This window comes from Streptomyces sp. AK010 (assembly GCF_014207295.1).
Lineage (GTDB): Bacteria > Actinomycetota > Actinomycetes > Streptomycetales > Streptomycetaceae > Streptomyces > Streptomyces massasporeus.
The window spans coordinates 1-52,509 of sequence record NZ_JACHCX010000019.1; the positions used below are offsets into that span (position 1 = coordinate 1).

At 69.8% G+C, this 52,509-nt stretch carries 51 protein-coding genes, 1 tRNA gene and 3 pseudogenes; 28 read left to right on the forward strand and 27 right to left on the reverse strand.

Features of this window, described 5'->3' with window-relative positions:
- Positions 1-335, reverse strand: a pseudogene (locus HDC93_RS29530) (hypothetical protein); the annotation flags it as partial.
- Positions 336-544: 209 nt separating this feature from the next.
- Positions 545-1,312, reverse strand: coding sequence for a FadR/GntR family transcriptional regulator (locus HDC93_RS29535; RefSeq protein ID WP_185013900.1), 768 nt, complete (start codon positions 1,310-1,312; stop codon positions 545-547).
- A gap of 131 nt (positions 1,313-1,443) precedes the next feature.
- On the opposite strand from HDC93_RS29535, the gene HDC93_RS29540 reads away from it, so the two are divergent.
- From HDC93_RS29540 to HDC93_RS29590, 11 genes and pseudogenes are all read left to right on the forward strand, one after another.
- The gene (locus HDC93_RS29540; protein WP_185013901.1) at positions 1,444-2,559 is read left to right on the forward strand and encodes an enolase C-terminal domain-like protein; all 1,116 of its coding nucleotides are present in this window, start codon (positions 1,444-1,446) and stop codon (positions 2,557-2,559) included.
- Between the two features lie 93 nt (positions 2,560-2,652).
- Entirely contained in the window at positions 2,653-4,017 is a 1,365-nt protein-coding gene (locus tag HDC93_RS29545) for an ABC transporter substrate-binding protein (protein WP_185013902.1), read from the forward strand.
- Between the two features lie 12 nt (positions 4,018-4,029).
- The gene (locus HDC93_RS29550) at positions 4,030-4,950 is read left to right on the forward strand and encodes a carbohydrate ABC transporter permease (RefSeq protein WP_185013903.1); all 921 of its coding nucleotides are present in this window, start codon (positions 4,030-4,032) and stop codon (positions 4,948-4,950) included.
- Between the two features lie 77 nt (positions 4,951-5,027).
- Positions 5,028-5,912, forward strand: a complete 885-nt coding sequence (locus HDC93_RS29555; RefSeq protein ID WP_185013904.1) for a carbohydrate ABC transporter permease — start codon at positions 5,028-5,030, stop codon at positions 5,910-5,912.
- Positions 5,913-6,076: 164 nt separating this feature from the next.
- Positions 6,077-6,418, forward strand: coding sequence for an L-rhamnose mutarotase (locus HDC93_RS29560; RefSeq protein ID WP_185013905.1), 342 nt, complete (start codon positions 6,077-6,079; stop codon positions 6,416-6,418).
- A 185-nt stretch (positions 6,419-6,603) separates the two neighbouring features.
- Positions 6,604-7,362 (forward strand): SDR family NAD(P)-dependent oxidoreductase, encoded by a 759-nt coding sequence (locus HDC93_RS29565; RefSeq protein ID WP_185014030.1) that lies wholly within the window; start codon positions 6,604-6,606, stop codon positions 7,360-7,362.
- On the forward strand, positions 7,359-8,393 hold the full coding sequence (locus tag HDC93_RS29570) for an aldo/keto reductase (RefSeq protein WP_185013906.1): 1,035 nt from the start codon (positions 7,359-7,361) through the stop codon (positions 8,391-8,393). Before HDC93_RS29565 ends, HDC93_RS29570 begins: the two co-directional genes overlap by 4 nt.
- Entirely contained in the window at positions 8,390-9,301 is a 912-nt protein-coding gene (locus tag HDC93_RS29575) for an amidohydrolase family protein (protein ID WP_311774651.1), read from the forward strand. The genes HDC93_RS29570 and HDC93_RS29575 overlap by 4 nt, the downstream gene beginning before the upstream one ends.
- Positions 9,292-10,027: pseudogene (locus tag HDC93_RS29580) on the forward strand ((Fe-S)-binding protein). Before HDC93_RS29575 ends, HDC93_RS29580 begins: the two are co-directional and overlap by 10 nt.
- Positions 10,028-10,282: 255 nt before the next feature.
- Entirely contained in the window at positions 10,283-10,480 is a 198-nt protein-coding gene (locus tag HDC93_RS29585) for a hypothetical protein (RefSeq protein WP_185013907.1), read from the forward strand.
- 214 nt (positions 10,481-10,694) lie between these two features.
- A complete protein-coding gene (locus HDC93_RS29590) occupies positions 10,695-11,210 on the forward strand; it encodes a MarR family winged helix-turn-helix transcriptional regulator (protein WP_185013908.1) in 516 nt (171 codons plus the stop codon).
- Between the two features lie 69 nt (positions 11,211-11,279).
- Here the strand turns inward: HDC93_RS29590 and HDC93_RS29595 are convergent.
- From HDC93_RS29595 to HDC93_RS29610, 4 genes and pseudogenes are all read right to left on the reverse strand, one after another.
- Positions 11,280-11,536, reverse strand: a pseudogene (locus HDC93_RS29595) (hypothetical protein).
- Positions 11,537-11,607: 71 nt separating this feature from the next.
- Positions 11,608-12,000: a nuclear transport factor 2 family protein gene (locus tag HDC93_RS29600; RefSeq protein WP_185013909.1), complete on the reverse strand. Its 393-nt coding sequence runs from the start codon at positions 11,998-12,000 to the stop codon at positions 11,608-11,610.
- Positions 12,001-12,038: 38 nt separating this feature from the next.
- Entirely contained in the window at positions 12,039-12,821 is a 783-nt protein-coding gene (locus HDC93_RS29605) for an MBL fold metallo-hydrolase (protein ID WP_185013910.1), read from the reverse strand.
- 127 nt (positions 12,822-12,948) lie between these two features.
- Positions 12,949-13,329, reverse strand: a complete 381-nt coding sequence (locus tag HDC93_RS29610) for a VOC family protein (RefSeq protein ID WP_185013911.1) — start codon at positions 13,327-13,329, stop codon at positions 12,949-12,951.
- A gap of 292 nt (positions 13,330-13,621) precedes the next feature.
- Between HDC93_RS29610 and HDC93_RS29615 the strand changes: the two genes are divergently transcribed.
- Complete coding sequence (locus tag HDC93_RS29615) at positions 13,622-14,503, forward strand: radical SAM protein (protein WP_185013912.1); 882 nt, start codon at positions 13,622-13,624, stop codon at positions 14,501-14,503.
- 23 nt (positions 14,504-14,526) lie between these two features.
- Here HDC93_RS29615 and HDC93_RS38850 read toward each other — a convergent pair whose 3' ends face one another.
- Positions 14,527-14,640 (reverse strand): winged helix-turn-helix transcriptional regulator, encoded by a 114-nt coding sequence (locus HDC93_RS38850; protein ID WP_185014032.1) that lies wholly within the window; start codon positions 14,638-14,640, stop codon positions 14,527-14,529.
- 1,026 nt (positions 14,641-15,666) lie between these two features.
- Between HDC93_RS38850 and HDC93_RS29625 the strand changes: the two genes are divergently transcribed.
- Complete coding sequence (locus HDC93_RS29625; protein ID WP_185013913.1) at positions 15,667-17,613, forward strand: RICIN domain-containing protein; 1,947 nt, start codon at positions 15,667-15,669, stop codon at positions 17,611-17,613.
- 136 nt (positions 17,614-17,749) lie between these two features.
- On the opposite strand, the gene HDC93_RS29630 is transcribed toward HDC93_RS29625, so the two are convergent.
- Complete coding sequence (locus HDC93_RS29630; RefSeq protein WP_185013914.1) at positions 17,750-18,430, reverse strand: DJ-1/PfpI family protein; 681 nt, start codon at positions 18,428-18,430, stop codon at positions 17,750-17,752.
- Positions 18,431-19,102: 672 nt separating this feature from the next.
- Here HDC93_RS29630 and HDC93_RS29635 point away from each other — a divergent pair.
- A complete protein-coding gene (locus tag HDC93_RS29635; RefSeq protein ID WP_185013915.1) occupies positions 19,103-19,390 on the forward strand; it encodes a helix-turn-helix domain-containing protein in 288 nt (95 codons plus the stop codon).
- A 239-nt stretch (positions 19,391-19,629) separates the two neighbouring features.
- Here the strand turns inward: HDC93_RS29635 and HDC93_RS29640 are convergent, their stop codons facing one another.
- Positions 19,630-20,025: a nuclear transport factor 2 family protein gene (locus tag HDC93_RS29640; protein WP_185013916.1), complete on the reverse strand. Its 396-nt coding sequence runs from the start codon at positions 20,023-20,025 to the stop codon at positions 19,630-19,632.
- Between the two features lie 593 nt (positions 20,026-20,618).
- Between HDC93_RS29640 and HDC93_RS29645 the strand changes: the two genes are divergently transcribed.
- The 10 genes from HDC93_RS29645 to HDC93_RS29690 all read left to right on the forward strand — a co-directional run bounded on the left by HDC93_RS29645 (position 20,619) and on the right by HDC93_RS29690 (position 29,482).
- Complete coding sequence (locus HDC93_RS29645; RefSeq protein WP_185013917.1) at positions 20,619-21,161, forward strand: OsmC family protein; 543 nt, start codon at positions 20,619-20,621, stop codon at positions 21,159-21,161.
- 8 nt (positions 21,162-21,169) lie between these two features.
- Positions 21,170-21,622: a cyanase gene (gene cynS / locus HDC93_RS29650; protein WP_185013918.1), complete on the forward strand. Its 453-nt coding sequence runs from the start codon at positions 21,170-21,172 to the stop codon at positions 21,620-21,622.
- Positions 21,623-21,675: 53 nt separating this feature from the next.
- Entirely contained in the window at positions 21,676-22,770 is a 1,095-nt protein-coding gene (locus HDC93_RS29655) for an acyl-CoA dehydrogenase family protein (protein ID WP_221517316.1), read from the forward strand.
- A complete protein-coding gene (locus HDC93_RS29660) occupies positions 22,767-23,435 on the forward strand; it encodes an RNA polymerase sigma factor (protein WP_185013919.1) in 669 nt (222 codons plus the stop codon). The genes HDC93_RS29655 and HDC93_RS29660 overlap by 4 nt, the downstream gene beginning before the upstream one ends.
- A complete protein-coding gene (locus HDC93_RS29665; protein WP_185013920.1) occupies positions 23,432-24,247 on the forward strand; it encodes a flavin reductase in 816 nt (271 codons plus the stop codon). The genes HDC93_RS29660 and HDC93_RS29665 overlap by 4 nt, the downstream gene beginning before the upstream one ends.
- Complete coding sequence (locus tag HDC93_RS29670; RefSeq protein ID WP_185013921.1) at positions 24,244-25,008, forward strand: ABC transporter ATP-binding protein; 765 nt, start codon at positions 24,244-24,246, stop codon at positions 25,006-25,008. Before HDC93_RS29665 ends, HDC93_RS29670 begins: the two co-directional genes overlap by 4 nt.
- A complete protein-coding gene (locus tag HDC93_RS29675; protein ID WP_185013922.1) occupies positions 25,001-26,188 on the forward strand; it encodes an ABC transporter substrate-binding protein in 1,188 nt (395 codons plus the stop codon). Before HDC93_RS29670 ends, HDC93_RS29675 begins: the two co-directional genes overlap by 8 nt.
- Before the next feature lie 125 nt (positions 26,189-26,313).
- Entirely contained in the window at positions 26,314-27,051 is a 738-nt protein-coding gene (locus HDC93_RS29680; protein WP_221517317.1) for an ABC transporter permease, read from the forward strand.
- On the forward strand, positions 27,048-28,715 hold the full coding sequence (locus HDC93_RS29685) for a rhodanese-like domain-containing protein (protein WP_185013924.1): 1,668 nt from the start codon (positions 27,048-27,050) through the stop codon (positions 28,713-28,715). Before HDC93_RS29680 ends, HDC93_RS29685 begins: the two co-directional genes overlap by 4 nt.
- On the forward strand, positions 28,712-29,482 hold the full coding sequence (locus HDC93_RS29690) for a sulfite exporter TauE/SafE family protein (protein WP_221517318.1): 771 nt from the start codon (positions 28,712-28,714) through the stop codon (positions 29,480-29,482). Before HDC93_RS29685 ends, HDC93_RS29690 begins: the two co-directional genes overlap by 4 nt.
- Positions 29,483-29,718: 236 nt before the next feature.
- Here the strand turns inward: HDC93_RS29690 and HDC93_RS29695 are convergent, their stop codons facing one another.
- The gene (locus tag HDC93_RS29695) at positions 29,719-30,588 is read right to left on the reverse strand and encodes an NmrA family NAD(P)-binding protein (protein WP_185013925.1); all 870 of its coding nucleotides are present in this window, start codon (positions 30,586-30,588) and stop codon (positions 29,719-29,721) included.
- Positions 30,589-30,651: 63 nt separating this feature from the next.
- Between HDC93_RS29695 and HDC93_RS29700 the strand changes: the two genes are divergently transcribed.
- Positions 30,652-30,987 carry a helix-turn-helix domain-containing protein gene (locus HDC93_RS29700; protein ID WP_185013926.1) on the forward strand — a complete coding sequence of 112 codons (336 nt, stop codon included), beginning with the start codon at positions 30,652-30,654 and terminating at the stop codon, positions 30,985-30,987.
- Between the two features lie 22 nt (positions 30,988-31,009).
- On the opposite strand, the gene HDC93_RS29705 is transcribed toward HDC93_RS29700, so the two are convergent.
- Both HDC93_RS29705 and HDC93_RS29710 read right to left on the reverse strand, forming a co-directional pair.
- Positions 31,010-31,378, reverse strand: a complete 369-nt coding sequence (locus HDC93_RS29705) for a helix-turn-helix domain-containing protein (RefSeq protein ID WP_185013927.1) — start codon at positions 31,376-31,378, stop codon at positions 31,010-31,012.
- Between the two features lie 302 nt (positions 31,379-31,680).
- Entirely contained in the window at positions 31,681-31,851 is a 171-nt protein-coding gene (locus tag HDC93_RS29710) for a hypothetical protein (RefSeq protein WP_185013928.1), read from the reverse strand.
- A 472-nt stretch (positions 31,852-32,323) separates the two neighbouring features.
- Here HDC93_RS29710 and HDC93_RS29715 point away from each other — a divergent pair, with 472 nt between their 5' ends.
- Entirely contained in the window at positions 32,324-32,896 is a 573-nt protein-coding gene (locus HDC93_RS29715) for a carbonic anhydrase (protein WP_260419834.1), read from the forward strand.
- Between the two features lie 166 nt (positions 32,897-33,062).
- On the opposite strand, the gene HDC93_RS29720 is transcribed toward HDC93_RS29715, so the two are convergent.
- The 7 genes from HDC93_RS29720 to HDC93_RS29750 all read right to left on the reverse strand — a co-directional run bounded on the left by HDC93_RS29720 (position 33,063) and on the right by HDC93_RS29750 (position 41,923).
- Positions 33,063-34,016 (reverse strand): L-tyrosine/L-tryptophan isonitrile synthase family protein, encoded by a 954-nt coding sequence (locus HDC93_RS29720; protein ID WP_185013930.1) that lies wholly within the window; start codon positions 34,014-34,016, stop codon positions 33,063-33,065.
- Positions 34,017-34,164: 148 nt separating this feature from the next.
- Positions 34,165-35,430, reverse strand: a complete 1,266-nt coding sequence (locus HDC93_RS29725) for a cytochrome P450 (RefSeq protein WP_185013931.1) — start codon at positions 35,428-35,430, stop codon at positions 34,165-34,167.
- 12 nt (positions 35,431-35,442) lie between these two features.
- Entirely contained in the window at positions 35,443-37,269 is a 1,827-nt protein-coding gene (gene asnB / locus HDC93_RS29730) for an asparagine synthase (glutamine-hydrolyzing) (RefSeq protein ID WP_185013932.1), read from the reverse strand.
- A gap of 16 nt (positions 37,270-37,285) precedes the next feature.
- A complete protein-coding gene (locus HDC93_RS29735) occupies positions 37,286-38,695 on the reverse strand; it encodes an MFS transporter (RefSeq protein ID WP_311774652.1) in 1,410 nt (469 codons plus the stop codon).
- Positions 38,696-38,867: 172 nt separating this feature from the next.
- Entirely contained in the window at positions 38,868-39,692 is an 825-nt protein-coding gene (locus HDC93_RS29740) for an ABC transporter ATP-binding protein (protein WP_185014035.1), read from the reverse strand.
- 42 nt (positions 39,693-39,734) lie between these two features.
- A complete protein-coding gene (locus tag HDC93_RS29745) occupies positions 39,735-40,754 on the reverse strand; it encodes an iron ABC transporter permease (RefSeq protein WP_185013934.1) in 1,020 nt (339 codons plus the stop codon).
- A 104-nt stretch (positions 40,755-40,858) separates the two neighbouring features.
- Positions 40,859-41,923: an ABC transporter substrate-binding protein gene (locus tag HDC93_RS29750; protein WP_185013935.1), complete on the reverse strand. Its 1,065-nt coding sequence runs from the start codon at positions 41,921-41,923 to the stop codon at positions 40,859-40,861.
- A 175-nt stretch (positions 41,924-42,098) separates the two neighbouring features.
- Between HDC93_RS29750 and HDC93_RS29755 the strand changes: the two genes are divergently transcribed.
- Complete coding sequence (locus HDC93_RS29755) at positions 42,099-42,611, forward strand: copper chaperone PCu(A)C (protein ID WP_185013936.1); 513 nt, start codon at positions 42,099-42,101, stop codon at positions 42,609-42,611.
- Between the two features lie 47 nt (positions 42,612-42,658).
- Here HDC93_RS29755 and HDC93_RS29760 read toward each other — a convergent pair whose 3' ends face one another.
- The 6 genes from HDC93_RS29760 to HDC93_RS29785 form a co-directional block, all read right to left on the reverse strand.
- Entirely contained in the window at positions 42,659-43,633 is a 975-nt protein-coding gene (locus tag HDC93_RS29760; RefSeq protein ID WP_185013937.1) for a GlxA family transcriptional regulator, read from the reverse strand.
- A 124-nt stretch (positions 43,634-43,757) separates the two neighbouring features.
- A complete protein-coding gene (locus tag HDC93_RS29765; protein WP_311774653.1) occupies positions 43,758-44,399 on the reverse strand; it encodes a sigma-70 family RNA polymerase sigma factor in 642 nt (213 codons plus the stop codon).
- 197 nt (positions 44,400-44,596) lie between these two features.
- On the reverse strand, positions 44,597-45,307 hold the full coding sequence (locus HDC93_RS29770) for a hypothetical protein (RefSeq protein ID WP_185013939.1): 711 nt from the start codon (positions 45,305-45,307) through the stop codon (positions 44,597-44,599).
- A 500-nt stretch (positions 45,308-45,807) separates the two neighbouring features.
- Positions 45,808-46,329 (reverse strand): copper chaperone PCu(A)C, encoded by a 522-nt coding sequence (locus HDC93_RS29775; RefSeq protein WP_185013940.1) that lies wholly within the window; start codon positions 46,327-46,329, stop codon positions 45,808-45,810.
- A complete protein-coding gene (locus HDC93_RS29780; protein WP_185013941.1) occupies positions 46,326-48,623 on the reverse strand; it encodes a cation-translocating P-type ATPase in 2,298 nt (765 codons plus the stop codon). Before HDC93_RS29780 ends, HDC93_RS29775 begins: the two co-directional genes overlap by 4 nt.
- A complete protein-coding gene (locus HDC93_RS29785) occupies positions 48,623-48,856 on the reverse strand; it encodes a hypothetical protein (RefSeq protein WP_185013942.1) in 234 nt (77 codons plus the stop codon). Before HDC93_RS29785 ends, HDC93_RS29780 begins: the two co-directional genes overlap by 1 nt.
- A gap of 595 nt (positions 48,857-49,451) precedes the next feature.
- Here HDC93_RS29785 and HDC93_RS29790 point away from each other — a divergent pair.
- Positions 49,452-49,532: transfer RNA gene (locus HDC93_RS29790), tRNA-Arg, on the forward strand.
- 847 nt (positions 49,533-50,379) lie between these two features.
- Here the strand turns inward: HDC93_RS29790 and HDC93_RS29795 are convergent.
- Both HDC93_RS29795 and HDC93_RS29800 read right to left on the reverse strand, forming a co-directional pair.
- A complete protein-coding gene (locus tag HDC93_RS29795) occupies positions 50,380-51,246 on the reverse strand; it encodes a tyrosinase family protein (protein ID WP_185013943.1) in 867 nt (288 codons plus the stop codon).
- Complete coding sequence (locus tag HDC93_RS29800; protein WP_311774654.1) at positions 51,230-51,757, reverse strand: tyrosinase family oxidase copper chaperone; 528 nt, start codon at positions 51,755-51,757, stop codon at positions 51,230-51,232. Before HDC93_RS29800 ends, HDC93_RS29795 begins: the two co-directional genes overlap by 17 nt.
- Positions 51,758-52,509: the final 752 nt, after the last annotated feature.

Genomic DNA, 52,509 nt, shown 5'->3' on the forward strand with positions numbered 1-52,509 from the left:
TTCACCGTGTGGCCGCCTGTGCCGGAGTCCGCCGAGGTGAAGGTGAGCGGCGCGGAGAGCCGGTAGGTGCCGTCGGCGAGCTCGACGGTGATGTCACCTTTCATGGAGTTGTTGGTCGCCCGCACTTTGCTCTTGGCCTGGGTGACGGAGCACGGCCGGCTCGAGGAGCAGGCGGTGCCGGAGCCGCTCGGTGAGGCGTAGAACGTCGTGCCGACCGCGAAGGCGGGGCTGGCCTGGACGAGGACGGTGGCGGTCGAGGCGGTGAGGACGGCGGCTGTGGCCAGCCATGCTCTGAGACGGTCAGGAACCGCGGGACGTATACGGGTTGTTCGCATGTGACACCTTCCGGGAGGTTTAGGGGCCCGTGGTGCTCGTGGCGGGCAGGGGAGAGCCCAGAGGCAAGGGGGGGGAAGGGGTGATGGCGATGTAACATTAGACGTCATATGAATTTCGTCAATAGATCGCGCGCTGCCGACTCGGCCGGACCCGGACATGCGAACGCCCCCGGCTTGTCTGGCTCGGGGGCGAGTCGGTGGGAGTGCTCTCAGGAGGCGGGCGAGCCGACGTTCGGCGCGCGGCGGCGGCTCCAAGCGGTCGTGATGTGTGCCGCCATGGCTTGCGCGGCCCCCTCGGAGTCCCGGGCCAGCAGCCGCTCGGCGACCGCGCGGTGCTCCGCGTTGGCCTGCTCGCATGCGGTCGCGTCCGGTGTGCCGTTGTACAGGAACGTCGTGCGCGCCTGGGCGTGGAGGATCCGGATGATGGAACGCCCGAGCCTGTTGTGGGATGCCTGCATGATCCGGTCGTGGAAGGCCACATCGGTCTCGATGAAGCGCGCCGGGACGGCGGTCTCCTCATCGAGCCGGGCGAGCAGCCGCTCGATGGCTCGCAGGTCGTCGTCGGTGGCCAGCTCCGCGGCCTGGGCTGTCATCTGGGCTTCCAGCGTCGACCGGATGTCGACCAACTGGTCGAGGACGACGAGCTGGTCGTCATGCTGGACGGTCGCGGCGAGCACGGCGGGGTCGAGGAGGTTCCATTCCTCGGGTGGGGTGACGGTGGTGCCGTAGCCCTGCCGGGCCTGGACCAGCCCCTTGGCCTCCAGGGACTTGACTGCCTCGCGGATGGTGATTCGGCTGACGCCGAACGTCTCGCAGAGCTCGGGTTCCACCGGCAGGGTCGATCCTGGAGGAATGGCGCCCGACACGATCGTGTCGGTCAGGCTCTCCATGACGGCCTGCGCCAGTCGGGCCGGACGCTTGGGCCAGGGCTTGAGAACGGGAGGCTCCCCTGTTCTTCCGGTGCTGTCCTTGGCCATGCGGGCCCCCTTGCTGATGCGTGCCGATGGCGGCGAGTCTACTGCGCGGAACTTCTTGACAGCATTCGTATGACGACTTACGTTACACGAAAATTTCGCCTCAGTACTTCCCGCCACAAGGGGTGCAAGCCGTGCGCATTACCGAAGTCGAGTGCCATCCGGTCCGGGTGCCGGGAGTCAGTCCGCCCTTCGTCTGGCGGGACGGACTCCTGGGCAGCCCGTCGGAGGGCGAGGCCGCGGTGCTGCGCATCTGCACGGACGAAGGGGTCGAGGGGGTGGCGATGTCCCCCCGGCGTGGCAGCGGTGTCATCCTGGCGGATCTGCTGGACCGCGTACTGCGCAAGGAGCTGGTGGGGCACGATCCCCTGCAGCGGGAATGGCTCTGGCACCGCATGTGGGAGCTGGACCGCACGGAGGAGCTCCCGCTCTACCTGCTGGGGTTGGTCGACACCGCACTGTGGGACCTGGCCGGACGACTCGCCGACCGGCCCACCTGGCAGATGCTCGGCGGTTTCCGCACCTCGATACCCGCCTACGCCTCCACTGTCACCTACTCCTCGGTCGAGGAGTACCTGGACATCGCCGACCAGGCCCTGGAGCTCGGCTACCCCGCCATCAAGCTCCACGCCTGGGGTGACGCCCGCCGCGACGCCCGCCTGTCGGTGGCATTGCGCGAGCACGTGGGGGATGACGTCCCACTGATGTTCGACGGGTCGGCGGGCTTCGACCTCCCCGACGCGATCCATCTCGGGCACGCTCTCTCGGACGTCGGCTACCTCTGGTACGAGGAGCCGATGAGGGAGTTCAGTGTCACCGCGTACAAGCGCCTCGCCGACGCGGTGGCCGTTCCCCTCCTCGTGGCCGAGACCTCCGACGGGGCGCACATGAACTCGGCCGATTTCATCCAGGCGGGCGCCGCCACCTTCGGAGTCCGCGCCTCCACCCAACTGCGCGGCGGCTTCACCGGCGCGATGCGCACCGCCCACCTCGCCGACGCCTACCGGCTGCGCGCCGAGGTGCACGGGCCGGAGATCCCCAACCGGCACCTGTGCATGGCCATCTCGAACACCACCTACTACGAGTCGCTGGTCATGGGTAATCCCATCAGCCGCGAGAGCGGCATCGACGCCCACGGCCTCGTCCATGCCCCCACCGGTCCGGGCGTCGCCCTTCCGGCGGGTCTGGACTACCCTCCCGTCCTTCAGGGATTTGTCGACAAGGAGACCATCACCCCGCCCCGGGCCTGATGACCGGACCCCCAGGCCCGATGGCCTGTCTCGAACACCCCGAACGCGGCACCTCTCCCGCTGTGCGTCATTTCCCAAGATCTGAGGTCAGTCATGAACGACGACGTTCCGGTTTCCTCCCGCCGCCGGCTCAGGCACACGGCCGTCGCCGTCCTGGGCGCCGTCTCCCTGCTCGCGCTCGCCGCCTGCGGCAGCGCGGACCCCACACCCCCCGCGACTTCCTCCCCGGCGGCCTTCAAGCCCGTGGCTCAGCAGCAGGGCAGTGAGATCACGGTCTGGGCGGACGCCACCCGCGTTCCTGGCGTGCAGGCGTACCAGAAGGCGCACCCGAACGTGAAGATCAAGATCGTCACGTACAGCGGGGACGCCAACGGCGCCAACGATCTGCAGACCAAGGTCCAGCTGTTCGACCGGACCGGCAGCGGCTGGCCCGACGTCGCATTCAGCGCCAACGTCAACGACGGCACCTGGGCCTCCCAGGGCAAGACGCCCTACGCCGCCCCCGTCAACCGGGACATCATCCCGAAGACCACCCTCGACGGCTTCTCCGACGGCGCCCTGGACCCGTGCGTCTTCAACGGCAACACCTACTGCCTGCGCAACGACCTGGCCCAGAACGTGCTCTGGTACAACAAGTCCCTCATGGACAAGTTCGGGTACAAAGTCCCGACCACCTGGGAGGAGTACCAGGCACTCGGCGAGAAGGTAGCCGAGGAACACCCCGGTTACCTGGTCGGAACCGCCGGAGACGCCTGGACTCCTGAGGTGTACTTCTGGGCCAGCCAGTGCACCGCCAGCACCACGACCGGTGCCAAGCAGGTCACCGTGAACCTGCAAGACCCCAAGTGCACCCGGATGGCCAAGCTGCTCGACACCTTGATCGCCAAGGGCTCGGTCTCCAAGGACACCGTCTTCAGCGCAGGCTTCATCAAGAACCAGGCGAGCAAGGTTCTGATGCTCCCCGGCCCCTCCTGGTTCGGCCAGGTGCTCTTCAACTCCACCTTCAAGACCCCCAAGGGACAGATCGCCGCCGCCTCCCCGCTGAAGTTCGAGGGCGACGCCAAGAACTACACCGGCAACGTCGGCGGCGGACTGTGGTTCGTCTCCTCCCACAGCAAGAACCTCAAGGCGGCCGCCGACCTGGTCACCTGGATGACAACCTCCGACGCCTACCAGGGCACCGCGGGCACCTACCCCGCGTACAAGAAGGCCGCGGTCACCTGGCTCGCCAACCAGAAGAAGACCGGCTACTTCGCCGAGGACGTCAGCCCCGTCTTCAAGGAATCCGCGGAACTGATCTGGCCTGGCTGGTCCGCCACCCAGTACAGCCAGGAAGCCATCTACTCCTCCACGGTGGTCCCCGCCCTGAACTCCGGCAAGACCCTCACCGACACCCTGGACACCTGGCAGACGGCCATCACCAACAAGGCCAAGTCCCTCGGCTACACCGTCAACTAGCGAAGCGGACCGATGACCACCCACCTCGCAACGGAGCAAAGCGGCCGCCGCGGCGGCCGCTCGGCCCGCAATCCGGTCGGACGAGCCGGCTACGTCTTCGTCTCCGGCTACGTCCTCCTCCTGTTCGCCTTCGGCGTCCTGCCCACCTGTTACGCGGTGTGGCTGGCGCTGTCCAACTCCCGCAACCAGCTCGTCGGACTCGGCAACTTCACCCGGACGTTCACCGACTACCGCTTCGGACCGGCCTTCCTCCACATCGGCCTGTACCTGGTGGTCTGGCTGGCCAGCCTGATGATCCTGGTGGTGCTGCTCTCCCTGATGCTGCACGGCCGCATGCGCAGGGCCTCCACCAGCCTGCGGTTCCTGTTCTACCTGCCGGGAGCCCTCGCCGGAGTGGCGAGCGTACTGCTCTTCCTGATCCTCCTCGACCCGGCGGCCAGCCCCGTCGGCTGGCTGCTGAAGAGCTTCGGCTGGAACACCCTCGCCCAGGTCAACGCCCCCGGACACCTGCCGGTGCTTTTCACCGTCATCGCGTTCTGGACCGGGGCCGGCGGCTGGATCGTGGTGATGTACGGCGCGCTCAACAGCATCCCGGACGAGATCCTGGAGGCCGCTCGCATCGATGGCGCCAGCACGCTCCAGATCGCCCTTCGCATCCAGATCCCGATGATCACCAAGTGGATCGCGTACATGCTGATCCTGGCCTTCGCGGCCGGCACCCAGCTCTTCGTCGAGCCGCAACTGGTCTCCCTCGCCAGCTGGGGCATGATCCCCGACAGCTGGTCACCGAACCAGCTCTCCTACCAGTACGCCTTCCAGGCAGGCGACTTCAACGGCGCGGCGGCGCTCTCCGTCGACCTCCTCATCCTGGGCCTCGCCTGCGCGGCGCTCGTCGTCTTCCGTACCGGCCTGTTCGACAGGGTCGAAGGATGACCACAGCTCCCACGACCACAGCCCGCCGAACCCCGCCGCCCCGTACCGCCGGCGCCCACTCCAGCCCGAGGAAGCCCATGCGCCGGAAGCGCCGCCCAAGCTCACTGGCCGCCCGGCTGGCCTGGCTCATCGTCATGGGCCTGTCCGTGCTGTTCTTCTGCGTGCCGGTGGTGTGGCTCCTGCTGGCCCCGACCAAGACCGACGGCCAGATCGTGCGGGACAACCCGTTCTCCTTCGGCTCTCTCGGCGCGGTCGCCGACGCCTGGCAGCACCTCTATGCGTTCCAGGACGGCGCCATCCTCACCTGGCTGCTGAACTCGGCGCTCTACACGTTCGGCGCGCTGGCCGTGACCCTGGTGACGTCGATCCCCGCCGGGTACGCGCTGGCTCTCACCCAGTTCATCGGGCGACGGATGCTGCTGACCATCACCATGCTCGTGATGCTCATGCCGACGGCCGCGATGGTGCTGCCCCTGTACCTGGGGATGAACGCCGTGCACCTGGACGGCACGATCTGGTCGGTCATCCTGCCCTTCTCCTTCTTCCCGTTCGGGGTCTACCTCACCTACATCTACTTCTCCTCCAACGTCCCCTCCGACCTGCTGTCCGCCGCACGGATCGACGGCTGCTCGGAGTGGCAGGTCTTCCGTCTCATCGCGATGCCGCTGGCCAAGCCCGTGATCGCCCTGGTCGGCTTCTTCAACTTCGTCGGCAACTGGAACAACTTCTTCCTGCCGTTCGTGATGCTGCCCGACAGCTCCCAATATCCGGCGCAGGTGGGGCTGAACAACCTGCTCGCCGCCTCGCCTCTGTTCAACACCTCCAGCGGCACGGGCAACCAGATCATGCGACCCGAACTGGCCCTGGCCACGCTCGTGACCATCGTCCCCGTTCTGATCGTCTTCCTCTTCTCCCAACGCGCTCTCGTGTCCGGCATGCTCGCCGGCGCGACGAAGGAGTGAGGCGGCAGCCGCCCCCTCGGCGCCGCCGCCGTATTCAACCGGCGTTCCCTGACGTCGGCGTCGTGCCAAGCCCCACCCCGTGCAGACGGCCACGCCAGTGCGTCACCAGGCAGGCCCATGGCGGGCTGTCCGGCAACGCCGCCCACACTCACGGAAGGACCCCGATGAAACGCGTTGCCCAGACGATCCGCCTGCGGCCCGAGCACCGTGAGCGGTATCTGCGCCTGCACTCCGCGGTCTGGCCGGGCGTCGAGGCCGCGCTGCGAGCCTCGAACATCCGCAACTACAGCATCTTTCTGCGCGAGGACACGCTGTTCGGCTACTTCGAGTACCACGGCGACGACTTCGAGGCCGACATGGCCGCGATCGTCGCCGACGCGGCCAGCCAAGCCTGGTGGAAGCTCACCGGCCCCTGCCAGGAGCCCTGGGCAGATACCGGCACCGGGGGCAGTTGGTCGGACCTGACCGAGATCTGGCATCTGACCCCCTCGGCGACAGCCACCTGACAACACCCATGTCAAGGAGACGCCCAGTGAGACTTCTACGAGTCGGCGCGCCCGGCGAGGGGCGGCCCGCCGTCCGCACCGAGGAGGGCCGACTGCTGGATCTGTCCTCCGTAACCTCCGACATCGACGGCGCCTTCCCCGCCTCGGACGGTGTCGACCGGGCCCCCTTGAGCAAGTTGACCAGCATGAGCGGCCTGTCAGGGCTCAAGGCCGTCGTCACCGGCGGCGCATCCGGCATCGGGCTGGCCACGTCCCGGATGCTGGCCGGGCACGGCGCCACGGTGGCCGTCCTCGACCTCGCCCCCTCCGGCGCCCCCGAGCCGCTGATCTCCATCAAGGCCGACCTCAGCGACGACGCCTCGGTACGCGTCGCTGTGGAGACCGCTGCCGGACAGCTCGGTGGCCTGGACATCCTGGTCAACAACGCGGGCATCGGCGCCGTCGGTACCGTCGAGGACAACCCGGACGATGAGTGGCACCGCGTCCTCGACGTCAACGTCCTCGGAACGGTGCGCACCACCCGCGCCGCCCTGCCGTATCTACGGCGCTCGTCACACGCGGCGGTCGTCAACACATGCTCCATCGCGGCCACCGCGGGCCTCCCCCAGCGCGCTCTGTACTCCGCCGGCAAGGGTGCGGTGCTGTCGCTGACCCTGGCGATGGCCGCCGACCACGTCCGTGAGGGTATCCGCGTCAACTGTGTCAACCCCGGCACCGCCGACACCCCCTGGGTGACCCGGCTCCTGGACGCCGCAGACGACCCGAAGGCGGAACGCGCCGCCCTCGACGCACGCCAGCCCCTGAGCCGCCTGGTCACCGCGGACGAGGTGGCGGCGGCCGTGGTCTACCTGGCGAGCCCCGCCGCAGCCTCCGTCACCGGCATCGCCCTCGCCGTCGACGGTGGCATGCAGGGGCTCCGGCTGCGCCCGGCGGCCGGCGCATGAGAACGACCACGCTGGGCACCACCGAAGTCAGGGTCACCGAGCTGTCGTTCGGGGCCGCCGGCATCGGCAACCTCTTCCGCCCGGTCACCGACGAGGCCGCGTTCGCCGCGGTGGAGGCGGCCTGGGACGCGGGCGTACGCACCTTCGACACCGCCCCGCACTACGGACTCGGACTGTCCGAGCGACGCCTGGGTGCCGCGCTGCGCGACCGCGACCGCGACACGTACACCGTCTCCACCAAGGTCGGGCGGCTGCTCGAACCCAACCCGGAGGGTGGCCGCGGCGACGATCTCGCCCAGGGCTTCGCCGTGCCCGACACCCACCGGCGAGTCTGGGACTTCAGCCGCGACGGAGTCCTGCGCTCCCTGGAAGGGAGCCTGGACCGCCTCGGCCTGGACCGTGTGGACATCGCCCTGCTGCACGACCCGGACCACCACGCCGAGCAGTCCCTCGCCGAGGCATACCCGGCGCTGGAACGGCTGCGTGGCGAAGGCGTCGTCAAGGCGATCGGCATGGGAGTGAACCAGTGCGCGCTCCCCGCCCGCTTCCTGCGCGAGACCGACATCGACGTGGTGCTGCTCGCCGGCCGCTACACCCTGCTGGAGCAGGAGGGGCTTGCGGAGGTACTGCCGGAGGCCGCCGCCCGCGGCAGGAGAGTCATCGTCGGCGGGGTGTTCAACTCGGGTCTGCTCACCGACCCGAAGCCCGGGGCCATGTACGACTACGCGCCTGCCCCAGTAGACGTGCTGGACCGGGCGCTGCGCATGAAGGCGGTCACCGAACGCCACGGCGTACCGCTGCGCGCGGCCGCTCTGCGCTTCCCGTTCGGCCATCCGGCGGTCGCGAGCGTACTGTCCGGAGCTCGTTCCGCCGAGGAGGTCCGCGACACAGTGGATCAGCTGCGGCGAACGATGCCGGCCGCGGTCTGGGACGGACTGCGCACCGAGGGGCTGCTGCCCCCGCACGTCCCCGTCCCTGCCGCCCCACCGGTCGAAGAGACCGATCGACCGAAGGAGGAGTCGTGGGGGTGACCGCCACGGAGGCGAACAACGCTGAGGGCGTCATCGACGCACACCACCACGTGTGGGACCTCTCCCTCCGCGACCAGGACTGGATCACCGGACAGGAACTCGCCCCGCTGCGCCGCGACTTCACGCTCGCCGACCTGGAGCCGGAGACCCGGGCCGCCGGCGTCACCGCGACGGTCCTGGTCCAGACGATCGATGTACCGGAGGAAACGCCCGAGTTCCTGGCCTTGGCCCAGGACAGCGACCTGGTGGCCGGCGTCGTGGGCTGGACCGACCTGACCTCCCCGGATGTCGCCCGCGCGCTCGCGGCGCTGCGGGAGGGGCCGGGTGGCGAGCACCTGGTGGGCATCCGCCACCAGGTGCAGGGCGAATCCGATCCTCGCTGGCTGGTGCGGCCGGACGTGCTGCGTGGGCTCGCCGCAGTGGCCGAGGCAGGGCTCGTGTACGACCTGGTTGTCAGGCCCCACCAGCTCGCGGCCGCCCATGAGACCGCCCGACTGCTTCCCAGCCTCACCTTCGTACTCGATCACGCGGGCAAGCCCCCCATCGCCTCGGGCGAACTGCGGCCGTGGGCGGACGCGGTGCGCCTGCTGGCCTCGCTGCCCAACACCGTCTGCAAACTCTCCGGCATGGTGACCGAGGCCGACTGGGGCCAGTGGAGCGTCGAGGACCTCCGGCCGTACGCGGACACAGTGCTGGATGCTTTCGGACCGCGCCGGCTGATGTTCGGCTCCGACTGGCCCGTCTGCCGGCTGGCCGCCACCTACGCCGAAGTCGTCGCCGCCGCACAGGAGTTGACGGCAGCACTCCATCCTGCCGAACGCCGAGAGGTCTTCGCCGGAACCGCCCTGCGGACCTACGGACTGACCGTCACCGGCTCCCCGGTTCCTCAGGAAGCACCATGCGCGTAGCTCTCTTCATACCTGTTTCAACGACATGATGTTTCCCCGCACCGGCCGCGCGGTGGCCGAACTACTGGAACGGCTCGGCCACACCGTGGAGTTCCCGCAGGGCCAGACCTGCTGCGGTCAGATGCACTTCAACACCGGCTACCGCCCCGAGACCCTGCCCATGGTGCGCCGTTTCGCGGAGGTCTTCGCGGGTTACGACGCCGTGGTCACCCCTTCCGGCTCTTGCCGGGCATGGTGCGCGACCATCGGGTGGTGGCCGCCCAGTTGGGGGACCCCGCGCTCACCGAGGCGGTCGAGCGGGTGGTGCCGACGGTGTACGAGCTGTCGGAACTCCTCGTCGACGTCCTCGGCGTCACCGATGTCGGCGCGTACTTCCCACATAGGGTCACCTACCACCCGACCTGCCACTCGCTGCGCATGCTGCGCGTCGGCGACCGGCCGCTCAGGCTGCTGCGCGTGGTGAAGGGCATCGACCTGGTCGAACTGCCCGCCGCCGAGTCCTGCTGTGGCTTCGGCGGCACCTTCGCGCTCAAGAACGCGGACGTGTCCAACGCCATGCCGACCGACAAGACACGCCATGTCCTGGGTACCGGCGCCGAGTACCTGTGCGCGGGCGACAACTCCTGCCTGACGCACATCGGCGGCGGTCTGTCCCGGCTGCGTACCGGCGTCGGGACGATGCACCTGGCCGAGATCCTGGCCTCCACGGAAGGGGACGTACGGTGAGCGGCGCCGACAACGTCGTATGGCTGGGCACCCCGGCCTTTCCCGAGGCGGCGCGCGCCGCGCTCGGCGACACCCGGCTGCGCGCGAACCTGCGCCGGGCCACCGGCACCATCTCGGCGACGACCGCCAGCCGCCTGTCCCGGCAAGCGCCGCACCCTGCGTCACCTCGACCACCATCTCCTGCGGCTGGAAGAAAAGAACGACTTCTATGAGAAGGTCCGCGCCCGCGGGCAGACACCGGATAACGAGAAGCGGTTGCGCCAGCAGGTCCGGCGGCTCAAGAAGTTGCGGGCCGCGGACGCCGCAGAGCTCGCCCAGCTCAAGGCCGACGTCGAGGCGCTGGTCGGCGCCCTGCACCAGGCCACGATGAAAAACAGTTATCTGCGCCGACAGCTCTCCGACTGCGGTGCCACGGTCCGCACGCTGCCGAAGCAGGCCCCGCTCGGCAGGTAGCAGGTGTGTGGGGTGTCGCATCCGCCTGGACGCCCTGCCCGGGCCGGCGGCGCCCGCGCTGACCCTGCCCTTCTGGTTGCGGGCATGCCTTCGGCGGGCCGTAGAACTCCTCAGAGTCGATCCGCTGCACTCAACGACGTCGGTGCCGCTCGATGGACCACTGCAATGACCTACAATTAAACATCCACGGAAGATAATTCTTCGGAAGATGAGTATGGCTGACGCTGACCTGAAGCTGCTGTACCGGGAGCTGGTCTCGCTGGAGATCGAGCTGTGGAATGGCATCGAAGGGCGGTTGCGGGCCGAGTATGACCTGCCGCTGACCTCCTTCGAAGTACTGCACCTGCTGCTGCGGCGGCCCGGGCCGCGGATCCAGGACATCGCGGAGGAGTTCTCGATCACGGTGGGCGGCACGAGCAAGGTGGTCGACCGACTGGAGGTGGCGGGCCTGTGTGAGCGGCGGGCCAATCCGAACGACCGCCGTTCCTCGATCGTCGAGCTGACGTCCAAGGGGCGGAAGCTCGTGGACGACGCGCTGAAGGTCTTCGAGGACGAACTAGAGCTGCGTATCGGGTCGGTCATTCCCGGGAAGTCCGTGCGCGAGGTGACGGGGGTCCTCAGCACACTGCGGGCGGCCGGACGCGCCCTGGATGCGGAGCGGAAGGCCGCCGGGCAAACACCGGTGCCGGGTATGCGGGCGCCGAAGCAGCCTGGCCGGTCGGCATCGTGAGCTACCACGCCTCCGCAAGGCCCGTGGGCTGATGGGCCGGGGCCGGGCGCCGACCCATCAGCCCACGGGTCAGTCGGCGATGCCGTCAAAGGCGATGACTTTGTCGATGTGGCCGCGGACAAGGAGGTTGCCGGGGCCGCCATTGCGAGCGGCGTACTCCTCGGCGCGGTCGTCACCCATGTAACGGGCACCGAGGAGACCACCCCAGCGCAGCATGTCCTCGGGGTCCTCGGAGAGCTGCCGTCGGCGCGGACGGTCGACAACTTGCCGGTGCGAGTGCCATGCGTGACGAACGCCCGCCACTGCTGCCCGGTCATCTTCCGCATGTGGGTGCCTTTCGCGTTCGTGCGGATCGGCTCGTGTGTCCGAGGCCGAGTCGGCCTCGGACACCCGGGGCTCAGCCCCAGAAGGCGTCTTCGGCGGCCGGGTCGCCGGAGAAGAGCCACATCTCGGTGATCTTGCCGCCTGCGATGCGCAGGAGGTCGACGCCGTCCATGCTCATCGACGCGCCGTCGTGGCGGCCGCTGAAGTGGATGGTGGCGGCGACCAGGTCGTCGTTGGCCATGAGCGTGTGGATCTTGTCGATGGCGAAGGTGCCCCGGCTGGTTTCCATCATGCTGCCGAGCATCTGGAAGACGGCGTCGCGGCCCTTGTGCTCGCCGGAGAACTGGTTGGCGCCGGGCTGGTGCCAGACGATCGCCTCGTCGAGGAGTTCGCCGAGGGTGGCCATGTCTCCCGTCCGCACGGCCTGGAAGTAGGTGCGGGCGATGTCGATGTTCGCGCTGGTCATGGTGCTTGCTCCACGGGTGCCTTGTGCGGGGGTGGTGGCTATCGGGCGAAGTCGAGACGGTCGGCCAGTCCGGCATCGGTGAACGCGGCCTCGATCTCGTGGCGGCCTTCCTTGAAGTGGGCCCAGCTGTCGAAGTGGGCGGGGACGACCCGGTGGGCGCCGAGCATCTTCGCGGCCTCGGCGCCCTGAGCGCTGTCGAGGGTGAGCAGGGCGTTGTCGAAGGCGAAGGCCATGCGGGCACCGCCGAGGAAGAGGACCGCGGTGTCCACCGGGGCGAACTTCTCGGCGATCTCCCTGACGTGCTCCAGGGCGGCGTTGTCGCCACTGACATAGACCGAGGGCAGGTCGTCGGAGGTGAGCATGAAGCCGACGACGTCGCCGGAAATCGGTTCGCAGCCGACTGGGCCGTGCCGGGCGGGCAGACCGGTGACTGTGACGGTGCCGCCGTCGGGCCGCTTGAGCTCAGCGCTCTGCCAGACGCCCAGCCCCTGCGCGTTGCCGCCCAGACGACCGGCACCGCTGACCGTGGTGAAGACGACCGGCACCTCGGGCAGAAGGGCGCGGCCGGCGTTGTCGAGGTTGTCGTCGTGCTCATCATGGGAGAGCAGAACGGCGTCGACGCGGCCCAGCTCGGCGGCGGTGACAGGTGACGGCTCGGTCTTGACGAGCTTGCGGTCGCCGGGGAGGGGCATGAGGTACTCACCCGGCGGGTCGAAGGTCGGGTCGGTGACGAACCTGAGCCCGCCGTACTCGATCAGGGTGGTCGGACCGCCGTAGACGCGGACGGGGATCGTTTCGCTGGTGGCGCTGGCGCCGGACATCGGGACCTCCCGGTCGGGGAACAGTGAAGACGCGGCCCTGCGGGTGGCTCCGGCAGGGCGGAAGGAGACGGGCCGCTGGCCCCGCTACACGGCGCGGCGCGTGCCGTGCGGCGACCTGCAGATCCGGTCACGGGGCGGGTACGGAGAACACGCCGAAGTGATTTCCTGCCGTGTCCTGCAGCCGGGCGAAGGTGAAGCCCGCGGAGTCGGAGGCGGGCTCCATGAGCACCTTGGCACCCAGTTCGCCGGCGCGCTTGACGGTCGCGGCGACGTCCTGGACGAGGACGTGGAAGATCGCGTAGTTGGGGAACTTGCCCTCCGACTCCCACACGCCGCCCGTCGGCTGCTGGGCGCCCGGCGTCATCACCGAGTGATAGGTCACGCCCGGGGTGTTGGTGTTGAGGACGTACCTCCAGTCGAACAGCTCGCCGTAGAACTCCTTGACCTTCTCAGGCTGGTCGGTGCCGAACTCGAACCAGGCGACCGAATTGAGGGCGGGAACGGTCATCACACTCACTCCTTACAGCCCCATACGGGGATAAAGATCACCGTCTGGGACGGATTGAACCCGGACGGCTGCTATCCGGCGGGACGCCTCCAGACCGACCTGCCAGGCAAGCAGCCAGGGGCCCTGGATCAACTGCCGCCCAGCAAACCATTTAGATTCCACGGAATCAACTTCCAGAGATTATTGTTCCGTGTGATGCGGGTCTGCCGGCGCCCAGCCTCCTGGCCCCGCAGACAGCAGAGGGAACCAGGCCGCCCTATTGGGGGCGGCCGATAGCCGAGAGGAACCCGTCATGGAACCCGTCGAGATCGAGGCGAAGACCCTGATCCAGAAGTCGAACACCCCGTCGAACGACTACGTCATCAACCCCTACACCGGCTGCGTGCTGGGCTGCGCGTACTGCTTCGCGTCCTTCGCGGGACGGCAGTTCGGCCGGTCGGTCAAGGAGTGGGGCGACTACCTGTACGTGAAGAAGAACGCCGTCGAACTGGCCCACAAGGAGCTGGCCAAGATGCCTGAGCACAAGCGCCACGGCACGATGCTGCTCAGCTCGGTCACCGACCCCTACCAGGGCCACGAGACGAAGTACCGGCTCACCCGCGGCGTCCTGCGCGAGCTGAGAACGGTCGAGTATCCGGGTCTGGTCCGCATCCTGACCAAGTCGCCGGTCGTCATCCGCGACATCGATCTGCTCGCCAGCCTGCCCCGGGCGGAGGTCGGCATGACCGTGACCACTGCTGACGACAAGGTCAGTCGCTGGCTGGAGGTGCGTGCCCCGCTCGCCTCCCGCCGCCTGCGCACTCTCGCGGAACTGCGCGAGGCCGGCATCCCCACCTTCGCCTTCGTCGGCCCGCTCCTGCCCCACTTCGCCACCCAGCCCGAACTCCTCGACCACCTCTTCGGGCAGCTCGTCGAAGCCGGCATCACCGAGGTGTTCATGGAACACATCAATCTCAAGCGGTACATCCGCGAGCGCATGGACCAGGTCCTCGCCGGCGAACCCGACGAGGTACGCGAGGCATACGTACAGGCCCGCACCAAGGAACACCGCGAACGGCTCGACGCAATCGTGGCGGACCTCCTCGCCAAGCATGGGCTGCGGCTGCGCTTCGACGAGGTCGTCCACCACGACGACAACGACGCCTTGCAGCAGAGACTGACGGACTCTGCGTGAGCGCGTCGCGTCGAGCGGGAGGGTCAGGCGATGGCGTCGGGCTCGGGGACCGCCTGAGCCCAGGCGCCCATGGCGTCCAGGACGTCACGCAGCCCCTCACCCAGAGGGGTGAGCTGGTATTCGACGCGTGGGGGGATCTCCGCAACGCTGGTAAGGGGACTTGCAGCACGCCGCCCGGGACCCGGCGCGCCGCGAGTTCGTCACCCAGGAGCAGGACCCCCGCGGGGATGCGTCATCACCCTGCCCGGGCCCGCTGCTGCCCGATACCGGCGGCTACCGCGTCGTCACGGACGGGCGGCGCGTGGCGGCGGTCCTGGTGTTGCTCGCGTCTGTCCCGTCTGGAGGTGCGTTCGCAAGGACCCCCGCCACCCTATTCACCCGACCTATCGGACCTCTCACATCCAGCGTCTCGACGGCTTAATCCTGAGACCTCAGTGCGCCACCAGCTGTTATCACGGGGTTTCTGTCGATCCTCTAGACAGACCTTGCACTGAAGCCCCTTAATAGATCCGATGTCACTCCGGCGAAACACACGCCGTGCGGGTGGCCTCTCTCCTGCTCGCCGTCTGAGGGTGATCAGCCCGGTTGTCGAGCCGCAGCACCGTGTGTTGTCCCGCAAAGAGTTAGGAGCGCACGTTGTCAGAGCCGGTCAGCCACCGAAGAAAAGCTCGCCGGCATGGCGGTCCGCCGAGGGCGGGCTTCGCCCTCCGTCCGTGCCTTCTCCATGCAGGAGCTCCTGATGCCCGGCGCGCCGTAATACTCGTGCCGGCTGCCTTCCTGAGTGTGGTCCCACTACTCATCAACGGATTGCGCGCCCAGGCCGCTCCGTCACCGTGACCAACGCATCCCGGTTTCACCTACACCGCCGACGGCGACCCCACCTGGCCAGGTAGCTTCCGGCCTGCCCGCGAGCGGTACCACGTCCCGCGACGCGCCCCTCTTGCCTCTCAGCGCCGAGGCGATTACGCCTCCCAAGACAGCCCGGTCGCCAACCTCGGGCGGTCACCTTCCACTTGGCACCTGCCCAGCCGGCAGGTGCCAGCGGAGCACCGTTTCACAGCCACTTTGACAATCCGTGCGTGCCCCGGCACCCAGGCCGACGTCGACTGCCACCTGGCACGTCGTCAATCGCGATCAATGCCATCGATCCTCAGGAGTGGGCCATGTCCTCATCAAGAATGAATCGCCGTACGTTTCTCGGCGCCGCGGGTGCGGCAACCGCCGCGACCGCCCTGCCGATCGTCCCCGGCTTCTCCGGCCTTCTGTCGCAGGCGGCCGCCGCAGACACACAGACCAACCTGAGCAAGATGGTCGACATGCGGTTCGGCATGTTCAACCACTTCAGCCTGGGCACGTTCACGAACCAGGAGTGGGCCGAACCCAACCAGAGCCCCACCCTTTTCGCTCCCCCGAGCGTCAACTGCGCGCAGTGGGCCGACGCGGCGGTTGCCGCGAAGATGAGTTACGGCATCCTGACCACCAAGCACCATGACGGCTTCGCCCTGTGGCCGAGCGCGTATGGCACCCAGAATGTCGCGAACAGCTCCTACAAGCAGGACGTGGTGCGGGCGTACTGCGACGCCTTCCGGGCGAAGGGGCTGAAGGTCGGGTTCTACTACTCGATCTGGGACCGCACCTTCGGTGTCGAGGCATGGGAGAGCCAGCACAAAGTGACCGGGCTCGAAATCACCGATGCCATCCAGCCCGGCGACATGACCTTCATCCTCGGTCAGATCACCGAGTTGCTCACCAACTACGGCACCATCGACATGTTCATGACCGATGGTTACGCATGGCAGATGGGCCAGCAGGCCGTCTCCTACCAGAGGATCCGTTCGCTGGTGAAGCAACTGCAGCCGGACTGCGTCATGATCGACATCGGCGGACTGACCGAGCCCTTCCTCAGCGACGCGATCTTCTTCGAGGAGCCGCTGGGCATCACGGCGCCGGCTGGCAACACCTACGCCGGAATGCAGGGACAGACCATCAGCAACGGATGGTTCTGGCACCCCTCCACCCCGACCGAAAGCCTCATGAGCAAGTCGGCGATCCTCTCCCACCTCACCGACCTGGAACCCAAGTACACCTCCTTCATACTCAACTGCCCGCCCAACCGCGACGGCCTGCTGGACACCAACATCGTCAACCGGCTCGCCGAGGTCGGCGCGGCATGGAGCCCCGACACCTCCAGGCCGCCGCTGCCCACCCAGCTGCTGCGCGCCGAGCACCCCCTCACACCGGTCAACGCGTATGCGACCGCCTTCCACACCGGCGAGGGACCGCTCCACGCCATCGACGGACTCAGCGACGTCCGTTACGAGACCTGCTGGTCGACATGGAGCCTGTCGCTGCCGCAGTCCATCACCATCGACCTGGGCGGTGTGTGGAGCAACGTCTCCACCCTGGAGTACCTGCCCAAGCAGTGGAACCGCACCAACTCCACCGACGGCGACATCACCTCCTACACCATCTCCACCAGCACCGACGGGGTCACCTTCGCCCAGGTCGCCACCGGCACCTGGGCCGGCAACCACAAGACCAAGCTGGTCGAGTGGCCCGCCCGGAACGTGGGCTTCGTACGGATCCAGGTCAACGCGGCCACCGGCGGCTACGCCAACATCGGCGGCGTCAGGATCGGCGGCCGGACGGCCAAGCCTGCGCTGGTGTCCAGCACGCTGCCCGGCGACGGCACCGTCTACCGGCTGGTCGCCCGACACAGCGGCAAGGTCGCCGACGTGGAGGGCGCGCGCACCGCCAACGGCACCAACGTCCTGCAGTGGCCGTGGCTCAACCGGGCGAACCAGAAGTGGACCTTCACCAGCACCGGCGACGGCTACTACAAGATCAAGGGTGTGGGCAGCGGCAAGCTCCTGCAGGTCGCGGGTCTCTCTCGCGCGGACGGCGGCAACGTCGGCATCTGGTCAGACGCCGGCGCCCCCCAGCAGCACTGGGCCGTCACGCCCACCGGTGACGGAAACTACTTCCTCATCAACCGCTACAGCGGGCTCTCCCTCGGCGTCGACGAGGGCAGCACCTCTGACGGAGCCAACATCGAGCAGCAGCCGTACGCGTCACAGACACGGCAGCAATGGCAGATCATCCCGTCCTGACCTGCCCTCTTGCTGCAAACCGGGGTGCGCCTCTTCGGCACTGCCCACTTCGTTCGGGGTCAGCCCTCCGACCGCGCACCGCCGGTTCGCCGACTGGGTCCAGCGTCGCCGGGAGTGATCAACCCTTCAAGCTGCGCTACGAGTTGCGCCAGACCGTGCCGCGGCGCTCGTACTCCAATACGGTCTCGACCTGGTTGGCGAACTTCGCGCCGAGGAACCGCTCGACCAGCCAGACCGCGCCGTCCAGGCCGGAGGTGATGCCACCGCACGTGACGAGGTCGCCGTCATCGACCACGCGCGCGTTGACCACCTTCGCGCCCTGTGCGGCGAGTGCGGCCTTGCTGTCCGAGTGGGTGGTGGCCGGCCTGCCGCGCGTGAATCCGGCCGCCGACAAGGCCATCACGCCCGTGCAGACCCCGACCATGATCGCTTCGACGTCGGCGAGGCGCCGGATGAACGCCTTGTCCGCGAGCAGCCGGTGCATGCCCGATCCTGGCTGGTCGTGCCGCATGCCGCCAGGCACGATCAGCACATCGGCGTCCTGCGGTGACCAGCCGCGCGGTACCTCGATCCGCAGACCCCTCGACGCGGTGACCATGGTCGGCTTGTCGGTCGACACAAGTGTCGTCCGGATGGCGCCGCCCATGGTGGCGGCGATGGACAGCACGTCGTAAGGCGCGATGGAATCCAGTTCCTCCACACCCTCGTAGAGCAGAATCTGGACACGCAACGGCGACGCCGCCGAGGCGAGGGGCGCACCCGTCGCCACCAGCCCGGTCGACAACGCGGACGCCTGCAGGAAAGTACGGCGTTCCATGGATTACCTCCCAGTGAGAACTCTCTGCTGACTGGTCGGCTCGGCCCCACCGGTAGTTCCCGGCGCTGTTGTGGAGGGTTTGCCTGCGTCGTGCCCGCGACGGCATTGCGGACGATCCTGGAACGGCCACACCCTCGTAAACCGCGCCTACATGCGCCTCATCGGCGTGGAGACGCCAGCTGATCTGCCACGTCACGCCGGCGATGTCGTCGGCGAACATGCCGGCGACCGCGGCGAAGTCGTTGGCGGACACCGCGTCGACGTAGCGGTTGGCGACGGCGAGCGTGGTGGTGGGCTCCGCGATCGGTTCTCCTCAGCCGAGCTCAGTCGAGTACTGCCTCCTGGGGCCCTACACTCACCATCGGTAACCAGCCACCGGTAAACAGTCGCCTTCACGTAACCAATGAGGGGATGTCACGCATGCCAGAGCTTCCGGCCTTCGACGTCATGACGGCGACCTGCCCGTCCCGCACCTCACTCGCTCGCGTCGCCAATAAGGGGTCCTTTCACTATGAGCGTCCGATCAGGGCGCGTGGTCTGGTGCCGTGCGTCGCAAGGCGCCGGGAAGCCCTCGTAGCGGAGCTACTAGGGCTTTTCGGCAACGCGGCGAGGTGCGGTGCCAGACCGCGCGACCCGGACGGGCATAGTGAAAGGACCCCTAAGTGGACGGCCATGGTGGTCATCGCCCTCAGTGCCGACCGCATGCGCTTCCGCGACCTGCGCGCCACCGTCGACGGCATCAGCTCCAAGGTCCTCACCGAGACCCTCCGAGACCTGGAACGGGACGGAATCGTCACCCGGCACGTGTACGCCGAGGTACCGCCCAGGGTCGAATACGAGTTGACCGCACTGGGTCGCACCCTGCACGCCCCGATTCATGCATTGGGCAGTTGGGCCGAGGAGCACATCTCCGAAGTACTCGCGGCCCGCGAGAGCTACGACGCCCGCCAGTGTCCGTGACCGGTCACCAGAGGTGAGCATTCGGCGTCAGGAGGACCTCGCCTCGGCACTGGATGTCCGCCGCGCTCACCGGCGAGCAGAACGTCGTGAAGGTGGACCCGACGGTGCGGGCGGCGCCCTGAACTCGCGCCCGGAGTCGAGGGATCCTGCCGTCGGTCGCCTGGTAACCCACGCAACAAGCCGTCCGGCACGGTACCGCAGGTGCCGGACGGCTTCCGTCTGGGAAGGATGCGGGCGGCCTACTGTCCCCAGAAGGCGTCCTCGGCCGCCTGGTCGCCGGAGAACAGCCACATCTCGACGATCTTGCCGTCCTTGAGGCGCAGGACATCCACGCCGTCCATGCTCATGGAGGCGTCCTCGCGCCGCCCGGCGAAGTGGATGGAGGCGGCCACCATGTCGCCGTTGCCCATCAGGGCGTGGACCGTGTCGATGGCGAAGGAGCCCTGGCTTGCCTCCATCATCCCGCCGAGCATCGCGAAGACGGCGTCGCGCCCCTTGTGCTCACCGGAGAACCGGTTGGCGCCCGGCTGGTGCCAGACGATCCCCTCGTCCAGAAGCTCGCCCACCTTGGGAAAGTCACCCGTCCGCACGGCCTGGAAGTACTCACTCGCGATGTCGACGTTCTTGCTGGTCATGACAACACTCCTTATGCCCCTGACATAGAGGCAGTACGACTTGCTGTTACAGGTTGGATGCGAGGCGCGACATACGCGACTCGGGATGGATCGATGACGCCCGGCCAGGTTTCGGCAGACCCGCTCTCAGGCATTGCCCCAGAACTCGTCCTCGCCCTGCTGGCCGGCCGAGAAGAGCCACACCTCCGCGATGCGCTCGCCCTCGATCCGCAGCAGGTCGACGCCGTTCATTCCCATCACTACGCCGTCCCGCTTGGCCAAGAAGTGGACCGCGAATGGACCCCATGGCCGGCCCCTCTCCTTCGGTGAGTTCGTCCTGCTGCACCGCCATACTCACCGTCGGTAACCAGGCACTTCAACGTAACCAATGGACTGGCGTGACGCAGGTCACACATCGCCTCGGTGTTGCCCGGGGGTTACGCGGCCCCGGCGTTCACGGCCCTGCTGTTAGCGGGATGTAAATACCCCCTCTCGGACGGCGTTTTCCGGCCGCCGGGTGTCACGGTTGGCGCCTCCACCGGAACTCACCTCGTGAAAGCCGCTGCCGGCAGCCGCCGGCAGGTGGCGGAACGCGAAGAGAGGGATCCGAAGCCATGACTCAGACCGTGCCGACCAGTGTCCTTGAGAGCATCGACGCCGACGGCCTGGAAGCACTCGCCAGCAGCGCCAAGGCGGATCCGAGCACCGGCCGGAAGACGCTCAAGGCCGTGACCACCTGTGAGGGCGGCTTCCGCAACCTCACCCAGATCCGCACCCTGGAGCCGGTGCTGGTCTCGGAGCCCTGCCACCTGCTCGGTGACGACGCCGCGCCCAACCCCTCGGAGATGGCGCTCGCGGCCCTCGGCTCCTGCATCTCCGTCGGCCTGCTCGCCAACGCTACCCAGCGCGGCGTCACCCTGAGCAAGATCGAGATCGCCATGGAGGGCGACATCGACATCTCCGCTGTCTGGGGCGTCGGCGACACCCCGGAGGGCAAGGTCCTGGGCTTCACCGCCGTGCGCTGCTCCGTCACGCTGGCCGGCGACGCCGACGACGAGGTCCTCGGCGAGATCAAGGACAGCGCGATGACGTGGTCGCCGGTGGTCAACACGTTCGCGAACAACGTCGAGATCTCCTCGACCCTGACCATCGGCTGAGGCCCGCCATGAACACTCCGATCCTGCCCAAGTCCGAGGCCGCGGCCCTGGTGGCCGCCGCCCGGATCCGCCGGGGCCTGACCTGGTCGGCGATCGCCGCCAAGATCGACAAGCCCGTCGTGTGGGCGACGGCGGCGCTGCTGGGCCAGCACCCCATGACCGCCGAGGACGCGGCGGCCGTCGCCGCTCTGCTCGGGCTCGGGGACGACGTCGTCGAGTCGCTGCAACTCCAGCCCGCGCGCGGCATCGACCCGGAGCTGATGAAGGACCCGACGGTCTACCGCTTCTTCGAGGCCCTGTCGGTCTACGGCCCGGCCCTGAAGGAGCTCATCCACGAGGAGTTCGGCGACGGAATCATGTCGGCGATCAACTTCAAGGTCGACATCCGGCGTCGCGCCCACCCCGACGGCGACCGGGTGGTGGTGACGTTCGACGGCAAGTTCCTCGACTACCGCTGGTAGCGCCGAGGCAGAGCCGGCGTACCGGACCGCTCCCCCGACCATCTGGAGGACAGATGACCACCGTGCACGCATCCCCCGTCGGCAGCGTCGCCGACCTCGACCAAGTGGCCTTCGAGGCCCTCCTGGCCCGCGTCCGTGAGGGAGCCGACCGGCTGGACGCCGACGAGGCCGGCCAGGCCCGGCAGGTGCTGACCTGGCTGGCCAAGACCGGTGCCACGGACCTGGGTGCTCCCGGCAACGCCAGCGGCGGGCTCCCGGGCATGGCCGAGGTGATCAGCGCACTGGCCGCCCGCTGCGTGAGCTCCGCGTTCACGACGTGGGCGCACCGGATGTGCCTGGAGTACCTGCTCATGTCCGGTACGCCGTACGCCCTCGCCCAAGCAGAACGGCTCCGCGCCGGCACCGTGCCCGGCGTGACCGGGATGGCTTCGGCCTTCCGGGAGCTGGCGGGCTGCGGATCGCTGGAGATCACAGCGACCGCCACCGAGGACGGCTACGAGCTGTCGGGGCCGATCCGCTGGGCGTCCAACCTGTACGACGACGCGGTGCTGGTCTCCGCGGCCCGCACCGACGCCGGCGACCGGATCGTCGTCGCCCTACCGCTCGACAGCGAGGGCATCAGCGTCGGCCGTCCGTTCCCGCTGCTCGCCCTGGGCAGCACCGCGTCGTCCTACCTCAACCTGAAGGACGTAAAGGTGCCGCACGAGCAGGTGCTGACACGGGACTTCGAAGGCTTCCTCACCGCTGTGCGGGGCACCTTCCTCACCCTGCAGACCGCACTGTGCGTCGGCCTGGCGGGCACCTGCCTCGACAACGCCAGGGCCAGCCTGACCGGGGTGAACACGGTGTTCGCCGGGGATGTCGACCGGGCCACCGGGCGCCTGTCCGTCGCGCGTACCGCGATGCGTGACGTCGCGCGTCGCGTCGGATCCGGCAACCCCGCCACCCGCATGGAGATGCTGTCCATGCGGCTCGCGGCGGCCGAGGTCGCCACGGAGGCGGCGACCCTGGAGGCGAAGACCGCCGGCGGGCGCGGCTATGCCCGCACCTCCGGCGCCTCGCGGCGCTTCCGGGAGTCGTTCTTCATCCCGGTGCAGTCCCCCTCCGAGGCCCAGCTGAAGTGGGAGCTCGCCCAGTGCCGGCCATGAGCACCGAGGCGGAACGGGGCCAAGTGCCCCAGGAGGACGCACGGTCGTACTGTCCGGAGGCGGCGGTGCTCAAGGGCGGGGACCGCGACGCAGTCGCGGCACTCATCTCCGCGCACTACCCGGCGATGCTGCGCTTCGCCGACTCGCTGATCCCCGTCGACCGGACCCTGGCCGAGGACGTCGTCCAGGAAACCTGGATCGCCGTTCTCAACCGGGTCGACACCTTCGAGGGGCGGTCACGGTTTCGCACCTGGCTGTTCGGAGTGCTGCGCAACAAGGCGCTCAAGCTCGCCGAACGCGAACTGCGCCGTGCCCAGCGGGAGAGCTCCGGATTCGAGGAGACGGACCTGTTCGTGGAGCGCATGCACCCTGAGGGCCATCCGAAGGCCCACCACTGGTCCGTACCGCCGACCAGCCGCTTCCTGCCCGAGGAGTCGGCGATGTTCACCGAGCTGATGGGCGTGGTCTCCGACGCACTGGCCGGGCTGCCGCGCAACCAGCGCCTGGTCGTGCTGCTGCGCGACGTCGAGGGGCTGTCGGCGGCCGAGACCCGCGAACTGCTCGACCTCGACGACACCAACCAGCGTGCGCTCCTCCACCGCGGCCGCGTGAAGCTCCGCGGCGCGCTGGAGGGCTACCAGGACAAGAAGGGAATCCGGCCGTGACGACCGTACTCGACTGCCGCGAGTTCGTCGGCATGGTCGACGACCTGCTCGACGCCGACGAGGAGACCTGGCAGGCCGAGGTGGTGCAGCACCTGAAGGACTGCCCGCCCTGCGAGGTCTACCTGGAACAACTCCAGGACGTACGCCGCCTCCTGCGCGGCATGGACACCGAGACGCTGCCGAACGATGACCCGCGGGTCAGGGAACTGCTCGACAAAATCGACTCCCGGCCGCGCTTCACACTCGTCGACGAGGACGCGGTGGGGCACTGGCAGCCCGAGGAAGTCATCGAGCCGCAGGCGCTCAAGGCCGTGGCCGGCGCCTTCCCCAGCGGAGTCACCGTGATCACCACGGCTCCGGCCGGTAAGCCGGTCGGGATGACGGTGAGCTCGTTCACCAGCGTCTCCCTCGACCCGCCGCTGATCCTGGTGTGCGTCGCGCGGACGGCGAGCTGTCTGCCGGCGTTCCGCGTCGGTTCCCCGATGGGCGTGAACGTGCTGTCCCGCGGCCAGGCGCACGTGGCCAAGACGTTCGCCTCCCCGGTGGAGGACCGCTTCGCCGTCGTGGAGCACCGGACCGGGCCCCACGGAGTCCCCCTCATCGAGGAGACCGCCGCCTGGCTGTCCACCCACATCGTGCGGATCTACGACGGCGGTGACCACGTCATCCTCCTCGCCCGAGTGCACGCCCTGCACCGGTCGGCCCGCACCCCGCTGCTCTACCAGGCGGGCGCCCTGCACGACTGGACGCCGACCGTGGTACCGCCGTCGACCGGTGACCGGCGGGCGGGCCGGAAGGACGGCACGCCATGACGCCGAGACTCCGCACCGGCCAGCTGGTGGCGCAACTGATCGATGTGTCCGTGCGCCGCGGCGACAAGCGGGTGCTCGACGGCATCTCCCTGTCCATCAACTGCGGCCGGGTGCTGGCGCTGCTCGGCCAGTCGGGTGCCGGCAAGTCCACGCTGCTGCACGTCCTCACGGGCGACCTGGCGCCGAGCGAAGGCGAGATCGACTCCGGCGGGCACGACCTCAAGAAGGGCACCGCCCACCAGGCGCCGCTGCTGTTCCCCTGGCTGACGGTGCGTGAGAGCGCCGGACTCGGCCAGACGTACGCCGCCAACAAGGACGTCCCCCCGGAACTCGTCGACGAGTTGCTGGAGCTCCTGGGGCTGACCGCCGTGGCGGACAGCTACGCCGAGGAGATCTCCGGTGGCCAGGCCCAACGGGTCGCGCTCGCCAGGGCGTTGGCGATCGCACCGGACGTGCTGTTGCTCGACGAGCCGTTCTCCGCGCTCGATCCGCTCACCCGCGCCGAGTTGCAGAGCTGGCTGCGCCGGCAGGTGACGGAGCGGGGCTGGACCACGGTCATGGTCACCCACGACATCGACGAGGCGCTCGTGCTCGCCGACGAGATCGTGCTGCTGGGCGCCGACGGCCGTATCGCGGACCGCTGGATCAACCAGCCCGAGTCGCAGGACGGCCCGCCGGGCAGCTCCGCCCGCCGGGCGGAGCTGCGCGCAGAGATCCAGGCGGCCTACCACACCGCGGCGAAGGAGCCGGACCATGTCTGAGAGCCCACGGTCCTCCCGCCCGTACTCGCGCCGGGGCGCACTGCGGCTCGGCGGCCGGGTGCTGACCGGGGCCACGCTGGCCGGACTGGCCGGTACGGGCGCGGTCCGCTCCGTCGCCCCCTCCGCCTCGACCCACGGCGGCCTCCTGGACCGGCCGCTGCGCATCGGATACCTGCCCATCACCGACGCCAGTGCTCTCCTCGTCGCGTACGAGCGCGGCCTGCTGGCCGACGCCGGCGTCGATGCCGATCGCCCCGTGCTGTTCCGTTCCTGGGACAGCCTGGCCCAGGCGCTGACGACCGGTCAGGTAGATGTCGTCCACATGCTGATGCCGATGGCGCTGCAGCTGCGGATCGCGAAGAAGGCGCCGATCAAGGTGGTCGCCTGGGGGCACACCAACGGATCCGCGCTCACCGTCGCGCCGCGGATCACCGACGTCGCTCAGCTGGCCGGTGCGAAAGTGGCGATTCCGTTCTGGTGGTCGGTGCACAACGTCCTGCTCCAGCGGATGCTCGAAGCCGCCGGTCTGAAGGCGGTCACCGGCACGGCGTCCGCCGCGGCCGGAACCGTCGAGTTGCTGGTGATGTCGCCGGCCGACATGGTGCCCGCGCTGCGGGCCGGGTCGATCTCGGGCTTCGTCGTCGCCGACCCGTTCTCCGCGCTGGCCGAGGCGAGCGGGGCCGGCCACGTGCTCCGCTTCCTCGGCGACGTGTGGAAGGACCACGCCTGCTGCGCGGTCACGGTCCGCGAGGACCTCGCCACCGGGCACCCCGAGGCCGCGACCGCGCTGGTCGCCTCCGTCGCCCGGGCCCAGCAGTGGCTCTCCGCGCACCGCACACGCGGCGCGCGAGAGCTGGGGCCGACCGGCTACCTCCCGCAGCCGGTCAAGGCGATCGACAAGGTCTTCAACCGCACCGCCGCCGCGTACCGCGACGTGCTGCGGCACCCGGCATGGCAGGGTCAGCGGCTCGGCTTCTCCGCCTTCCCGGCGGCCAGTTACACCGCCTCGCTCGTGGAGCTGATGGGCAGAACGACGGTCGACGGCGACACCTCGTTCCTGTCCGGCCTGACCGGTGCCGCCGCGCACCGGGAGCTCGTCGACGACCGTTTCGTCACCCGGGCCCTGAGCGCCGCCGGTATCCCGCTGGTTCGTAACCGCAAGGAGCTGATCGAACCATGACCTCGCTCGTCACTGAGGAAACTGAGCAAGACGTCAGCGCCGGTACCGGGCCCCCGAGCCCGCGCAGCGGCCGTGACCGTCGTTCCCCTGCCCGTGCGGGCACTGCCGCGGACACCCTGGCGCCGGTGATCGGAGTCGCCGCGGCGCTGCTGCTGTGGTGGTTCGTCACCGAGGTGCTCGCCGCAACCGGCTCCATGCTGCGCGACTTCGCGCCCGAGCCGACCTGGGACGCCCTGGTCGCGCTGCTGCACAACGGGTCCGTGTTCGACGACGCGACCAGCAGCATGTGGCGGCTGACGGCCGGACTGGCCCTGGCCGCGGTCGCCGGCATCCTCTCCGGCGCCGCGATCGGATCGCGGCGGATCGTGGAACGCGGCACCCGGCCGGTCCTGATGTTCCTGCGCATGATCTCGCCACTGTCGTGGGCACCGGTGGCGATCAGCCTCTTCGGCGTCGGCGACAGCCCGGTGATCGCGCTGGTCGCGGCGACCGCGGTCTGGCCGATCCTGATGAGCACGGCCGACGGCGTACGGCGGATCGATCCCGACCACGTGCGCGTGGCCCGTGGCCTGGGCGCCACCGGGTGGGAGGTCGTCCGCTCGGTGACGTGGCCCTCCGCACAGCCCTACCTGCTGTCGGGCATCCGGATGGCGATCGGCATCAGCTGGGTCGTGCTCGTGCCCGCCGAGATGCTCGGCGTCACCTCCGGGCTCGGGTACGCGATCCTCAACGCGAAGGACCAGCTCGCCTACAGCGACATCACCGCACTCATCCTCATCATCGGCCTCATCGGATACGCCATCGACGCCCAGGCGCGATGGCTGCTGCAGCCCCGCCGTGAGCGCAAGGCAGCAGACCGATGACCCCGGACCAGGTCACCGCCCGCACCGACCTCCAACTCCTCGACATCCGCGAAACCCACGAGTGGAACACCGGACGCATCCCCGGATCACGGCACATCCCCATGGACGAGGTCCCCGACCGACTCGGTGAACTCGACCCCGGCCGCCCGGTCCTGGTGATCTGCCGGTCCGGTCGCCGCGCCGACCGCATCAGCTCCTGGCTCGGCGGCAGAGGGTACGACGCCCGAACCCTCACCGGCGGCATCGTGCAGTGGCAGCGCGACGGCGGCCCACTGGAGCAGCCCGAGGCCGTGCGCCCCCTGACCGTCGAGATCATCGAGACGCCAGGACTGGGCAACCGGAGCTACCTCGCCCACGACGGCCACATGGCGCTGGTCGTGGACCCGCAGCGCGACACCGACCGGATACGGACGCTGCTGGACCAGTCGGGCGTCCGCCTCAGCCATGTGTTCGAGACCCATGTCCACAACGACTATGTGACCGGGGGGCTGGAGCTCGCGCGGTCGCTGGAGGCGACGTACGTCCTGCCGGCGGCCGAGAAGGTGAGCTTCGGGCGGCTCGGCGTGGCCGACGGCGAGGTGCTCGACGTCGGCAGCATGCGGATGCGGGTCGTGGCGACCCCCGGGCACACCCACCACCACGTGAGCTACCTGCTGACCGACACCGCCGGCGACGAGGTGGCAGTGTTCACCGGCGGTTCGATGCTGTACGGCACGACCGGGCGCACCGACCTGCTGGGGCCGGAGCACTCCGAGCCGCTCGCCCGGTCCCAGTACGCGTCGGTCCGCCGGCTCGCCACGGAGGCGGCGGCCACGACCCGGGTGCTGCCGACGCACGGGTTCGGCTCCTTCTGCGCGGCCACCCCGGCCGACGGCGAGCATTCGACCATCGGGCGGGAACGCGAGCGCAACCCCGCGCTGCTGCTCGACGAGGATGCCTACGTCTCGCAGTTGCTCGCCGGGCTGTCCGATGTCCCGGCCTGGTACGCCCGCATGGCCCCGGTCAACCGGGCGGGCCCCTCTCCTATGGACCTGACCCCGCCCGAAACGGCCGCGCCGCAGGATTTGCGCGCCCGGATCGATGCCGGAGAGTGGGTGGTCGACCTGCGGGACCATGTGGCGTACGCACGCCGGCATCTGCCCGGCTCTTTCAGCTTCGAGCTGTCCGCGAGCTTCCTCACCCACCTGGGCTGGCTGCTGCCGGAGGGCATGCCGCTCACGCTCGTCGGCGAGACCCCCGAGCAGGTGGCCGAGGCACAGCGCGAGTTGGTACGGATCGGTGTCGACGAGCTGGCCGGTGCGGCCAGCGGCCCCATCGAGGCACACGCCGGGAAAGCGACACTGGCGTCGCTGCCGCGCGCGTCGTACGAGGAACTGGCGCGGGCCCGAGAGCGGACCGACGTGCTCGTCCTCGACGTACGGCGGGCCGCGGAACACGCCGACGGGGTTGTCCACGGCTCGGTCCCCATCCCGCTGCACGAACTCCTGGCGCGCCGCGGCGAACTACCGCTGGACCGGCAGATCTGGGTGCACTGCGCCTCGGGTTACCGGGCGACGGTGGCGGCGTCCCTGCTCGCAGCACACGGTTACGACGTCGTCCTCGTCGACGGCAATCTGCGCACCTGGCTGGAGTCCGGATCAGCGGGCGTCGAGGCATCGCCATGACGCTGACGGCCACGCTCGTGCTCGCGCTGCTCGTCGGCGGCGCGCTCGGACTGCTGGGAGGTGGCGGCTCGATCCTGGCTCTGCCGGTCCTGGTTTTCGTGGCGGGGCTGCCGACGACGTCGGCGGTGCCGATGTCGCTGCTGGTGGTGGGCTGTTCAGCGGCGGTCGCGTCCCTGAGCCGGATCCGCGCCGGACACGTCCACTGGCGGATCGCGGGCATCTTCGCTGTGACCGGTGCGGCAGCGACGTACGGCGGCGCCCTGGTGAACCGCCGGCTCGAACCGCGCCTGGTGCTCGCCGGATTCGGCATCCTGCTCGTCGTCACCGGGGCGCGGATGTTCCTCGACCGTCCGGTGCGCCGTACCGGTTGCGCCGCGCCGGACGGTGGGACGGAGCTGCGCCGGTGTCTGCCGCGCGCGGTGGCCGTCGGCGCGCTGGTCGGTTTTCTGACCGGGTTGTTCGGCGTGGGCGGCGGGTTCCTCATCGTTCCGGCGCTCACGGTGGTGCTGGGGCTGCCGATCACGACGGCGGCGGGCACGGCGCTGGTGATCATCGTGCTGAACTCGTTCAGCGGGCTGGTGTCCTGGCTCGGCCACGTGGATCTCGACCCCCTGCTGGCAGGCAGTTTCACGGCGTGCGCCCTCCTCGGCGCCGCCGCGGCCGCACCGGTGGGCTGCCGGCTTCCGGCCAAGGCGCTGCGACGAGCGTTCTCGGTCTTCGTACTGGCGGTCGCGGGCTTCGTGCTCGTTCGCGTGGCGGCCGCCTGAAAGGCCGCTTTCTGTCCGTGCGATCGCGCACCGGCAGAGCAGCCGCCGGCGACGACCCGCAGTCCTGGCGAGGTCGACGATCGCCTGGCCCCGCTCGCCCGGCGCGTTCACGAAGTGGGCGTGTACGGCCACCAAGTCGCCCTCCGCGAGTACCTGCTTCAGCGTGACGTCAGGTGCGGCAACGGGGCCGGGCGGTCCTGTGTGCACCTGCCAGGCCCCGATGCCGTGGGCACGTGCTAGGCCACACCGATGTCGGTCAGCCACTGGATCGCGGTCCGTGGAGCGAGGCCCAGCAGTTTCTGGGCGGAGCGCTCGGGTGCGATCGAGCGGTCCGGCAGCGCTTGCATGGCCTGGTAGCTGTCCGCGACGTCCGCGGCGGGGCCCTCCCCGATCAGGGGCGCGGCGGATGTGCGGAAGGCGTCGGGGGTGATCGCCTCGTAGGCCACGTTCCGCCCGAGCCGCGCACTGAACGCCTCGGCCAGTTCCTGTCCGGTGATGGCCGGGTACTGCCCGACGGAGACGACACCGGTGACATCCGGCTGCCCGAACAGCGCGGCGGCGACGTCGGCGATGTCCAGGTGCGAGGCCCATGAGACGCGGAAGCCGGCAGGCAGCGGATAGCGCAGTACGCCCTGCTCGCGGACCGCTTCGACCACGTGCGGCATGAGCAGGTTCTCGAAGAACAGCCGGGGCTCGATCACCGCGTAGGACACACCGCTGTCCGCCAGCCCACTGACCAGCGTCGCGACCGCGCTCTCGGCCGTGCCGTCCTGATAGCCGTTACCAGGGTCATCGACGACGAAGCCACTGGTGGAGAACACCACACGGGCCGGGCGGGCCGCGCGGACGGCGGCCACGACGTTGCGTGCGAAGGCCCGGCGGTCCTCCTCCGAGACTATGGGCAGGTGGACGAACACCCCCTCGGCGTCACGGTAGACCTCGGTCAGATCTTCGACGGAGGAGTAGTCGGCGGCCACCACGCGCGCGCCGGCGACGGTGGCCTCCGCATTGCGGGTCAGGGCCACGACGGACTTGTCCGCAGCGGCCAGGGCGGGGACGACAGGAGCACCTTGGGCGCCGGTGGCGCCATGAATCACGTACGTCATGAGCCCATTAGTGCACAGGCTGCACCAGTTACATCAACTGCACTAATGGGATACGTTCAAAGAATGAACAAGTTCTGCGAGCCCGGGTGCGGGGTCGCCCGGTTCCTCACCCTGCTCAACGGTCCGTGGGCCACGCTGATCGTGCGGGAACTCCTCCTGGGCCCCAGGCGGTTCACCGAGTTGCGCGACGCCCTGCCCGGCATCAGCCCGCACACGCTCACCAGCCGGCTGCGCCAGTTCGAGCAGTACGGCATCGTCACCCGCACCGCGTACGCAGAGATCCCGCCACGCGTCGAATACCGCCTCACCCCACTCGGCGTGGGACTGCGCGAAGTCCTCGAAGCCATGGCCACCTGGGCGCTGTCGATCCCGGATCCGGTCCCTGACGCGGCGTCGTGAGACGGGATGCCATGGAAGGAAGTCAGCGCAGGGTGTCGTAAGTCTCGCGGGCGGCGAGTACCTCGGGAATGTTCTCCTCGGCCCAGCAGCCCAGTGCGTGCAGCGGCGTGTGCAGGGTGTGTCCCAGCGCGGTCAGTTCGTACTCGACCCTGGGCGGCATCTCGGCATAGGCGTACCGCGCGACGAGGCCGTCGCGTTCCAGATCCCGTAACGTGCCAGTGCGGACCTTGGGGCTGATGCCCTGGACCGTGGCTCGCAGGTCGCCAAAGCGCATCCGGCCGGCGCCGAGCGCGATCACCACCATCGCGGTCCACTTGTTGGCGATGCGGACCAGGGACGTCCGTGAGGGGCAGGTCTCCGTGAGCACGTTGAAGTCCAGTTGCTCCGTCATGTGTCGCGCCTCATGTGTCGCACCTCTCCATACGGTCGGGCAAAGGGATCTGGTCACGGTCGGCGATTCGCCGACCCATCCCTCCTTCCGGGCTGCCACAGGACTCGGCGGCTACGGCGGGCAGCGCCGCCCTGGACCGGCGGCACTGCCGCGACTCAGGGAGCGGCCCCGGCGGCCGGTACAGAGACCGCCGGGGCCTCGGTGTCGCCCGGGCACTCGGGGGGATCGGATTCCGGGCGACAGTTCAGGGGCACATCGGCCGAGAGTGGCCGCTGACAAGACCGATTCCAGAGCCTTCGGGCTCAGTTGCCGTTCCAGAAGGCGTCCTCGTCCTCCTGGACGACGGAGAACGGCCACACTCTGCCCATCACTTCCCTGACGGTGGCCGCACCGCGATGGGTGCCGGAGAACTGGTTGCCTCCGGGCTGTTGCCACACGATGTCCTCGGCGAAGAGCGTCTGGGTGGACCCCATGACGCATCTCCTTGGTGTGGCGAGTCCTTCCTGTGCCACCCATACTCACGATCCGTAACCAGTCACCTCAACGTAACCAATGGATCAATGTGATGCACATCACTCTGCCCACAACGCTACCCACACGCCGAGCGCATTTCCCACCCACACTCCATCAATTCAGCGTGAAGCCGCCCATCGGTCTTTTGTCTCGCATTACCTTCCCCCTGCTATAACTACCTGCCTGGGAAGCGCTCGGGGGGAATCCGGCGTGAACCGAAGGAAAGACCGACCAATGTCTATAGCTGGACATCCACTCCGCAGAACCATTCTCACCGGGGGACTGGCGGCCACCGCTGCCGTGCTCTCCGGCTGCTCCTCGAAGACGGAGGAAAAGGAAACGGGTAAGGCGGCAAACGCAAGGGGCGCGGCAAGCGCCTCGCCGGCTCCGAGCGACCGCCCCTCCTCGCCGTGGGGGGCGTTCTCACGACTGATGGAGGGCAACGAGCGCTGGGGGGACGGGAAGCTCCAGCACCCCGACCGGGACCCCCGCCGCCGCGATCTCGTCGCCGAGGAGCAGGATCCCTTCGGTGTGGTCCTGTCCTGCATCGACTCCCGGGTGTCGCCGGAGCTGCTCTTCGACACCGGACTCGGCGACCTGTTCGTGATGCGCACCGGCGGCCAGGTGGTCGGCGACGTGGTCACCGGATCCGTCGAGTACGGGCCGATGACCTCGGGAACTCCGCTGATCGTCGTGCTCGGGCACCAGCGCTGCGGCGCGGTCAAGGCGGCGCACAAGGCGCTGAAGGACGGCAAGCCGCTGCCCGGCAACCTCCAGTCGATCGCCGAGGCCCTGCGCCCGGCGTACGACGTGATCGCCAAGGAGAAGCACGCCGATCCGGTCGACGCCATGACCCGCGTCCACATCAAGCAGACCTCCGCCGACCTGCGGACCAACAAGGACCTCGGCCCGCTGGTGAAGAAGGGCGACCTGGCGGTGATCAGCGCGTACTACTCGCTCGACACGGGGCAGGTGGAAGTCCTGACCGGCGCACCGTCCGCCTGACCAGGTAATGTCCGTTCGACCGACTCCGCCGGGAAATTCGCATCGCGTCAACAGTTCGGCGGAGTCGGTTGATCCGGGATTTTCTGCCGCCTCGCTCCCGGATATCCAACACGTTCACCGGTGAGACGCCGGCCTCACGCATCGCAGTGTTTCCGCCCTCTGGCCATCAATTGACGGCGGCGCGTGTGTCAGCCCCCTCGAAGTGGCTCGGTCTGCCGTTCCGGTGGACCAGACGGCCGAGCCGCTCCGCCCTCGCCCGCGGCATGAGCGTCCACCTGCCGTCGGAATCGCGCAGGGCGGCTGAGTGCCAGGGGGTGGTCCAGGCGTCGGGCGCGTCGAGGAGGCGGATGCCGAACTTGCCGGCGCCGACGGGCTGGGGGTGGATGGACAGGCGTACGGCGCGGGGGTGGTGCTGGGCGATGAGGTCGCCCCAGGCGCGGCTGCGCTGGATGACGCCGTAGGCGCGTCTACGGCATTCGCGCTGGAGGGCGGAGCGGCTGCCGGTGAAGTCGGTGGTGTCGTCGACGAGGAAGCGGGTGATGCCCCGGTACAGGGCGAGGGTGTGGGCGTCGGCGCGGACCTCGGCGCGCAGGGCCTCCAGGGTGGGGGCGTACTGGTCGTGGACGCGGGCGCGTTTTGTGTCGTGGGGGAGGTCGCCGAGGACGTCGCGCAGGTCGAAGACGGACAGGTGGTGCAGATCCAACGCCCGTATGACCGCGCGGAGTTCGTCCGAGTAGGCGTCTATGCGGTCGTCCGGGACACCTATGAGGTCGCCGAAGACGTGGCCGTCGGAGCAGATGACGACCCGGGCGCCCGGTGCGTAGATCCGTTCGATGTCCGTGCACAGGGTCTGGAGAAAGGTGAGAGAGAGTCGCTCACCCTGGTCGGGGAGGTGGCCGAGCACCTTGGCGGGGTTCGGGGACTTGCAGGGGAAGCCGGGCAGGGTGAACACGACGGGTTCTCGTTCGTTTACGAAGCCGTCGATACGGCGCCGCTGGTGCCGGAACGCCTCCGCGGTGGCGGGCGCGTGGTCGGTGGTGCGGTGATACGGCAGGAGCAGGCGCAGGATCGCGGCGCTGATGCCGGTGGAGCGGGGGTCCGGCGCGGTCGTCAGCGGCATGTGGGTCCTCCGTGAGGGCATGCGGGCATGGCCGTATGGCGCCGTGGCGGGGCGCCGGGCGCCGACGGTGGTCAGATGGGTGGTCAGCCTGGGCGGCCGGGACCGGTGCGGGTTGTGGGACCGGGCCCTGTCGGCCGGATGTCAGGCGTCAGCGGCGTCGGTCGTAGCCGACGGGCAGGTGGTTGGTGCCGCGGCCGAGGACGGCCGGGATCCACTGGATGTCCTCGTCTCTGATCGCCAGGTGCAGGCCGGGCAGGCGCGTGAGCAGGGTGCCGAGGGCGATCTGGAGTTCGGTGCGGGCGAGGGCGGCGCCGGGGCAGAAGTGGATGCCGTGGCCGAAGGCCAGGTGAGGGTTCGGCGATCGCTCGAAGTCCAGGGTGTCGGGGTCGGGGAAGCGGCGGGGGTCGCGGTTGGCCGCGCACAGGGAGACGATCACGGAGTCTCCGGACGGGACTTCGGTGCCGTGCAGGTCGCTGTCCTGGTCGAAGAAGCGCCAGGTGGTCAGCTCGAAGGCGCTGTCATAGCGGAGCAACTCCTCGACCGCGCGCGGCAGCAGGTCCGGATTGTCGCGGAGCCGGGCGAGTTGGCCGGGGTGGCGGAAGAGCGCGATCAGGGCGGTGGTGATCTGGTTGGTGACCGGCTCCTGGCCTGCCACGAGGAGCTGGAAGATCATCGAGTCCAGTTCCTCCTGGGAGAGCTCGTCGTGGTCGCGGGCCGCGACGAGGCGGCTGAGCAGGTCGTCGTCCCCGTGCTCGCGCTTGTGGGCGACGATGTCGGCGATGTAGCTCTGCAGGCCGTGCAGCCGGGCCTCGTACGCAGGGCGTCCGGGGTCGGTGGGGCCGACCGGCTGGACCACCTTGCCCCAGTCGCGGTCGAAACGGGACGCCAGTTCGGCGGGGAGGCCGATGACCGCGGCGAGGACCTGGAAGGGGAAGTGGGCGGCGAAGCCGGTGACGAGGTCGGCGTGGCCGGTCTCGGGGAGGGCGTCGACGAGCGTGTCGGCCAGTTCCTGGAAACGGGGGCGGAGCTGCTCGATGCGGCGCGGGGTGAACGCGTCGGTGACGAAGCGCCGCATGTGGGTGTGCTGGGGCGGGTCCTGGTGGAGGAGGTGGACCTGGAGCTGCGAGTGCTGCGGCTCGGGCATGATCGAGGCGCGGGCGCGCCAGCGGTCGTTGCCGCGGTCGTGGTTCTTGCCCAGACGATCGTCGTTGAGGGCGGCGTGGGCGGCCTCGTAACCGGTGACGAGCCACGCCTGTACCCCGCTGGGGAAGAGCACGCGGTGGACCGGGCCGGCCTCCCGCATCCGCTCGTACAACGGGTAGGGGTTGGCCTTGTACGGGCAACCCGTCAGCGGGACCGGGTCGGGCAAGGTCGTCTGCGGCTCCGCGGTCGGCAGGGGTTCCTGGACGGTCATGGGGAGACTCCTCTACAGGGCGAGTTCGGGCTGGTAGTGGTCCAGCCACAGGGCGAGGTCCACGACGCGTTCCAGCCGCAGGCGGTGGCCCCACTCCAGCCGGTCGGGCGGGGTGTCGAGGCAGGGCTTGAGGCGGGACTCGTCCGCGAGGGAACGGACCCGGTCGTCGGCCAGCGCGTCACGGGCCATGTCCTGCAGGCCGCGGTTGTAGTCGGGGTGGTGGGTGGCCGGGTAGTGGTTCTTGGGCCGGTGCAGCACCGAGTCCGGGGCGAGCCCGGCACCCGTGGCGCGCAGCAGGCTCTTCTCCCGGCCGTCGAAGCTCTTCAGCGCCCAGGGCGCGTTGAAGGCGTATTCGACGAGGCGGTGGTCGCAGTACGGCACGCGGACCTCCAGGCCCTGGGCCATGCTCAACCGGTCCTTACGGTGCAGGAGTTGGCGCAACCAGCGGGTCAGGGACAGGTGCTGCATCTCGCGCTGCCGGTGCTCGATGGGGGTTTCACCGTCGAGGTGGGGTACGGCGGCCAGGGCGCTGTGGTAGGTGTCGTCGCGGAACTCGGCGATGCGCAGGTCGAGTTCGGGGTTGAGCGGCATGGCGGCCTCGTCACCGGTGACCAGCAGCCAGGGAAAGGTGGCCGCGGCCAGCGCCTTGGGGCTGTGGAACCAGGGGTAGCCGCCGAACACCTCGTCGGCCGCCTCGCCGGACAGCGCGACGACGGAGTGCCGGCGTATCTCCCCGAACAGGAGGTAGAGGGAGGTGTCCATGTCGCCGACGCCGATCGGCGAGTCTCGCGCCACGACCACCGCCTTGCGGTGCTCGGGGTCGAGCAGAACGAGTGGGTCGAGGACGACCGTGCTGTGGTCGGTGCCGATGAAGGCACCGGCCTCGGTGGCGTACGGGGTGTCGTGGCCGGTGCGCAGCACGTCGCCGGCGAACTGCTCGGCCTGGTCGCTGTAGTCCACGGCGTAGGAGCGGATGCGGGCGTCCGGGCCCTGGCGCAGGCGGAGTTCGACGGCGAGCAGGGCGGTCAGGACGGTGGAGTCGATGCCGCCGGACAGCAGGCTGCACAGCGGCACGTCGGCCTCCAGCTGGCTGCGGGCGGCCGCAGTGACCAGGCTGCGGACGCGCTCGACGGTCGCGTCCTGGTCATCGGCGTGGGCACCGGCCTCCAGCTGCCAGTAGCGGCGCTCGCGGATGCCGGACCGGTCGAGGACGAGTACCCCGCCGGGCTCGACCTCCCGCACCCCGGACCACACGGTCGGTCCGGTGTTGAACAGCAGGCTGTACGCCTCCCGCAGCCCGTCCGCGTCCATCCGGGGCCGTATCTCCGGGTGGACGAACAGGGCCTTGGGTTCGGAGGCGAAGGCCAGGCCGCCGTCGATGACCGCCCAGAACAGCGGTTTGACGCCGAGCCGGTCGCGGACCAGCAGCAGCCGCCGGGCTCGTTCGTCCCAGACGGCGAAGGCGAACATGCCCTCCAGGTGGTCGGCGACGTCCTCGCCCCACTCGGCGCAGGCGCGCAGCACCACCTCGGTGTCGCTGCGCGTATGGAAGGCATGCCCGCGGGCGCGCAGCTCGGCCCGCAGTTCGTGGTGGTTGTAGATCTCGCCGCTGTAGCTGAGCACGAGGGTCGGCCGGTCGGGCCGGTCGGCCATCGGCTGGACGCCGCCCTCGATGTCGATGACGGCCAGGCGGCGGTGGCCGATCGCGGCGTGCTCGCCCAGCCAGACGCCTCCGGCGTCGGGGCCGCGTGGGGCGAGGGTGGCGGTCATGGCTTCGATGATCGGGGCCTGGGTGCGGGCGTCGTTGTGAAAGGACGCCCAGCCGGTGATTCCGCACATGGGGATGGCTCCTGGGTCAGTGAGGGGCTGCAGTCGCCGCGTCGGTGGTCTTCTCGGGGGTGGGGGTGGGCCGTCGGCCGGGCAGGGCCAGCAGGGGCACGGCAAGACAGGCGGCCACCGCGGCGAGCGCCAGGGAGGCCCGTACGCCGCCGTCCGTCCCGGCCGACGCCCACGTGGCGGTGGCCAGGGCCGGGCCGAGCGTGAAGCCGAGGCTGCGGGCGAGTTGTACGGACGAGCCGACGGTGGCGGCCCGTTCCGGTGGGGCGGCGCCCATGACCAGGGCCTGGGTCGGGCCGCCGCCCAGGCCCATGCCGATCCCGGCCAGTGCGAGGCGCCAGGCCACGTCGGGCGGCGACCAGGCGTCGCCGAGGGGGATCAGCAAGAGCAGCCCGACGGAGGTGAGCATGGCGCCTGCCACCGCGACCGGCTGCGGGCGGTACCGGTCGGCCAGTCGTCCGCCGAGTGGTCCGGCCAGCGCCATGCCGAGCGGGAAGGCGAGCACGGTCAGCCCGGTCGTGGTGGCGCTGACGCCGTCGTCGCGCTGAAGGTGCAGGGCGACGACGTAGTGCATGGCGGCGAACCCGGCCGCCAGCGCCAGCACCGCACCGTGCGCCCGCAGCAGCCGCGCCTCCCACAGCATGCCGACCACCGGACGACCGCCCGGTCCGCGCAGCCACCACCACAGCGGCGGTACGGCGGCGAGCGCGAGCAACAGCCACGCGGAGGCGTCGGAGGCCAGGGTCAGAGACAACAGCAGAACCGTCACGCCGGTGGCGACCAGCGCCATGTCGGCCAAGGACCGCCGGTCGGGCGGGCGCAGGCGGCCGTCACGAGGCGCCGCCTTCCAGGCCACGGCCAGCGCCAGCAGACAGAACGGGATCTTGACCAGGAAGACCGAGCGCCAGCCCAGCTGGTCAAGGAGCAGCCCGCCCACCGCCGGACCGGTCACCGCGCCCAGCGGGCCGAGCGTCGCGGGCACGCTCATCGCCCGGCCGCGCGCCTGCGGCCGTACGGCGCGCATCGCCAGCACCGGCATCAGCACGAACAGCACCGCCCCGCACGCGCCCTGCCCGATCCGGGCGGCGATCAGCCAGGCCGCCCACGGTGAGGCGGCGGCCAGGGCACTGCACAGCGTGAAGCCGCCGGTCGCGGCCAGCAGCGCGGGACGTAGGCCCATACCGTCCAGCCACCGGCCGACGGGTAACAGCAAGGCGACGACCGGAAGTTGGTAGCCCAGCACCGCCCACTGGGCGGTCGCGGCCGAGACGTGCAGCCCCTCGGAGATGTCGGCGAGCGCCACGTTGACGATGTTCATGTCGAGCATCGCCACGAACGACAGCAGGCCCGCCACGGCCACCAGGAGCCAGCGGTCCTCGACCGCGGGTATGTGACCGGGCCGCTCCGAACCGGAAGCGTGGTCCGTCACTCTCCGCCCCTTCCCTCGCGGGTGGGCTGCCGGACAGCAGCCTCGTCCCAGGGGTCGGGGGAGCATTCGGGTCAGTTCCCGGATCTGGCCGAAAAGCGGGGAGAGAAAGGGTTCCGCCAGTCCGGACGGCCCGGATGGGCATCTCACGCCGGATCCCGGGAACTCAGCTGCCTCACGAGCCGACTTGTGCAACGGTGGGGCCGCTTCTCGGGAGTGCTGGTCCGTCCGCCGAGGCCCGGTGGTCGAAGGCGATCAGGGGGTCGCCGGTCAGCGGATGTTCCACTACGGCCGCGTGTACGCCGAACACCTCGGCCAGCATGGCGGGGACGAGCACCTCGCGGGGCGGGCCGGACGCGACCACGCTTCCCTCGTGCAGGACGTGCAGCCGGTCGCACACGGACGCGGCAGCGTTGAGGTCGTGCAGCGACACCAGCGTCGTACGGCGCTGGTCGCGCAGCAGGGCGAGCAGTTCCACCTGGTGGCGGATGTCCAGGTGGTTGGTGGGCTCGTCCAGGACCAGGACGTCCGTCTGCTGGGCGAAGGCACGGGCCAGCAGGACGCGTTGGCGTTCGCCGCCGGACAGCTCCGTGAAGCGACGCCCGGTGTGGTCGGCCATGCCGACGTCTGCGAGCGCCTTCGAGACGACGTCCCGGTCGGTGGCGTCCTCCCCAGCGAAGGCCCGCTTGTACGGGGTGCGTCCCATGGCGACGACCTCGCGCACGGTCAGCTCGAAGTCGCCGCCTCGCTCCTGCGGGAGCGCGGCCACCCGCCGGGCCGCCTGGACGGAGCTCAGCTCTCGCAGGTCGGTGCCGTCGAGCAGGACGCGCCCGCCGGCAGGTTTCAGGTGGCGGTAGACGGTCCGCAGGAGCGAGGACTTGCCGCTGCCGTTCGGTCCGACCAGGCCGGTGATCTCGCCTTCGGCGGCGATGAGGTGCGCGCCGGCCACGACCGTACGGCCGTCGTAGGCGATGTGCAGGTCCTCGACGTCGATCCTCAACTTCCGCTCCCCCAGGTCCTCAACTGTCACGCCCCCGGCTTCTCAACTGCCACTTCCCAGGCGCCGGTCCAGCAGGTACAGCAGCGCCGGCGCGCCGATCAGCGAGGTGACGACCCCGACCGGCAGTTCCTGCGTGTCCATGGCGGTACGGCACACGATGTCGACCACCACCAGCAGCAGCGCCCCGAACAGCGCCGAGACTGGCAGCAGTCGCCGGTGGTCGCCGCCGACGACCAGGCGGCAGGCGTGCGGGACCATCAGCGCGACGAACGCGATGGCTCCCGACACCGCGACCAGGACGCCGGTCAGCAGGCTGGTCACGGTGAACAGCTCACGGCGCAGCCGGGTGGCGTCGACGCCGAGCCCGGCCGCCGTCTCGTCGCCCATGAGCAGGGCGTTGAGCGCCCGGGCGCGCGCCTGGAGCCACACCAGGGTGGCGGGTACGGCGACGGCGGGTACCGCGAGCAGCGGCCAACTCGCGCCGCTCAGGCTGCCCATGAGCCAGAACAGCACGCTGTGCGTCTGCTGCTCGTCCCCGGCCTGGAGAACGAGATAACTGGTGAAGCCGGACAGGAACTGGCCGATCGCCACCCCGGCCAGCACCAGCCGCAGTGGGGCGAATCCCCCGCGGCGCCGGGCCACCGTCCACACCAGCACGAACGTCGCCAGCGCCCCGGCGAACGCCGCGCCCGACAGGCCGAGGCCCAGCGCACCGCCCGTCCCGACGCCGAGCACGATCGCGGCGACCGCCCCGAGGGAGGCGCCGTTGGAGATGCCCAGGAAGTAGGGGTCGGCCAGCGGGTTGCGTACGAGAGCCTGCATGGCCGTACCGACGAGACCGAGCCCGGCACCGACGAGGGCGGCGAGCAGGGCTCGGGGCACGCGCAGTTGCCACACGATGAGGTCGTCCGTACCCGGCCGGGGCGCCTCTCCGGAGAGCCGCCGCCCCACCACGCCCCACACCTCACCCGGCGCAATGGACGTCGAGCCCCAGGAGACCGCCGCCGTGAGAGCGGCGAGCAGCGCCACGGCGAGGGCCGCGGCCAAGGGGCCGGCGGGCACCGAACGCGCCTGTCTGCGGGCGTCCGCGCGCCTTCGGTCCGTGCCCTTTCGATCCGTGCCGTTTCGGTCCGTGCTCTTTCTGCTCAGCAGGGCGTCGATCACGGTCAGTCGACCTTGCCGGGGTACAGAGCCTTGGCGATCTCCTCGACCGTGTCGGCGTTCTGGACCCCTGCGATGGTGGTCTGCTCGGAGCCGATCCGCAGGAAGTGCCCCTCCTCGACCGCCTTCAGCCCCTTGGTGGCGGAGTTCGTCTCCAGCCACTTCTGGGCCTCGTCGAACGCCTTCTTGTTCGCGGCCTCGCTGCCCCGGTTGCGCACGCCCAGCTGGATCCAGTCCGGGTTCTCGGCGATCACTTCCTCCCAGCCGACCGGTTTGAAGTCGCCGTCGCAGTCGGCGAAGACGTTGCGGGCCCCGGCCTGGGTGATCACCGCGTTGGCGATCTGCCGGTTGCAGACGGCCATGGGCTGCTTGGTGCCGGCGTCGTAGTCGAAGAAGAAGTACGTCGGCCGCTCACCCTCGGCCGTGCCGCCGACGGCCTTCCGCACGGCGTCCGTCTTCTCCTTCATGCTCGTGACGAGTTCTTTCGCCTTCGCCGAAGTGCCGGTGACGGCACCGAGGGAGGTGATGTCTTCCTCGACGGCCGTCAGGTCGGTGACGGGGCTCTTGCTCTGCGCCGCGCAGGCGGTGGACTTCAGATAGATGTGCTTGATCCCGGCGGCCTCGAACTCCTCCTCGGTCGGCGCGTCGCCCATCCCGCCGCCCATGTTCATGTTGGCGAAGGTGTCGATGTACAGGTCGGTGCCGGAACCGAGCAGTTTCTCCTTGGGGATCAAGGTCTGGCCGAGCACCTTCACCTTCTGCGCCGGAGCGTCCAGCTCGCCGGGCAGCGTGCCCTTGCCGGGCGGGAAGCCGGTGCCGATCACCTTGTCCCCGGCTCCCAGCCGGAGCAGCAACTCCAGGCTGGAGGCATTGCTGGTGACGATCTTCCGCGGAGCCTCAGTGAACGTGGTCCTGGCTCCCATGCAGTCGGTGACGGTCACCGGGTAGCGGTCGGAGACGGCCTTTCCGGCAGCGGGGCTCGCCTCGCCGCCGTCCCCGCCGCCGCAGCCCGCCGCCAGCAGGCCGCCGAGCAGCACGGCCGTCTTACCCCACCACACGCGAGAACGCATCGAAAGTCTCCAGGATCCACTCGGGCACGGGCGGACCTCTGCCACCCGTTCCAGAAGTCGGGGCGAACTCCGCGTGGGTTCCCGCCGCTTGGGGTACCGGTCCATTCCCTGCCGGAACCCCGGGAGGGAGCACCGCGACTACTGAGGTGTGAAGCGGAGGAACCTGAAGAGCCCGATGCGTCCGGCACGTTGGACGCATTCGACGCCGAGAAGCCTGTTCACGAGCGCGCTGCGGTCCGCCGCGGTACCCTTCGGCGCGTGCTGCGCGGCTCTGATCCTGCTGGCCGCCTACACCATGACCGGCCTGGCCGGCGGTCCTCCGCCCCGGATCACGGTCGTGGACGCCCGGATCATCGCTCCACCCAGGGGCGCGAGCTCCACCGCCGCCTACTTCGAGATCCGCAACACCGGTGTCGCGCGGGACACGCTCCTGTACGCGGACTCGCCGGAGCTGGGAGTCAGCGCCATCCGCCGCTCCGGAGGCCGGGAGCAGGAGGGGCTCACGGAACAGGTGTGGTCCGTCGACGTTCCGGCGGGCGGCACCGTGCGCATGGCCCCGGATGGCCTGGGCGTCCTGATCATGGATCCGCCCGCGCTGAAGCCGGGCCGGGAAGTGCTCTACAACCTGTGGTTCCGGTACAGCGGAAGGGTCGGAGTCCGGGTACCCGTGACCACCGGCGCGAGATGACCCGGCTGTGCCGGCGCCCGCGTGCCGGGATTGGCTGTACGTCCGTGTCAGGAGAAGCGTTCCCGGTAGTCGAGGGGCGAGATCCGCAGCACCCGCCGGAACGACCTGAGCATCGTGGCCTGCGTACCGAACCCCGTCTCGCGCGCGATGACCTCGGGACTGCGGAGCGTCTCCGTGAGCAGGCGGGAGGCGGCCACCACCCGGGCCCGCTCGATGTACTCCCGCGCCGACATGCCGACCTGGGCGCGGAACAGGCGGGTGAAGTGGCGCTCGGAGATGCCTGCCTGACGGGACAGGGAGCGGATCGACAGGTCGCTGCCCGGCTCGGCGAGGATCCGCCGCTGCACCGCGCGCAGCACAGGGCTACGCGCCTCGGGGCCGAGCGGCTCGGCGAACTGGAGCTGACCGCCCGGCCTGCGTCGGTACGTGACGAGAGACCGGGCGACCTGCTGGGCTGCCTCGCCGCCCAGGTCGTCCTCCACGAGGGCGAGGGCCAGGTCGAGGCCGGAGGCGGCGCCCCCGGCGGTCGTGACGCGGCCGTCCCGTACCACCGTGTCCCGTGCGTCGGCCTCGACGTCCGGGTACCGGTGGGCGAGTTCGTCCGCGAACTCCCAGTGTGTGGCCGCCCTGCGGCCGTCGAGAAGCCCGGCATCGGCGAGGAGGAAGGCGCCGGTGCCCACCGAGGCGACGCGCCTGGCCCGCCGGGCCAGGGAACCCACCGCGTCGACGATCGCCCGATCGAGGGCGGGGATGCCGTCCGTGCCCGGCACGATCAGCGTGCCGGGCACGGCCACGTCCGTCGTGCCGTGGTCCGGTCGGACGGTGAGTCCGCCGGACGCGCGGACGGAACCGCCGTCCAGGGAGGCTGTCCTCACCTCGTACCGGCAGGCTCCTGAGCTCAACTCGCCCGCCGCGGCGAAGACATCGGCGGGCCCTGAGAAGCCGAGGCTCTGGACCCCGTCGAAGAGCAGGATGAGCACCAGGTGGGGCTGCTGCCCGCTCGTATGGTCCGGACTGTTCATTGCGACCTCGCTCGTACGCGCATCTTCCTGTGCGCGACTGTCATCCATGGGGGTGCTCGGAACTGTTCGGCGAGAGGAAGGGCGCCGGCCCGCGCTTCGGACGGACGGCGCCGGCGCCCTTCGCTCACGCGGCCAGCGGGGTCGGCTCAGCCGCCGCCTCGGCCTCGGCCAGCAGCTCGATGAGCGTCACCCGGGCACGGGCCACGCGCGAGCGGACCGTTCCGACGGGGCAGCCACTGGCCTCGGCCGCCTCCGCGTAGGGCAGCCCCATCAATTGGGTGAGAACGAACGCCTCACGGCGCTCGTCGGGCAGCGCGTCCAGCAGGTCGAGCAGCGCGACGCCGTCTTCGAAGCCGGGCAGACCGGTCGGCTGGGCGCTTTCGACTGTCACTCTCCAGTCGTCCGTGACGCACAGGCGTGGCCGGGCGGCGGCGTACCGATAGCTGTCGATCACCGCGCGGCGTGCGATGGACAGCAGCCACGCCCGCGCCGAGGAGCGCCCCTCGAACCGGTGCAGGCTGCCGAGTGCCCGCAGGAACGTGTCCTGGGCCAGGTCATCGGCGGCCTGGGGATCGGAGGACAGATGCGCGACATAACGGACGACGTCGGGGCGCAGGGCCCGTACGAAACGGTCGACGGCGGCCGGGTCTCCGGCGCGGCCGGCGAGCGCCCAGGCGGTCGTCGACTCGTCGAACGATGCCACTGCACCGTCTTTGTTCACCTCTCTGCGTTTGTCGCGGGAGGCGGGCAGAACAGGAGTGATCACCTGATGTCCTTCTCGGGTCATCCGGCATCCGGCACGGCGGCACGCACGACCGTGCTGAGGCACGACGGCCGCGTGACACCGCTTGCGGATGGGTCCGGGAGTGAAGAGGAGACGGCCGCACGACGCGTACGACCGTTGCCCGAGGCGCGGGCGTCGATGACACGACACCAGGCTGCGGCCCCGGGGAACCGGCTGTCTCAGACGACAGCGGTCCCGGCCGGAGGCCCCCGAGGAGTGATCGAATGAACGAGAAGAAGGCACCGCAGCACCCGTTCCGAGCGGGCGCAGTGAAGCCGGACGCGCAGTCGGCGTGGCGGCGCGACAACAGCGATCAGCAGCTGCAGGGGTGCGGCCAGCCAGCCGGCGACGGCCCGCAGGACACGGAACGCGGCACGCTCCCCATGGGCCAGCCACAGGCCGCAGAGCAGCGCGGCGAGTGTGTGGGCGGCCAGCATGCCGAACGACGACATCCCGCCCATGTCGTGGCCCACGGAGCCCATGTGCCCCATGTGCGCCGCGTGGTCCGCGGCCATGTGGCCCATGTCCATGGAGTCCATGGGCATGGCGCTCATGTCGTGGCCCATGGAGTCCATGGCGTGTCCCTGGCCCCCGGAGCCGGGCGGCGTGGTGTCCGGTCCGGCTGGGCTCGTGGCCGTCGACTGCGCTCGTTCGAAGACCGAGTGGAGCACGCCCTGGGTGACCACGACCAGGGACACGACCAGCGCAGGTCCGCGCTCACGGCCCGCGAGGCACCAGCCCGCACCGCCGGTGACGGCAAGTCCGGCCGCCAGTGCCCACCATGAGACGGTGGCGCCGGACATCAGGACGTGGCCGAGAGCGGCGAGCAGCACGCAGACGGCCGCGAACACCGCGGCCCGTATCGTGCGCGCACACTGCCCAGCTGTCATGACGGCCCTCATCCTCGCATCCGGGATTCCGTCGCCGTGGAGGGGTACGGAACAGGCCCCCGTCCTCCACTCAATCCCGGACCGGTGATGGAGAACACGCCAACGGGCCGGAACTCGGCGCACGCTTCGGCCGACATGTGAATGCGGGTTTCTCCCGGCCCTCGCCGTCCACTCGGTCACGCGTCTTCCCGCCGGAGCCACCGTGTCGGCAGCGCACCGCCCCGCCCCTTCGCTCTTTCTGCGAGGACGCCGTCACCTTTTACACGGTCGGCATGCTCGCTGAAAATGACGTCGATCTGGACTGCCCCGACATCACAGACATCACAGCCGCGACCCACCCCGTCCCGGGCCGCGGCAGCAGCCACGGGCCGACACTGCTCGCCGCGTAGGTCGAAGCGTGCCTCATGGCCTGCCGGCGCAGCCACGACCTGTGCGGGCAGCACGCACAGCACCCCGAACACTGCCGGTATCCGCGGCGAGTCCACCGGGCAGGCCGCCGGTCACGCCCCGCCCATCCCCGGGCGGACCACCACCGCAAGGGTGCTGATCCGACCGCTGCGTGCGAAGTGCAGCGTGAACGGCACGAGGTCGCCCTCGCGCCACGTCTCCTTCGCCCTCACGGTCACGTCAGTGCCGAACGGAGACATGGCGAGGCTTTCGCCGGCCGGGACGGCCGCGGAGTCCACCGTCTGTCCGTACGCCGCCCGGGCGCCGGCCATGCGGTGGCGGCTGAGCGTGGCGTCGCCGCCGGTGGCGGAGGACGTGACCTTCAGCAGCCGGTCGTCCGCGCCGCCGGAGTTGGTGATGCGGAAGAACGCGGAGGTCTCCCGGGTGCTGCTGAACGAGAGGAAGACACGCCCGCCGGTGACCGTGATCCGTGCGGGGCTGCCCGCGTTGCCCTGGGCGATCCAGGTGGTCAGGCCCCCGAGGGCGACGCTGCACGCGGCGACGGGCGCGAGCGCGGCGATCAGGCTGTCGGTGACTCGCCGGCGGGTCGGACGCCACGGGCGCTGTCCGGTCATCGAGTACCTCCCCGGCCCCGCGACGGCTGCCAGGCCCGCAGGCGCAGACTGTTGCCGACCACCAGCAGGGAACTCACCGACATCGCCGCCGCAGCGAGCATCGGGTTGAGCAGTCCGACCATGGCGAGCGGCACGGTCACCACGTTGTAGCCGAACGCCCACAGGAGGTTGACGCGGATCGTGCCCAGGGTGCGCCGGGCGAGCCGGACCGCGTCGCCCAGGGCCTCGATGTCACCGCGTACGAGTGTCACGTCGGCGGCGCCGATCGCCACGTCCGTGCCACCTCCCATGGCGATGCCGAGGTCGGCTCCGGCCAGCGCGGCGGCGTCGTTGACCCCGTCGCCGACGACCGCGACCCGGTGGCCTCGCTCCCTCAACTCCCGTACGAGGTCGGCCTTGTCCTCGGGCGCGCAGCGGGAGTACACCTCTTCGATGCCGAGCGCGGCGGCGACCGCCTGCGCCGGTGCTTCCCGGTCGCCGGTGGCGAGCACCGGGCGCACACCGAGGCGCCGCAGCCGGTCCACGGCCTGGTAACTGCCGGGACGTACGACGTCTCCGACCTCGATCAGCGCCTCGGCGGCCCCGTCGACACGGACCAGGACCGGGGTGTTGACGCCGGACTCCGCCGCCCGCAGTGCTTCGGTGAGGGCGGCGGGCAACTCCTCGTCCGGCGCGAGAACTTCGACCAGCCGCCCCTCGACGCGGCCGCGCACGCCGCGCCCGGCGATCGCGGCGAAGCCGCTCACCTCCGGCAACGTGCCCTGCCCGGTCACGGCATCACCCGACGCTCGCGTACGGTCGCGCGGGGACACCCCCATGGCGTACGTGACGATCGCCCGGCCCAGTGGGTGCTCCGAGCCCTGCTCCACCGCACCGGCCAGCCGCAGCACCGCCTCGCGCCCGAGACCGTCCGGCACGGCCGTGACCCGGGCGACGGTCATGTGGCCGGATGTAAGGGTGCCGGTCTTGTCGAGCACGACCGTGTCGATGTGCTGCAACCCCTCCAGGGCCTGCGGGCCCCGGACCAGGACACCGAGCTGCGCGCCGCGCCCGGTGGCGGCCATCAGCGCGGTCGGCGTGGCCAGCCCCAGAGCACACGGGCACGCCACCACCAGGACGGCCACGCACACGGTGACCGCGGCCTGCGGGTCGGCCCCGGCGCCCAGCCAGAACCCGAGCACGGTCACGGCGAGCGCCAGCACCACCGGCACGAACACCCCGGCCACCGCGTCCGCCAGCCGCTGCGCCCGCGCCTTGCCAGCCTGCGCCTCGGTCACCAGCCGGGTGATGCGGGCAAGCTGTGTGTCCGCACCCACCGCGGCAGCCCGTACGAGCAGCAGTCCGCCTGCGTTGACCGCCCCGCCGACCACGGTCGAACCCGGTCCGACCTCGACCGGCTCGCTCTCCCCCGTGACCAGGGACAGGTCCACGGCGGAACTGCCCTCCGCCACCTCGCCGTCGGTGGCGACGCGCTCGCCGGGGCGGACGACGAAGACCTGCCCGGCCCTCAACTCCTCGACAGGGATCAGCCGCTCGGCCCCGTCCTGGCGTACCACCACTTCCTTCGCGGCGAGTTGGGCCAGCGACCGCAGGGCCGCCCCGGTGCCGTTTCTGGCCCGCGCTTCCAGGAACCGCCCGGTGAGCACGAACAGCGGTACGACGACGGCCACTTCGAGGTAGACGTGCGCTGTGCCGCCCGAGGCTTCGGGCAGCAGGCTGAACGGCATCGTCATGCCCAGCACGCCCGCACCGCCGAAGAAGAGCGCATACACCGACCAGGCGAAGGACGCCGCCACGCCCAGCGAGACCAGGGTGTCCATGGTCGCCGTCGAGTGCCGCAGCCCGCGCAGCGCCCGCACGTGGAACGGCCACGCACTCCACACCGCGACCGGCGCGGCCAGCACGAAACACAGCCACTGCCAGGAGCGGAACTGCAAGTCGGGCACCATGGACAGCACGACCACCGGCACCGCGAGCAGCGCCGTGATCGCCAGCCGTTCGAGCTCCTGCCGGGTGCCATCGGACTCCCCGCCCTGGCCCTCCTCGCGCTGCTGCTTCGGAGGCTCGGGCAGCGCGGCCGTGTATCCGGCCTGCTCAACCGTCGCCATGAGTTCGTCGGGGCTGACGTGCGGCGGATGGCTCACCCTGGCGCCCCCGGTGGCCAGATTGACCGTCGCGGTCACGCCCTCCAGCTTCGCGAGCTTCTTCTCCACCCGCCGCACGCAGGCCGCACAGGTCATCCCGCCGACGGTCAGGTCGGTGGTCACCACAGAGGTGGCCGGTTCCGTGGTCATCAGCCGCCGCTCCCGTGCTTCATGTCCATGCCACCCTCCGTGCCGCTACTGCCGTCGCCGCCCGTTCCGGAGCGCTGCATGTCGGGCGCGACGGGGCCGACGGCGGCTCCGGCGGCGTACGACCCCGCGAAGACGAGGGCGAGCAGCAGAAGGAAACCGCAGAGGGCGGGCGGCGGCACCAGTCTCCGCAGCGCGAAACCCGCTTCAGTGGAGGACTGCTGGGGTTCTTCCATCACCGGCCTCCTGACCTTGGTCGGACGGCTCGGAAACGGGGATCACGGCGGGATCCCCTACGGCCGTACCGTATAGAGGAGTCGGGTCACGCCAGGAGCGAGTTCCGTGCGCCCCTGTGCGGTACGCCACAACCGCCGGGGATTTCAGGCCGCCCCTCCACCGCGACGGCCCTGAGCCGCCATTCCCGATACCGAGCGGGAGGACGGCAACGCCGGCACCGACAGGGACGGCAAGCTGGGGCGCTGGAGTCCGTGACCGTGCCGTCCCAGCCGCTGCTGTCTTCACCCGCGGGAGGCTTCGGCCCGGAAACGGTGCAAACACGGCTGGTGGGCCGGGCAGCAGAGCGGGCCGAGCCCGACACTTCGGCCATCGCGCTCACGCGATATTCCGCCGAGCCACGGCGTCGTGCCCATAGCGTGCCCGTAAGGGGGGACAACCACGGTCAACAGCGGTGCTACCAGACCCTCACGACTACAGCGGCAGAACGAATCTGTGCAGGTCGGCAGCCATGCACCCCCTCAAGAAGGTTCCAGCGGGCCCCTTCCCGAAAACACCGGAAGATTCACTGACGGCCGGTCAGGGCATCACGTAAGAGCAGGTCAGAGGCACAACAGACGTGCCCTCGCCAGGCGCCTTCTAAGCGCTTGGCCGCAGGTTCGAGTCCTGCCGGGGGCGCAAGTCTCCGCCCTCCCTTTGGGGAGGGCTTTGTGCTGGTCAGGGCGCATGCCAGCCGACACGACGAAGCCCCGGACACCCCCTTGATGATCAAGGGGGGGCTCCGGGGCTGTCCGGCTGTTACCGGGGTTTTTCCGGGTGGCCGTGTCCCGATGCGGTCAGGCGGACGAGTCGCTTGTAGCAGCAGCGTCTTAAGCGGGTGTAGGCAAGACAGCACGTGATGGCGCCATGTCATCATTCGGTAATGCTGACCGCGGAGGACGCACACCGACTGGTGCTTGCAAAGATCGACGACCTGCGGTGCCACGTCACGTACGACCTTCAGAACCTGCGCGTGGAGGCCTTGCCGTTCGGGTGGATCTTCTGCTTTCGGGTGGATCTTCTACTGGGGGGCAGTCTGGGACGGTCAGAACGGACAGCGCCCTCGGTTGGGAGGCAACGGTCCTTTCCCGGTAGACCGTGAAAACGAGCGGTTGGTCGGAACTGCCACCGGCGTCCCCGAAGCCCGTCGATCGCGGCCTACGAATGCCGACTGCGGCGCGCGACCCACGTTTGAACAACGGCAGCGAAGCAAGCTGCACAGCAGCGTTGAGTGTCCAACTGCGTGACAACGCCGACGAACAGCGGCGGACGAGGGCGAACCATCAGCGCAGGTGAGAGGCACACCAGCCCAAGGCAGCGACCCCATCCAAGTTGCTTCGGGATGAAGTTCCCCCCTGCCCGTCGGTCACGGCGCTATGTAGGCGGCGGCTGCGACCCGCAGGTCCCGGCGATACGTGCCCACAGTCCTCGGCGTGCCCGTCCGTGCCGCGCGTACGCAGCCACACCCGTAGAGGGCTCGTTCGGACTACCCGTACCGGTAGATCCGGCTCTGGTCCTCCAGCTGAGCCGGTGTGACGTCCCACGGCGGCATCTTCTGATGCCGCGCGACGACTCGGCCGCGCTGAGCGTCGCCCCGGGCCAGCGGTTTCGCGGGGAGATAGCGGGCGCCCCGGTGCCGCCGCTGCCAGCGGAGCCAGAGAAGGTCCACAAAGGCATGATGCATCCAGAACACGGGGTCGTTGACAGATGCGCCCCCCATCATGTGCCCGCCGACCCAGCGATGGACCCGGTTGTGGGTGCGCCACGAAGCGGAGCCCCGCCCGGGCCCCCACCCTTCGATCTTGTTGCGGAACCCTTTGGCCGACCCGGAGTTCCACGGTGTCGTGTCGTAGACGGGGTCCTTGAGGGCCCCCTCCACTTCCTTGGCCGTCGGCAGCGCGATCGGATCCCGGGGACGGCCCAGCTCACGCGTGAGGAACTCCGTGTCGGTGACCCCCACCTTGATCGTCCACTTGCCGTTGCGGTGGGCGAAGGGGCCGGACATCACCTGCCGGTCGGAACGCCGCCCGGTGCCGCCGAGCAGGTCATCGGTCCACGGTACGGCCGTCCGCGTTCGGTTGCGCGTCCAGTCCCAGTACGGCAGAGTCACCGACTCGTCCACGCGCCGCAGCGCGCTCTCCAGATCCAGCAGGAATTTGCGGTGCCAGGGCAGGAAGGACGGCGCCATGTGGGCGGCGCGCAGACCGGCCTCACCGTCGGGGGTGAAGTACTCGATGTGCATACGCACGAAATCGTCGTACTCACCGCGCCGCTTGAGCTCCAGCAGCGCGTTGACGAGCCGGCGCCGTTCGGACCGGGTGAGTGTGCTGACGTCCCTACGCGTGTACACCACGGCGATGCTCCCCCTCGGCGTGCTTGTCCCCATTCACCGTATGGCTCTCCTCCATACGGCTGTTCCGCTCACCCGGTGTGACCAGCCTTGTGTCGGGGCCGAGTTCGTCGACGGCAGCGCGCGCGGCCGCGCGCGGGGTCGCGTACGATTGGTAGTGGTCTACCATGCTCATCCAGCTGCCGTCGGCCCGACGCATCAAATGCAACGGCCGTCCGTCCACGGTGACGTGCCACTCGCTCGGTGCCCTCTCCCCGGGCCGCCCGGCGTCATGTCTGACGCCTGCGATGCGGTGCCCTCGGTACGTCTCGTCGAAGCGCTTCTCGCCGTCGGCCGGCCCCGGCCCCTTTCTGTCCGCTCCCGACTCCGTCGGGGTCGTCCCCGAGGCCACCAGTACCGGTGCGAGAGCCGCCGAGAACGCCGATGCGCACAGCCCCCACAGCACCCGGCGTCGAACCGTGGTCCTGGCGGCGTGGGCGGGCGACGGTGCAGGGCGAGCGGAGCCGGTTGACACGGGGACGGCCTTCGCGGGCGCCGCGGGGCGCGCTGGTTGCGGCTGAAGTGGTTTGCCGGTTCGCAATGCCTGCCTCTTCCTCGCCCTGCCAGGGGCGGTTCACGTGACCCACACCCGACGGGCCCGCACGTACGCGACGTGATCGGCCCGGGGTTTCCTCTCAACTCCGCGTCGGCAGTCAGAATGCCTTCGGCTCGGAGCCACCAGTGGGAACTGCTTCGCCACTTACAACGAGCCCTCGAGCGGGCGGAAACCGTGCACGCAGAAAATTGCGACGCCCCACACGGAAGGTCACCCGAATGAAGGGCACGTCCTATCCGCCTCGAGTCAGTGCCACCACCAGCACCTGGTCGGCGACGTACCAGGAACCGCCTCGGGTGCCGGACGGCAAGCGTCCGGCACCCGGTAAGGAGTAATCACTACCGACGGGACGAGACCCGTCCTCGCCGGTAGAGGATGACGCCACCCGCCACCAGGATCGCGGCCGCACCCGAGGCCGCGATCACCTCCCCACCCCCGGTGTCGGGGAGGGAGGGCCGATCCGTCGGAGGCTTGGTGTGCGGGGGAGTCGAGGGCCACGACGTCGGCGGCTGAGTCGCCGGTGGGGTGGTGGGAGGCGGCGTTGACGGCGTGTCCCCGTACCCGGGCTCGTCTTCCCCGTACCCGGGCTTGTCTTCCCCGTACCCGGGCTTGTCCTTCCCGTACCCGGGCTTGTCTTCCCCGTACCCGGGCTTGTCCTTCCCGTACCCGGG

Excerpts from the sequence above, each read along its gene's own strand:
- HDC93_RS29535 (WP_185013900.1), bottom strand. The coding sequence starts at position 1,312 with ATGGCCAAGGACAGCACCGGAAGAACAGGGGAGCCTCCCGTTCTCAAG.
- HDC93_RS29545 (WP_185013902.1), top strand. The coding sequence starts at position 2,653 with ATGAACGACGACGTTCCGGTTTCCTCCCGCCGCCGGCTCAGGCACACG.
- HDC93_RS29550 (WP_185013903.1), top strand. The coding sequence starts at position 4,030 with ATGACCACCCACCTCGCAACGGAGCAAAGCGGCCGCCGCGGCGGCCGC.
- HDC93_RS29555 (WP_185013904.1), top strand. The coding sequence starts at position 5,028 with ATGCGCCGGAAGCGCCGCCCAAGCTCACTGGCCGCCCGGCTGGCCTGG.
- HDC93_RS29560 (WP_185013905.1), top strand. The coding sequence starts at position 6,077 with ATGAAACGCGTTGCCCAGACGATCCGCCTGCGGCCCGAGCACCGTGAG.
- HDC93_RS29565 (WP_185014030.1), top strand. The coding sequence starts at position 6,604 with ATGAGCGGCCTGTCAGGGCTCAAGGCCGTCGTCACCGGCGGCGCATCC.
- HDC93_RS29570 (WP_185013906.1), top strand. The coding sequence starts at position 7,359 with ATGAGAACGACCACGCTGGGCACCACCGAAGTCAGGGTCACCGAGCTG.
- HDC93_RS29590 (WP_185013908.1), top strand. The coding sequence starts at position 10,695 with ATGGCTGACGCTGACCTGAAGCTGCTGTACCGGGAGCTGGTCTCGCTG.
- HDC93_RS29600 (WP_185013909.1), bottom strand. The coding sequence starts at position 12,000 with ATGACCAGCGCGAACATCGACATCGCCCGCACCTACTTCCAGGCCGTG.
- HDC93_RS29605 (WP_185013910.1), bottom strand. The coding sequence starts at position 12,821 with ATGTCCGGCGCCAGCGCCACCAGCGAAACGATCCCCGTCCGCGTCTAC.
- HDC93_RS29610 (WP_185013911.1), bottom strand. The coding sequence starts at position 13,329 with ATGACCGTTCCCGCCCTCAATTCGGTCGCCTGGTTCGAGTTCGGCACC.
- HDC93_RS29615 (WP_185013912.1), top strand. The coding sequence starts at position 13,622 with ATGGAACCCGTCGAGATCGAGGCGAAGACCCTGATCCAGAAGTCGAAC.
- HDC93_RS29625 (WP_185013913.1), top strand. The coding sequence starts at position 15,667 with ATGTCCTCATCAAGAATGAATCGCCGTACGTTTCTCGGCGCCGCGGGT.
- HDC93_RS29630 (WP_185013914.1), bottom strand. The coding sequence starts at position 18,430 with ATGGAACGCCGTACTTTCCTGCAGGCGTCCGCGTTGTCGACCGGGCTG.
- HDC93_RS29635 (WP_185013915.1), top strand. The coding sequence starts at position 19,103 with ATGGTGGTCATCGCCCTCAGTGCCGACCGCATGCGCTTCCGCGACCTG.
- HDC93_RS29640 (WP_185013916.1), bottom strand. The coding sequence starts at position 20,025 with ATGACCAGCAAGAACGTCGACATCGCGAGTGAGTACTTCCAGGCCGTG.
- HDC93_RS29645 (WP_185013917.1), top strand. The coding sequence starts at position 20,619 with ATGACTCAGACCGTGCCGACCAGTGTCCTTGAGAGCATCGACGCCGAC.
- cynS (WP_185013918.1), top strand. The coding sequence starts at position 21,170 with ATGAACACTCCGATCCTGCCCAAGTCCGAGGCCGCGGCCCTGGTGGCC.
- HDC93_RS29655 (WP_221517316.1), top strand. The coding sequence starts at position 21,676 with ATGACCACCGTGCACGCATCCCCCGTCGGCAGCGTCGCCGACCTCGAC.
- HDC93_RS29660 (WP_185013919.1), top strand. The coding sequence starts at position 22,767 with ATGAGCACCGAGGCGGAACGGGGCCAAGTGCCCCAGGAGGACGCACGG.
- HDC93_RS29670 (WP_185013921.1), top strand. The coding sequence starts at position 24,244 with ATGACGCCGAGACTCCGCACCGGCCAGCTGGTGGCGCAACTGATCGAT.
- HDC93_RS29675 (WP_185013922.1), top strand. The coding sequence starts at position 25,001 with ATGTCTGAGAGCCCACGGTCCTCCCGCCCGTACTCGCGCCGGGGCGCA.
- HDC93_RS29685 (WP_185013924.1), top strand. The coding sequence starts at position 27,048 with ATGACCCCGGACCAGGTCACCGCCCGCACCGACCTCCAACTCCTCGAC.
- HDC93_RS29690 (WP_221517318.1), top strand. The coding sequence starts at position 28,712 with ATGACGCTGACGGCCACGCTCGTGCTCGCGCTGCTCGTCGGCGGCGCG.
- HDC93_RS29695 (WP_185013925.1), bottom strand. The coding sequence starts at position 30,588 with ATGACGTACGTGATTCATGGCGCCACCGGCGCCCAAGGTGCTCCTGTC.
- HDC93_RS29700 (WP_185013926.1), top strand. The coding sequence starts at position 30,652 with ATGAACAAGTTCTGCGAGCCCGGGTGCGGGGTCGCCCGGTTCCTCACC.
- HDC93_RS29705 (WP_185013927.1), bottom strand. The coding sequence starts at position 31,378 with ATGACGGAGCAACTGGACTTCAACGTGCTCACGGAGACCTGCCCCTCA.
- HDC93_RS29710 (WP_185013928.1), bottom strand. The coding sequence starts at position 31,851 with ATGGGGTCCACCCAGACGCTCTTCGCCGAGGACATCGTGTGGCAACAG.
- HDC93_RS29715 (WP_260419834.1), top strand. The coding sequence starts at position 32,324 with ATGGAGGGCAACGAGCGCTGGGGGGACGGGAAGCTCCAGCACCCCGAC.
- HDC93_RS29720 (WP_185013930.1), bottom strand. The coding sequence starts at position 34,016 with ATGCCGCTGACGACCGCGCCGGACCCCCGCTCCACCGGCATCAGCGCC.
- HDC93_RS29725 (WP_185013931.1), bottom strand. The coding sequence starts at position 35,430 with ATGACCGTCCAGGAACCCCTGCCGACCGCGGAGCCGCAGACGACCTTG.
- asnB (WP_185013932.1), bottom strand. The coding sequence starts at position 37,269 with ATGTGCGGAATCACCGGCTGGGCGTCCTTTCACAACGACGCCCGCACC.
- HDC93_RS29750 (WP_185013935.1), bottom strand. The coding sequence starts at position 41,923 with ATGCGTTCTCGCGTGTGGTGGGGTAAGACGGCCGTGCTGCTCGGCGGC.
- HDC93_RS29755 (WP_185013936.1), top strand. The coding sequence starts at position 42,099 with ATGCGTCCGGCACGTTGGACGCATTCGACGCCGAGAAGCCTGTTCACG.
- HDC93_RS29760 (WP_185013937.1), bottom strand. The coding sequence starts at position 43,633 with ATGAACAGTCCGGACCATACGAGCGGGCAGCAGCCCCACCTGGTGCTC.
- HDC93_RS29770 (WP_185013939.1), bottom strand. The coding sequence starts at position 45,307 with ATGACAGCTGGGCAGTGTGCGCGCACGATACGGGCCGCGGTGTTCGCG.
- HDC93_RS29775 (WP_185013940.1), bottom strand. The coding sequence starts at position 46,329 with ATGACCGGACAGCGCCCGTGGCGTCCGACCCGCCGGCGAGTCACCGAC.
- HDC93_RS29780 (WP_185013941.1), bottom strand. The coding sequence starts at position 48,623 with ATGACCACGGAACCGGCCACCTCTGTGGTGACCACCGACCTGACCGTC.
- HDC93_RS29785 (WP_185013942.1), bottom strand. The coding sequence starts at position 48,856 with ATGGAAGAACCCCAGCAGTCCTCCACTGAAGCGGGTTTCGCGCTGCGG.